The organism is Methanosarcina sp. 2.H.T.1A.6 (assembly GCF_000979455.1).
Lineage (GTDB): Archaea > Halobacteriota > Methanosarcinia > Methanosarcinales > Methanosarcinaceae > Methanosarcina.
Genome location: NZ_JJOY01000006.1, coordinates 1 through 53600, shown reverse-complemented (window position 1 = coordinate 53600; position 53600 = coordinate 1). Strand labels below are relative to the sequence as shown.

42 protein-coding genes and 1 pseudogene are annotated in these 53600 nt (G+C 42.0%); 31 read left to right on the top strand and 12 right to left on the bottom strand.

Annotated features, from left to right (window positions below; all coding sequences use genetic code 11):
- The first annotated feature begins 1 nt into the window (after position 1).
- Positions 2 to 457, top strand: coding sequence for a transposase (locus tag EO98_RS19495; RefSeq protein WP_082098436.1), 456 nt, complete (start codon positions 2 to 4; stop codon positions 455 to 457).
- Complete coding sequence (locus EO98_RS17360) at positions 385 to 837, top strand: transposase (protein WP_052735076.1); 453 nt, start codon at positions 385 to 387, stop codon at positions 835 to 837. Before EO98_RS19495 ends, EO98_RS17360 begins: the two co-directional genes overlap by 73 nt.
- Positions 838 to 1133: 296 nt before the next feature.
- Here EO98_RS17360 and EO98_RS02295 read toward each other — a convergent pair whose 3' ends face one another.
- Positions 1134 to 3827 carry a PAS domain S-box protein gene (locus EO98_RS02295; RefSeq protein WP_048141641.1) on the bottom strand — a complete coding sequence of 898 codons (2694 nt, stop codon included), beginning with the start codon at positions 3825 to 3827 and terminating at the stop codon, positions 1134 to 1136.
- A 418-nt stretch (positions 3828 to 4245) separates the two neighbouring features.
- Here EO98_RS02295 and EO98_RS02290 point away from each other — a divergent pair, with 418 nt between their 5' ends.
- Together EO98_RS02290 and EO98_RS02285 are read left to right on the top strand one after the other, a co-directional pair.
- Positions 4246 to 4431: a hypothetical protein gene (locus EO98_RS02290; RefSeq protein ID WP_048141643.1), complete on the top strand. Its 186-nt coding sequence runs from the start codon at positions 4246 to 4248 to the stop codon at positions 4429 to 4431.
- Positions 4432 to 4920: 489 nt separating this feature from the next.
- A complete protein-coding gene (locus EO98_RS02285; protein ID WP_048141645.1) occupies positions 4921 to 6066 on the top strand; it encodes a tyrosine/phenylalanine carboxypeptidase domain-containing protein in 1146 nt (381 codons plus the stop codon).
- A 139-nt stretch (positions 6067 to 6205) separates the two neighbouring features.
- Here the strand turns inward: EO98_RS02285 and EO98_RS02280 are convergent, their stop codons facing one another.
- Positions 6206 to 7489: an NAD(P)/FAD-dependent oxidoreductase gene (locus tag EO98_RS02280; RefSeq protein ID WP_048141648.1), complete on the bottom strand. Its 1284-nt coding sequence runs from the start codon at positions 7487 to 7489 to the stop codon at positions 6206 to 6208.
- A gap of 341 nt (positions 7490 to 7830) precedes the next feature.
- Here EO98_RS02280 and EO98_RS02270 point away from each other — a divergent pair, with 341 nt between their 5' ends.
- The 5 genes from EO98_RS02270 to EO98_RS02250 all read left to right on the top strand — a co-directional run bounded on the left by EO98_RS02270 (position 7831) and on the right by EO98_RS02250 (position 18345).
- Entirely contained in the window at positions 7831 to 10101 is a 2271-nt protein-coding gene (locus tag EO98_RS02270) for a phosphoadenosine phosphosulfate reductase family protein (RefSeq protein WP_048141652.1), read from the top strand.
- Between the two features lie 698 nt (positions 10102 to 10799).
- Positions 10800 to 11897 carry an AI-2E family transporter gene (locus EO98_RS02265; protein ID WP_048141654.1) on the top strand — a complete coding sequence of 366 codons (1098 nt, stop codon included), beginning with the start codon at positions 10800 to 10802 and terminating at the stop codon, positions 11895 to 11897.
- A gap of 253 nt (positions 11898 to 12150) precedes the next feature.
- On the top strand, positions 12151 to 14058 hold the full coding sequence (locus EO98_RS02260; RefSeq protein ID WP_048141656.1) for a threonine--tRNA ligase: 1908 nt from the start codon (positions 12151 to 12153) through the stop codon (positions 14056 to 14058).
- A gap of 522 nt (positions 14059 to 14580) precedes the next feature.
- Positions 14581 to 16785: a DEAD/DEAH box helicase gene (locus tag EO98_RS02255; protein WP_048141658.1), complete on the top strand. Its 2205-nt coding sequence runs from the start codon at positions 14581 to 14583 to the stop codon at positions 16783 to 16785.
- 651 nt (positions 16786 to 17436) lie between these two features.
- Entirely contained in the window at positions 17437 to 18345 is a 909-nt protein-coding gene (locus EO98_RS02250; protein WP_048141661.1) for a hypothetical protein, read from the top strand.
- Positions 18346 to 18459: 114 nt separating this feature from the next.
- Here the strand turns inward: EO98_RS02250 and EO98_RS02245 are convergent, their stop codons facing one another.
- Positions 18460 to 18990: a RimK/LysX family protein gene (locus EO98_RS02245; protein ID WP_048141663.1), complete on the bottom strand. Its 531-nt coding sequence runs from the start codon at positions 18988 to 18990 to the stop codon at positions 18460 to 18462.
- A gap of 408 nt (positions 18991 to 19398) precedes the next feature.
- On the opposite strand from EO98_RS02245, the gene EO98_RS02240 reads away from it, so the two are divergent.
- The 14 genes and pseudogenes from EO98_RS02240 (at position 19399) to EO98_RS02180 (ending at position 32806) form a co-directional block, all read left to right on the top strand.
- Positions 19399 to 20043 (top strand): TetR/AcrR family transcriptional regulator, encoded by a 645-nt coding sequence (locus EO98_RS02240; protein WP_048141665.1) that lies wholly within the window; start codon positions 19399 to 19401, stop codon positions 20041 to 20043.
- A gap of 176 nt (positions 20044 to 20219) precedes the next feature.
- Positions 20220 to 20972, top strand: a complete 753-nt coding sequence (locus tag EO98_RS17355) for an alpha/beta fold hydrolase (protein WP_052734550.1) — start codon at positions 20220 to 20222, stop codon at positions 20970 to 20972.
- 212 nt (positions 20973 to 21184) lie between these two features.
- Entirely contained in the window at positions 21185 to 21859 is a 675-nt protein-coding gene (locus tag EO98_RS02230) for a TetR/AcrR family transcriptional regulator (protein WP_048141667.1), read from the top strand.
- 282 nt (positions 21860 to 22141) lie between these two features.
- Positions 22142 to 23593: a condensation domain-containing protein gene (locus tag EO98_RS02225; protein WP_048141669.1), complete on the top strand. Its 1452-nt coding sequence runs from the start codon at positions 22142 to 22144 to the stop codon at positions 23591 to 23593.
- Between the two features lie 409 nt (positions 23594 to 24002).
- Positions 24003 to 24833, top strand: a complete 831-nt coding sequence (locus EO98_RS02220) for a nitroreductase family protein (RefSeq protein ID WP_048141671.1) — start codon at positions 24003 to 24005, stop codon at positions 24831 to 24833.
- Positions 24834 to 24933: 100 nt separating this feature from the next.
- Positions 24934 to 25653, top strand: coding sequence for a carboxylesterase (locus EO98_RS02215; protein ID WP_048141673.1), 720 nt, complete (start codon positions 24934 to 24936; stop codon positions 25651 to 25653).
- A gap of 141 nt (positions 25654 to 25794) precedes the next feature.
- Positions 25795 to 26199 (top strand): annotated as a pseudogene (tnpA, locus tag EO98_RS19040) (IS200/IS605 family transposase).
- Positions 26196 to 26738 (top strand): hypothetical protein, encoded by a 543-nt coding sequence (locus EO98_RS19035; RefSeq protein WP_235283683.1) that lies wholly within the window; start codon positions 26196 to 26198, stop codon positions 26736 to 26738. The pseudogene tnpA and the gene EO98_RS19035 overlap by 4 nt, the downstream one beginning before the upstream one ends.
- 15 nt (positions 26739 to 26753) lie before the next feature.
- The gene (locus EO98_RS19030; protein ID WP_255350254.1) at positions 26754 to 27203 is read left to right on the top strand and encodes an RNA-guided endonuclease TnpB family protein; all 450 of its coding nucleotides are present in this window, start codon (positions 26754 to 26756) and stop codon (positions 27201 to 27203) included.
- 933 nt (positions 27204 to 28136) lie between these two features.
- A complete protein-coding gene (locus EO98_RS02200; RefSeq protein ID WP_048141674.1) occupies positions 28137 to 28943 on the top strand; it encodes a helicase HerA domain-containing protein in 807 nt (268 codons plus the stop codon).
- Positions 28921 to 29544, top strand: a complete 624-nt coding sequence (locus EO98_RS02195) for a class I SAM-dependent methyltransferase (protein WP_048141676.1) — start codon at positions 28921 to 28923, stop codon at positions 29542 to 29544. Before EO98_RS02200 ends, EO98_RS02195 begins: the two co-directional genes overlap by 23 nt.
- Before the next feature lie 41 nt (positions 29545 to 29585).
- Positions 29586 to 30665: an iron ABC transporter permease gene (locus EO98_RS02190; RefSeq protein ID WP_048141678.1), complete on the top strand. Its 1080-nt coding sequence runs from the start codon at positions 29586 to 29588 to the stop codon at positions 30663 to 30665.
- A gap of 5 nt (positions 30666 to 30670) precedes the next feature.
- The gene (locus EO98_RS02185) at positions 30671 to 31543 is read left to right on the top strand and encodes an ABC transporter ATP-binding protein (RefSeq protein WP_048141680.1); all 873 of its coding nucleotides are present in this window, start codon (positions 30671 to 30673) and stop codon (positions 31541 to 31543) included.
- 36 nt (positions 31544 to 31579) lie between these two features.
- Complete coding sequence (locus tag EO98_RS02180; RefSeq protein ID WP_048141682.1) at positions 31580 to 32806, top strand: iron ABC transporter substrate-binding protein; 1227 nt, start codon at positions 31580 to 31582, stop codon at positions 32804 to 32806.
- A gap of 403 nt (positions 32807 to 33209) precedes the next feature.
- Here the strand turns inward: EO98_RS02180 and EO98_RS02175 are convergent, their stop codons facing one another.
- From EO98_RS02175 to EO98_RS02160, 4 genes are read right to left on the bottom strand one after another with little or no spacing between them, the layout of a single operon-like run.
- Positions 33210 to 33977: an ABC transporter ATP-binding protein gene (locus EO98_RS02175; RefSeq protein WP_048141684.1), complete on the bottom strand. Its 768-nt coding sequence runs from the start codon at positions 33975 to 33977 to the stop codon at positions 33210 to 33212.
- A complete protein-coding gene (locus EO98_RS02170; RefSeq protein ID WP_048141686.1) occupies positions 33974 to 35059 on the bottom strand; it encodes an iron ABC transporter permease in 1086 nt (361 codons plus the stop codon). Before EO98_RS02170 ends, EO98_RS02175 begins: the two co-directional genes overlap by 4 nt.
- A 33-nt stretch (positions 35060 to 35092) precedes the next feature.
- A complete protein-coding gene (locus EO98_RS02165; protein WP_048141688.1) occupies positions 35093 to 36130 on the bottom strand; it encodes a methyltransferase in 1038 nt (345 codons plus the stop codon).
- Positions 36131 to 36162: 32 nt separating this feature from the next.
- Positions 36163 to 37251 (bottom strand): ABC transporter substrate-binding protein, encoded by a 1089-nt coding sequence (locus EO98_RS02160; protein ID WP_235283694.1) that lies wholly within the window; start codon positions 37249 to 37251, stop codon positions 36163 to 36165.
- A gap of 1017 nt (positions 37252 to 38268) precedes the next feature.
- Between EO98_RS02160 and EO98_RS02155 the strand changes: the two genes are divergently transcribed.
- Both EO98_RS02155 and EO98_RS02150 read left to right on the top strand, forming a co-directional pair.
- Positions 38269 to 38727, top strand: coding sequence for a MarR family winged helix-turn-helix transcriptional regulator (locus tag EO98_RS02155; protein WP_048141693.1), 459 nt, complete (start codon positions 38269 to 38271; stop codon positions 38725 to 38727).
- A 427-nt stretch (positions 38728 to 39154) separates the two neighbouring features.
- Positions 39155 to 39973 carry a nitroreductase family protein gene (locus EO98_RS02150; protein ID WP_048141695.1) on the top strand — a complete coding sequence of 273 codons (819 nt, stop codon included), beginning with the start codon at positions 39155 to 39157 and terminating at the stop codon, positions 39971 to 39973.
- Between the two features lie 322 nt (positions 39974 to 40295).
- On the opposite strand, the gene EO98_RS19025 is transcribed toward EO98_RS02150, so the two are convergent.
- From EO98_RS19025 to EO98_RS18795, 4 genes are all read right to left on the bottom strand, one after another.
- Positions 40296 to 40481, bottom strand: a complete 186-nt coding sequence (locus EO98_RS19025; RefSeq protein ID WP_235283696.1) for a hypothetical protein — start codon at positions 40479 to 40481, stop codon at positions 40296 to 40298.
- A gap of 89 nt (positions 40482 to 40570) precedes the next feature.
- A complete protein-coding gene (locus EO98_RS02140) occupies positions 40571 to 44539 on the bottom strand; it encodes a hypothetical protein (protein ID WP_048141697.1) in 3969 nt (1322 codons plus the stop codon).
- 136 nt (positions 44540 to 44675) lie between these two features.
- Positions 44676 to 45083 carry an NUDIX domain-containing protein gene (locus EO98_RS02135; protein WP_235283698.1) on the bottom strand — a complete coding sequence of 136 codons (408 nt, stop codon included), beginning with the start codon at positions 45081 to 45083 and terminating at the stop codon, positions 44676 to 44678.
- A gap of 222 nt (positions 45084 to 45305) precedes the next feature.
- Positions 45306 to 46088 (bottom strand): hypothetical protein, encoded by a 783-nt coding sequence (locus EO98_RS18795; RefSeq protein ID WP_200895265.1) that lies wholly within the window; start codon positions 46086 to 46088, stop codon positions 45306 to 45308.
- Positions 46089 to 46441: 353 nt separating this feature from the next.
- Between EO98_RS18795 and EO98_RS02125 the strand changes: the two genes are divergently transcribed.
- The 4 genes from EO98_RS02125 to EO98_RS02110 all read left to right on the top strand — a co-directional run bounded on the left by EO98_RS02125 (position 46442) and on the right by EO98_RS02110 (position 49586).
- Positions 46442 to 47617 carry a hypothetical protein gene (locus EO98_RS02125; RefSeq protein WP_082098434.1) on the top strand — a complete coding sequence of 392 codons (1176 nt, stop codon included), beginning with the start codon at positions 46442 to 46444 and terminating at the stop codon, positions 47615 to 47617.
- A gap of 384 nt (positions 47618 to 48001) precedes the next feature.
- Positions 48002 to 48181 (top strand): hypothetical protein, encoded by a 180-nt coding sequence (locus EO98_RS18790; protein WP_048141700.1) that lies wholly within the window; start codon positions 48002 to 48004, stop codon positions 48179 to 48181.
- 83 nt (positions 48182 to 48264) lie between these two features.
- Positions 48265 to 48870, top strand: coding sequence for a TetR/AcrR family transcriptional regulator (locus EO98_RS02115; RefSeq protein WP_048141702.1), 606 nt, complete (start codon positions 48265 to 48267; stop codon positions 48868 to 48870).
- Between the two features lie 140 nt (positions 48871 to 49010).
- On the top strand, positions 49011 to 49586 hold the full coding sequence (locus EO98_RS02110; RefSeq protein ID WP_048141703.1) for a class I SAM-dependent methyltransferase: 576 nt from the start codon (positions 49011 to 49013) through the stop codon (positions 49584 to 49586).
- 47 nt (positions 49587 to 49633) lie between these two features.
- On the opposite strand, the gene EO98_RS02105 is transcribed toward EO98_RS02110, so the two are convergent.
- Positions 49634 to 50287 carry a TetR/AcrR family transcriptional regulator gene (locus EO98_RS02105; RefSeq protein WP_048141705.1) on the bottom strand — a complete coding sequence of 218 codons (654 nt, stop codon included), beginning with the start codon at positions 50285 to 50287 and terminating at the stop codon, positions 49634 to 49636.
- A gap of 208 nt (positions 50288 to 50495) precedes the next feature.
- On the opposite strand from EO98_RS02105, the gene EO98_RS02100 reads away from it, so the two are divergent.
- Positions 50496 to 51431, top strand: a complete 936-nt coding sequence (locus tag EO98_RS02100) for an SAM-dependent methyltransferase (protein ID WP_048141707.1) — start codon at positions 50496 to 50498, stop codon at positions 51429 to 51431.
- A gap of 98 nt (positions 51432 to 51529) precedes the next feature.
- Positions 51530 to 53119, top strand: a complete 1590-nt coding sequence (locus EO98_RS02095) for an amidohydrolase (protein ID WP_048141709.1) — start codon at positions 51530 to 51532, stop codon at positions 53117 to 53119.
- The last annotated feature ends 481 nt before the right edge of the window (positions 53120 to 53600 follow it).

Here is a 53600-nt window from a genome sequence, read left to right as displayed (position 1 = left end):
TATTCTCATTACGGGTTCTAACGTTTTTAGTTGCACTGAAGCTGCCAGATGTTATCCAAACGTAGCTAATGCTCCTTCTCATGATTCTTTCACTCGTTGCCTTCAAAGGCAACCCCCAGACACGGAAGCGTTATGGGAAGAAGTAAAAAATCATTTCAAGCCTAAGAAAGGCTTTTTAATTGTTGATGATTCAACATTAGATAAACCATACGCAAAAGAAATGGCTTTTGTTCATCGTATGTGGAGTGGAAAACATCATCGTACTGTAAAGGGGATAGGTCTGGTTACCTTAAGTTGGACAAACGGTACAACCGTTATACCTGTCGATTTTCGAATTTATAACATCGATGAAGACGACAAACAAAGAATTACCATTTCCTCGATATGTTTGACAAAGCCGAAGAAAGTGGTTTTAATCCAGAATTCGTTTTGTTTGATACATGGTATGCAAGTGTGAAAAATCTTAAAGCCATTAGGACGAAAGAATGGCATTTCCTTACAAGGTTAAAGAAAAATCGTTCGGTAAATCCTGACAACAAGGGAAATATGCCCCTTGAAACAGTAGACATTCCTCCAAAAGGACTTGTGTTTCATCTCAAAACATATGGATTTGTAAAGGTGTTTCGGATTGTTTCAAAAGATGGAGACACGCAACACCGGGTTACAGATGTGCAGGATATGGGTGAATCAAAACGTGAAGATGTGGCAAAGAAGGCCTGGAAAATTGAGGAATACCACAGAGGAATAAAGCAGTTATGTGGTGTGGAAAAATGTCAGGCAAGAAAGGAAGAGTCACAAAGAGCACATATAATATTCTCATTAAGAGCTTTTCTTTGACTGGAATTACAAAGAATCAAAAGTGGAATATCATGGTTTGAAAGTGCTATGAAAATTAGAAGAGCGGCAGTGACAGCATTTTTAAATAACCCCCTGTACACATTAAATTAATCCATATATATGGGAAGTTGTTAAAAACGATATGCTAAGAGCCAACTGCGTAACTCATAATACTATTAAAAAAACCTGGTATTATGTTAGATACATCATGAGCTAAGAGATACTTCCTTTAAACCCCGGAAACCGTTTTTCGAACGACACAGTATGGAGAATGAGGGTTGTACGCAGAATTGTTTTCAGCTCTTCCCGGGAAGCCCCTTATCATCGAACCTGATAGTAAATTTTGTTTCATCTCCGTTCTCAAGTTCAATAGTGCCATCGATCTGTTCAACCAGAGCATTCACAAGTTGCAAACCGAGGGTCTCGGGGTTTTTAAAATCGATATTTTCGGGAAAACGTCCCCCATTATCCGAATAAACCAGTGTAAATCCGGAGTACATCCCTGAATCTGTTATAGCGGTGTCTCTGTCGGATATCGTGGTGTCTCTGTGGGGTGCACTGCCAGGCCCCAGGGCTTCAGATTGTCTGCAAAGTGAAATCCTTATCTCCCCTTCGGCACTTTTCGGAAACGCATATTTCAAGGAATTTGAGAAAAGTTCGTTGATTATTATTCCGAGGGGAATTGCTGTGTCGATCCCGAGGAATATATGGCCTATATCAAGAAAAAGCCGGACTTTCTCGTTTCCGACCCTGTAAGAGTACAGAAGGTCAGAGGTTAGTTTCCTGAGATAAGCTGCAAAATCTATGCTTGTAGTGTCCTCGGATTTATGAAGCTCCTCATGGATTATGGACATGGAGACAACACGGTTTTCACTTTCTCTGAAGGCTTCAATAACATCTTTATCTTTGAACTTATCAGCCTGAAGGCTGAGCAGGGACGAAACTACCTGAAGGTTATTCTTGATCCTATGGTGAATTTCCCTCATACCGATAGCTTCGGCTTTTGCAAGGGTTTCCTCGGCTTTTTTCTTCAGAGTAATATCATAAGCATAGCCCTGGATAAATTCGGTTTCTCCTGAGGCGGCACAGATGTTATGGATCAACTCATGAACCCACTTTACAGTTCCATCTTTCCGCCTGAGCCTGTACTCATGTTCCATAATGGAGTTCGGGGAAGAATTCATTTTTACCCGGCTTATACTGAGTAGTGACCTATCTTCCGGATCAATGAGATCAGGCAAATGGATTCTGCCGGAGATGAAGTCTTCTTCTGTGTACCCGGTTATTTCCTCAACAACCCCTTCCAGAAAGAGAGGGGCAAAATCCCTGTCCAGCTTAAATGAGATCCCTTTAAAGTTCTGTAAGAATGAGCGGTAGAGTTCTTCGCTTTCCTTCAGTTTTTCCGAGGAAAGTTTGATTTCAGTAATGTCTTTCATCACTCCAAGGGCTTTGCATACACAGCCTTCTTCATCCCTCAGATAGACGCCTTTGTTTTCCACGAAAAAATAGCTTCCATCTTCCCGCCTGAACCTGAATTCTTCATTGAACTTTTCTCCGGTGTTCCAGCACTTTTTAAATTCCTGCTGCACTCTCCTGCGCTCTTCGGGATGAATATGATCAAGCCAGTCATAGTAAGTAAAATCCTGCATCTCGCTGTAGCTGTAACCCGTAAGTTCCGTGACTGCCCCTGCCCATTCAACATGTCCGTTTTGCAGGTCAAATTCGTATATCAGTTGCCCTGTCTGTTCAGTAGCTAAACGATATCGTTCTTCACTCTTTAACAGGTTCTCTTCGGTACGTTTGCGTCCGGTTATATCAAGCATTACTCCTACAAGCCCTCCTACAGTCCCATTAAGACCTCTGTATACGGCTTTATTGAAAAGGAACTCCCGGATTATCCCGTCAGAGCACATGACCCTGGACTCATAAACCTGGCTTCCTCCTCTCTGGAGCAGCTGTCGGTCAACTCTCTTGAAAAAATTTCCCTGTTCCGCTGGAATCGCTTCGGAGAGTTCATCTATAGAGTATCCTGTTACCATTTCCTTTGAGCTGCCAAGAATCATCCTCGCAAAGAGTTCGTTGCAGCCGCGGTAGATCCCTTCTCTGTCTTTATAAAATACGGGAGCAGGAATCGTATCAAGCAGAATTTCAAGAAAATGGATCTTATCCTGAAGGGTACCCTCTACCTTATTTCGTTCAATGGTTAACGAGATAAGGGATGCAACGCCATCCAAAAATGAAGTATCTTCTTTTGTAAATTTCTCTTTCTTTGTGCTGTGAATTATCAGCACTCCATAGGGTTTTTCAACACTTCCTATCAGGACACTTATTCCACCTGTTATTTCCTGATATCCTTTGAGTCCCATCCCCTCAATGGAACCCTTTCTGTTTAATTCTTCCATCCGGAGAGGTATTTTTGAAAACACTGTGTACCCGGCAGTCGAAGCTGCATCTCTTTTAATAACCTTACCTATATCTTCGATACTCCATCCGATTCCTGTTTCAAACAGAAAGTTTCCATCAGGCAAAAGTTTCAAAATTTTGCAATATTCTATGTCAAGCGTAGCAGCAATCAAAGTTAAGGATTCGTTCAGCAGGGTCCGGATATCCGGGGTTTTGAGAGCCAGTTCGGCAACCTGGGAAAGGACTTCGTGATGCCTATTTATAAGAGATAGTTTTAAAGATAGTTTTTTTTCGGCTTGTTTAGAAGAAGTGACATCCGATGCGTAGAGAATAGCAGATTTCCCGTCAGAAGAAGGTGTGAAAGTGGCTGAATATATTTTTTCGCCTGCTTCAAATTCCAGGTATTCGGACTTTTTCTTAAAGGCTGCTTTCCGCACAGTTTTCCGGATTTTTATGGGAACTTTCTCTCCGATCCCGCTTTCCCATGTTTCAAGCAATGATTTTCCTGCTTCATTAGCATAGAGAATAAATCCTTCTTTTTTGATCCTCAGGACAGGGTTGGGGCTGTTTAAAAGAAATTCTTCCATCCAATTTTCTTCTGCTTCACTTTTTCTGTCAGTAAAGTTTATGCTATCTACCCCAGCATTTAAGTTCCTGCCTTTTTTTCTTAGTTTTCTTCTCCGGATTTTGAGTTTACTTACCCAGGGCTCCAGGTTTCCGGGATTCGTTTTTATGAAAATCCTATCCGGCAGTCACATATATTATAAAGTAAGTGACATATTAATTTTTGGAAATGAGTTTAAAAAAGTTAAATGAGTGGGGGTATGGAGTGATATTATTCACAACTTCGCAGTTGAACATGAATATATATAAAAAGCCTGTCATTAAGAGTATATAATACTGGCAGGCACCTGCAACGGATCTCTGGAATACGTTTGGGAATACGCTGGCAGGTACGTAAAAATCTATACAGAATTTCGCTTTTTGAAAATGAGGGTATCTTTTATGGAAGACTTTAACCAGCTCAAAAGGAAACTTGATGATATGAGTGTTATGGAACTTTACGGGTATATAAAAGAAAAATATCCTGAAAATGAGGACCTTGCACTCGGATCCAAAAAGATAGTAATCAGGAAAGTCCTGAACTTCGAAAGAAACCTGCTGAATAAACTGGAAGAGGCTGGTAAGTAAGGTTTACACTTTCATAATCACACATAATCATATTTTGTTAAAATTTTCCCTGGAAGCTCCTCATCAGGGGCATTTCCGGGAACGATTCCATTTCAGGAGTGAGCTTGAGGCCTGCAGAACAGGTACATAAGTGCTGTTTTTTCTTTCCACGCGCTGAGTCCTGCTTGAGCCGACCTGCGTACCGTAGATAAAAACAAAAACATTAGGCAGGCTGGAAACCTGATACCAAATATCAACCGTTTAGTATCAACCGTGTTGCCAGGGAATAAATATAGGAAATTTGAAAAACAGAGTCCTCGTTTATAACTTAGGGTTCGATTTAAGATTGGGATTTATCCAAAAAAGAGTGAATGTATACTTAAAAGTGCTAATTTTCTTAATTTTTGCCACTTGCCAGAGAGTAGTTCTTTACTGATTAGCCCTTAATTGCCCCTAATAAATATACCAGGAGACGAAGTTCGAAAGATGTACTGAGGGGAACGGTTTCGGATGCTTGTAGCAGAGTCGGAAAAGTGTGTTTTTAAATACGACAGGCGCTTGTTTGATATAGAAAAGCAGTTGAATATTCTGCGCTATCTCAACCCTGTGAATGCCAGAAAGGAAAAAGAGAAGTTCCTCAGGGCATACGCTGGAGGCAAAACTTACAATCCTGTCTTCGAGTACGAAAGCTGTGGGCCGGAAGTAGGGGATTTTTGCAGGGATCTTAAAAAAATCAGGGAAAAACTTGAGCGCTGTAAAGGTTCTGTTTTTGCTCCTTTCTACATCAAAAAAATCAATTACCTCCTTCGCTTTCATGACCTTCTGATTCACAGGGACTCCCCGGATTTCGGGAACGAGCTTTCGGCCTTTTACGGACTCCCCTCCGGATCCCTTCTCCTGGAGGCTCAGAAAAACCTGGAGCGTTTAAAGAATGAGCAGGTGGAGAAAAACCTGAGCCCTGGAGATGTCAGAGATGTTTTTGAAACGGAGTTAAAGCGCTTAGGGCTGGAATGGGAAGTCAGGCCTGCAGATGGGGGAGGAGTGAAAATGGCAGTAAATGCGGCCTGCAGTGAAATCCACATCGATTTTTCGTCCCATTTTTCAAAAGCCGGAATCAAAGGATATCTCTGCCATGAAATAGGGACGCACGTCTTTCGGGCAGAAAACGGGAAATTCCAGCCTCTTATGCTTTTCCGCTCGGGTTTTCCGGGGTATATGGAAACCGAAGAGGAGCTTGCGGCCTACAATGAATCGAAAAATGGACTTCTGGTGCCGGAAAACCTTAAAAAATACAGCGCAAGGGTTGTGGCTGCTGCGATATGTAATGAAGCTTCGTTTTCAGAGATTGTGGATAAACTTACTGGCTATTTCTCCCCCGAAGAGGCTTTTACCTTTGCCCTGAGAGTCAAAAGAGGACTTCACGATACCTCCCTGCCCGGAGGTTACACCAAAGATTGTGTTTACCTGAGCGGTTTTCGAAAAGTAAGTGCCTTTTTACAAAAACAGCCCTCTGAACAGGAGGCTTTAAAGGTCCTTTATTGTGGGAAGATAGGGCTCCGGCACTTCGAACTGGCAAGGGACCTGCTGGCAGAAGGATTTCTCAAACAGCCGCGCTACCTGCCTGAGGCAAATCCGTCTTTCTCTAATTTTCGGTGATCCCTAGTTAAATGGGAGAAATTATTCAGGGAAATCTGACTGGTATTCTTCAGTATTTCCTGCCCCGCACTCCAGTATAAAGCCAGCACCTCTATACCGGCACTTTCTGCATCTTCTCACACTTCAAATGCTGATTTCTTCAAAAGAGTGTCTTTACAAATGTCCCGAAAGCTTTCATGAGCCTCAAAGAGTTTCCTGAAAACATCAGCTTCCTCATAAGGACAGAGGGGTGGTCCATATCCCCGTACTCCGTGATTGTATTCAGAATCGAAGGGGTGTTTAACGAGCCTATGAGTTCATTCAACTGACTGTCTTCAAGTTTTCCCATGTAGTCATGGATTTTCATGCCTACTTCGAGTTCTTTTGCCAGGCCCTTTCGCCAGAGCCGGTCGTATTCGGAAAGCCGGCGTGCAGAGGTGTCTCCTTCGAGGGCAGCCTCAGCTGCAATTTTTCCGGCAATTTTTGCTGCAAAAGCTCCCGTATAGACGCCGCCTCCTGACGTGGGTTTAGTCTGCCCTGCAGCATCGCCTGCGAGCAGGACACCGTCAGAAAATGTTTTTTCCAGGGGGCCGATTGGAATCCCTCCAACCACAAAGTCAAGCATGCCTCCTGAGTACCTTTCTTTTATGTGTGGGTTTGAGCAAAGGAGTTTTTCAAGATAGGAAAGCGGGGAATTCTCGCCAGGCCCGATTTTGCAGGCAAGCCCTGGCTCAAGCGCAAGCCCTGGCTCAAGCGCAAGCCCGATTCTCGAGACCTTTTCGTCAAGGGGCACGGTCCAGGCAAAGAAACCGGGGGCTGAAGAGCCTGGAAACAGCTCAACAAAATCGCTGTCATCCGAGGCATAGGGAGCTTCGATCTGAATTCCGGGAAGTATGCGCGCAGGTTTTCCAAGGCCTGCATAACTGGCTATGCGGCTTTTTACCCCGTCTGCCCCGATAACTACGGACGTGGATATGGTTTCAGGCTTTCCGTTCCTGAGTACTTTGAGCTTTACAGGAGAGCTCTTTTTTGTTCCATTTTCTTTTGTTCCGGTTCCGGCTTCAGAGCTCTCTTTTTCAAATCCTACAGCCCTTGTTTTCAGGGAGAGCTCAACACCTTCTTCTACAGCCATTACTGCAAGGGCGCGGTCAAAGTTTTTCCGGGAGACAACATACGCCTTTGTCTGCTTTCCATCAATCGGCAGGTACTGCCCATCAGGAGCATGCACAAAAGCCCCACGCACGGAATTGAACACAAATTCGTCCGAAGGCTTGAGGTCACATTCTTCAACGGCTCTCGTGCTCAGAAGCCCTGTACAGCCGACAGGAGACCCTATTGAGGAGTGCTCTTCGAGCAGAAGGACCTTTGCCCCATTCATTGCCGCATAGCGGGCGGCAGTGGAGCCCACAGGGCCAGCTCCTACCACAACAACATCATATTTCATACCGTATCACATTCGAATACCAGGCTTACCTTTTGCGGAAAGCTTTAATGTCTTCCAGGGAAACTTTAATGCCTTCTCAGGAAGTTTAATATATTCTTGATTCATATAATCAGTTAAAATAACAATTTAAATATAAGATCCAAGTTATACTTTAAGTTATACTTTAAGGGTTTTTGAAAGTATTAGAAAGTATTATCGTGTTTTCTTTTATAGGATCTTTCCCTTCACTCAAAGCATTAATACTTTCTCTCAAAATATTGATATATCGATAAACGCATCCTTGCTGAAAACTGAACGATAAGATACTTAACCATTTCTTCGAACCACCGGTCAGGGCTTCCATGCATCAGAAAAAAGAAAAATACCAGACTTCCAGCTCACAAAAACAAAAACGAAACAATTCGGACAGAAAGGGACCTCAGACCCATGAAAAAAGGGCAGAAAACAGGTCCCGGGATTTTAATAACAAATCCACTGCCAGAAAAAGCTCTGGCTCTGAAAGGCATCCGGATCCGGCTCTTTCAAAGAAAAAATCCTCTCCTCGTTTCGAATATGAAGATGACTACATTTTCTGGTGCAGGAAGTGCAACCTGCCGCTCATAGGGGAAGAGTGCGGGATCTGTGGCGGTAAAGGTGATATACTCCATCTTTCCCAGCCGGCAGATGTCAGGTTCTGTTCCCCCTATGAGAGGGAAGTCTTGGCAGAGCAGTTAATTTCAGCCTTCGGCTGCGATCCTCTGGGAGACAGATTTGTTCTCCTTAACAAAATTCCCGGAGAAGACAAAACTGACGAGGTTATCGTAGACGGTTTTATTTTTGGAGTGCTCCGTTTCGAACTTTCGGAAATGGACTACAGCTTTGAGCCTTCTCTTCAGGGTGCAAAAATCCTCCTCAAGTCTGCTGAAGGCAGAAAAGTCGAGCTTAAGAAAACAAACCGACACCTTAATGGAAAAAACGTAGCACCAGGGCTTATAGAATCTTTTGCCGGCAACATCAAAGCAGGGGATTTTGTCCTTGTGACTGCGGGCAGCCTTAGCGGATATGGAATTTCTTACATCGACGGTGCGGATTTCGCAGGCATGGAGAGCCTGTCAAAACCCGAAGCTCAATCCGGGACCGTAATTCAACCTGAAGTCAGAGCCCAATCTGAGTCCGAATACTCATCCGAAACCAAATCCCCCTCTGAAGCCGAATCCTCGTCCGAAACCGGAACAAAAGTTATCAGGGTCAGAAAGGTTGACAGCAGCGAGGCGTTCCTGCATCCCGAGATTCCGGATTTAGGGGCATGCATAGAAGCTAACAAAAAACACCTGCAGGTCCTGGGGAAAAATGCCATCAACACCATCCGCGGGATTATTTCCAGAAATGAGCATCGGGATCTGCCTGTGTATGTGTCCTTCAGTGGGGGGAAAGACAGTCTCGTGGTACTGGACCTGGCAAAGTCTGCCCTCAAGCAGAGGGAGTTTAAGGCTTTTTTCCTGAACACGGGGATCGAATTCCCTGAAACTGTGGAGTTTGCACGGGATTTATGCCGCGAAATGAAAGTCCCTCTTGAAGAAATGAGTTCCGGCTCCGCTTTCTGGGAGCAGGTAGAAAAATTCGGGCCTCCTGCAAAGGATTTCCGCTGGTGCTGCAAGGTCTGCAAACTGGCTTCGGCAGGAGACCTGGAAGCAGGAAAAGGAGCCTGTTCCCTTTCAGGAAAGGAGGCTGCAAATGCAGTTGCCTATCTGACAATAGACGGCAAGCGAAAGCATGAATCCTTTTCAAGGGCAAGAATTGCGGCGAGTGAGACAAATCCCTTCGTCCCGGCGCAGCTCAATATCTTCCCTATAAGGGACTGGCGTGCGCTTGAAGTCTGGCTATATATCCACTGGAGAGGGCTTTCATACAATCCTCTCTATGACCAGGGCTTTGAGAGGGTTGGGTGCTGGCTCTGCCCATCTGCCCTTGCTGCCGAATATTCCAGGGTAAAAGAACTGCATCCTGAGATGCACGCCAGGTGGAACGCCTTCCTGCTTGAGTGGGCAAAAAAGCACGGGCTTTCGGAAAAGTTCGTAGAGCATGGGTTCTGGCGCTGGAAGGAGCTGCCTCCGAAAATGCTAAGGCTGGCAGAGGAACTTGGAATCTCTGTCCTTGCGGAAGAAAAAGCTGAAGACTTTGAAATTGAGGTGGTGGGAGGAATTTCCCCCTGCAAAGCAGGAGGCTTTTCTGTCGAGGCAGGAGTCCGGGGCATCAGGGAAAAAGAAGCTGCGGATTTCATCAATGTGCTTGGAAATACTGTTTATGCAGAAGAACTAGGCATGCTGCTGGTCAAAACCGGAACCGGAACCGTGAAGTTTTTTTCGAATGGAAACCTGCTCGTAAGCTCGGAAACAAAGGAAAAAGCTGTCTGCCTTTTTAAAGAAGCTGCAAAACAGTTTGTCAGGCTTTCCCGCTGTACAGGATGCGGTATATGTGAGAAAGCCTGTCCTGTCGGAGCGGTTTCGATAAAAGAAGGAAAGCCTCATGTAAGTGAAACCTGTATAAGGTGTGGAAAATGCATGGAGTCCTGCGTGGTAACCAGGTATTTTGACAAACTTGTTCCCGGTCTGGATGAAAAACTAAAAGTTTGAACGGTAAAAAATGAATCTTAAAAAATGAATCTTAAAAAATGAATCTTAAAAAATGAATCTTAAAAAATGAGTATTAATACTATGATTGTCAGCAGTTAATCGGGAAGTTTCATTCCGGACAACTGAACTGGCATCTATTATCTGTTCTGTCCCACGCCCGGCACGGCTTAAACCCACCGGTTTTGAGCAAATTAGAACGCAATCTTCAACCATGCTGGAAAAATCAGGTATCAAAAATCAACCATTTGGCATCGGGTAACCAGTACTTTGGATAATCAAAAACCTGAATTTGGATAATCAAAAACCTGAATTTGGATAATCAAAAACCTGAATGATCAAAATTCGAATCCTGAGGTCTGAATTTGCTGTTCTGTTCATAAGCCGATGATATTTTTAAATAGTTTCTAATTATATTTTCATATTAAACCTGTAATCTTACCAGGCCCTTTCAGGTCACACATATTAGAAACGTCCCGATAATACCTGATTATCATGTTATTTACCTGACCGAGCTCCCCATGCACTAACTAAACTTTATACTAATGAGTCTAATGATGTTTATATCTTACTTTGAGCTCAACAATGCTTACATCCGGACTTATTTAATACCTTTGTTTCCGGTTCATGAATTTGATTATATTTACCTTTATTTAATTGATTGAATGATTATCATCTATTTATCATAATGGAACTGAAGAATGCGATTTAATTACCCACCCGACGGAGTCAGCCAGCTCATTGCCAGCCGCTGGAAAATAGGAATAGCCATTGCATTAGCTGTGCTTTTATTCTTCGCTTTCCTGATCCTACTGCCCCTGGCAGACGGAATAGTGCTCGGGATAGTCTTTGCATATATTGCCCGGCCTATCCAGGTGAAATTTGGAAAGTATAGAAAAGTAGGGGCTTTGATAGCCAGCCTTTTCATTTTCATCCCTATAGTATTCATTGTAGGAGCCGGAGTTGTTGAGATCCTTAACCAGGTCTCCTGGATTATTGAACACCAGACTTCAGTCATGGGCGGAATTTTAGACTTCATAAATGCTCTGGAAATTCCGGAAACATATGTTGAAAGGATAAATACTGCTATCTGGAACCTCTTTACCTCCCTGCTCCCTGCAGTCGGCAGCATAGGGCTAATCTCATATGCCCAGAGTATCGGTCTCTTTATTATTAATTTCATAGTTTCGATTTTCTTCTGTTATTTTCTGCTTGCCGATGGGGACAGGCTTTACTGTGCCTTTCTTGGCGTGATACCCGAAGATTATCAGGAAATTGCAAACCGCTATGCAGCTCATCTGGACCTTATCCTGAAAGGAGTTTTCATAGGCAATGCTTATGCCGCCCTCATAGTAAGCGTGACTTCAGTTTTCGTTTTTTACGCTTTCGGATTTACCCATGTGCTGGCACTTGCAACCCTTATCTTCATAGCATCGGTTATACCTCTTTTTGCCGGGTATATGGTGCTTGTACCCATGGCTTTAATACGTTATTTTGAACAGGGATTTGAAAGTGCATTTCTTTTTTTTGTGGTTTCTTCCCTTCTAATTTATGGCCCTCCCGAACTGATCCTCAGGCCTTTCCTGACCGGCATGAGGTCAAAGATCCATCCGATGCTGCTCATGCTCGCCTTCTTAGGAGGGGCTTTTGTGGGAGGGGTTGCAGGTTTTTTTGCAGCCCCTATTCTTCTGGGAGCACTCGTTGCAGCTTACAGAGTTTATCAGGAACAGATTCATCCTGAAATGGCAGCACAGGCTGACCTCTACCTCAAGAATCTGACAAAATCCTGCCAGGACTGATTGATAAAAATAGATTTCAATGAGGAGAAAGGGATTGCTTTATATCATTGCAGGATGTTAGGACTGTCATATATTCTTCTTAACTTCCTTTAATCAAGATCTACTGACGGGTACAGACCTCAAACAGTCCAGAAATCAGGTCCTGGTATTAAGTTGTAATACTAAGTCATAAAATACTGTTTGGGCCTCTGTTTGATCCAGAACAAAAGCCAATTCGTAACACATATTCGGCTTAGAAAACACAGGTGATAGAATGCAGTTATTGCTCATTCACTCTGACTATATTGAATACAAAACCAAAAAAGAAACTCCAGTTGCTGAAAAAATAGAAGAGTCCTTAAAGTCAGGCAGACTTGAGGAAGCCCTCACCGCTTTTACGGCTGTGGAAAGCGTGGATGAAGCTAATCCAGAAGAGGCCATAGAAAAAGCTGTATCTGAAATCGAAAAGGTTGCAGCTCAGGTCAAAACCGACCGCATAATGCTTTATCCATATGCCCACCTGAGTTCTGACCTTTCCTCTCCTAAAGTAGCAGTAGAGGTCTTAAAAGGCATTGAGAAAGCCCTCTCAGGAAAATATGAGGTAAAACGTGCTCCTTTTGGATGGTACAAAGCCTTTACTGTAAGCTGTAAGGGGCACCCCCTCTCCGAACTTTCCAGGAGCATCCGTCCCGAGGGGACAGCAAAAGCAGTATGCAAAACTGTGACAGTCGAGGAAAAAGAAGAGGTAGTTTCCGAAGCCCTGAAAGCCGAAGGTACTGCCAGGTCCTACTGGCGCATCCTGACTCCGGACGGGGAACTCCATGAAATCGAGGGCTTTGACCTCGCTCCTTACCCGAAACTTCAGAAGTTTGTGAATTATGAAATGTCCAAAAGCAGGGCGGTTGAGCGTGCTCCTCCCCATGTTGAACTCATGCGGAGGCTTGAGCTTGCAGACTACGAGCCAGGGTCAGACTCCGGAAACATGCGCTATTACCCCAAGGGAAGGTTTGTTAAGTCCCTCCTTGAAAACTACGTGCTTGATGTCGCAACCGAGTTCGGGGCAATGGAAGTCGAAACTCCCCTGATGTATGACATGAACCACCCGACTCTCAAGAAGTACCTTGACAGGTTCCCTGCAAGGCAATATTCTATTGAGTCTGACAAGCGGCAGATGTTCCTGCGTTTTGCAGCCTGCTTCGGGCAATTCCTGATGAACCACGACATGACGATCTCCTACAAAAACCTGCCATTAAGGATGATCGAAATGACCCGCTACAGTTTCAGAAAGGAACAGCGTGGAGAGCTCGTAGGCCTGAGAAGACTTAGGGCTTTTACCATGCCTGATATGCACACTCTCTGTGAGGATATGAGCCAGGCTGTAAACCAGTTCAAGCAGCAGTATGACCTCTGCATCGACGTGCTTGAAAATGTGGGAATCCATATTGATGATTATGAAGTTGCCATCCGTTTCACCAGGGACTTCTATGAGTCTAATAAAGACCTGGTAGTCAGCATGGCAAAGACCGTTAACAAGCCCGTGCTTGTGGAAATGTGGGATACCCGTTTCTTCTACTTCGTGCTCAAGTTCGAGTTTAATTTCGTAGATGCCCTTGACAAAGCAAGCGCCCTTTCCACTGTCCAGATCGATGTGGAAAATGCCGAAAGGTACGATATCTCTTATGCGAGCGCAGACGGCAAACTGGAGAGACCGACCGTTCTCCACTGCTCTCCAAGCGGAGCAATCGAACGCTGTATCTATGCTCTCCTTGAAAAGGCTGCAATGGAAACTGAAGATGGAAAAGTCCCCATGTTGCCGTTATGGCTTTCTCCCACTCAGGTAAGGGTTGTGCCGGTTTCCGAAAAACACCTCGCTTTTGCCGAAGAGCTTTCAAAGAAACTGGACTGCAGGGTTGATGTGGATGACCGCGACCTGTCCATAGGAAAGAAGGTAAGGGAAGCGGGCAGGGAATGGGTGCCATACGTTGTGGTTATTGGAGATAAAGAACTGGAGGAGGGTACGATTAACGTAACCGTCCGGGCCGAGTCCGAACAGGATAAGCCTAAAAAAGTTCAGATGACCCCGGAAGAACTGAATACCCGCATAAAAGAAGAAACTGCTGGCAAGCCCTACAGGAAGCTGCCTCTTGCAAAGTATCTTTCTGCAAGACCAAAGTTCTTCTAAACTCTTTCAAATTTCCTTTTCCGGAAGATATCAAAGGACAGAGGATCTCTGCAACGAGCCTTTTCCTTTGACTTTTCCGTACATAAATTGTTGCAGTTCATAATTTCTGCAAAATAATATTTTTAGAGTTCATGTGCTATAATGTTCTTTAGAATTCCGTATAATTAAAATTCCACAACTTTATATTATATTAATTCTTATACTGCCGCAATTCTTATATCGCCGTAGTTCTTATTACTGAAAAGGGATTCCTTTTAACTAAAAGCCGTTCAAAAATGCTCTTTTCGATTTCGGAACGAAAGGAGATGGCCCAGATTTTCTGGACTGAAGTTTTTTATCCGTAATTTTGCAGTCAGGGGAGTTAATTCTTAGAATATTTCCAGTTGCATGCACGGTTTCCTGTGCATGGAGCATGCAGTTTCCCGGAAAACTTTTTGAAAGGTAGCTTTCTGATATTATTGAATATAAATAATTTTATAAAGTAAAATTTTATAGAGTGAAAAGCGTGAGGACAGCGTACTGATGACAATTTCAAATGAAGCCTCAGCCGGCATGGAAACCGTCGAGCTCGAGCCCTTGAGGGAAGATAAGAAGAAAATCTTTGAGGATATTCTGGAATATTTTGAAACCCATCAGAGAGGCTATATCAAAGTTCCCACTGGCTGGGGCAAAACCTTTCTTTCAAAACATATAATGAATAAATATTATGAGGAAGGAAAACTTGTACTTTTCCTTATTTCGAAAAACAACCCTCTCCTGAGCCAGACATACTATGACAGGAAAAAAAACAGGCCCCTCTTTCCCAATAGTGCGCTTCTCTCTTCCGAACAAAAGGTCTCTAGAAAAGAGATTGCAGAAGCCCTTAAAAAAGCCGGGCAGGAAAAAGGTGAAGGCTTTGTGCTCTTTGCCTCGCTGCAGACAGTACTCGGAAAACAGGCCTCAGAAATCAAAGAACTTCTTCTCGAATATACTGACATTGCAATCGTGGATGAGATCCACAACTTCATAAACAACAGGGGAAACGACTTTCTCAATGAGTTTGGAGAACAGACTAAAATCCTGGGGATGACTGCAACTCCTTTCCAGGGTGTAGTCGGAAATGTCAAATTCGTGGATGAGATTGCCGGGGATATGAGGGAGGTCTATGCAAAGACTCTTCCTGAGTGTATCCTTGATGACGAACTTGCACCCCTTAAGTATACGATTGCTGAAAGTTCGGAGGATATATTTGAGATTTTTGACTTTGAGAAAGGGCTGGATGAACTTGACAGGCAGGACCTTTACCTTGACTGCAGCACTGTTGACAAATTGAAAAAAGTTATCCATAGAACCCAGCTCGCAAAAGATGTGTACGATTCGCTGGTAAAGCAGAGAAATTCAAAGACCCTTGTTTTCTGCGCCCCTGTCCGGAAACGTGTCTATGGAGCCGGGGAGGACGGAGAGGAAATCAACGCGTTTCATGCAAAACTCACTGCCTCGGTTTTCAATGGGGAAATCTCTGCCCCGGAGCTGGAAAAGGATTCTGATCCGGTATTGCCTCTTGATTTTGAGAATTATACTCCTGAAGGAGAGTTCACATATGCCGCTTTTATGACTTCTGAATTGCCCAAGGAAGAACAAAGTGCTCTTCTTGCAGCTTTCAGGGAAGCAGGAAAGCCGCCCTATGTCCTGTGCACGGTCGGTATGCTGATCGAAGGCTTTGATTTTCCGGGGCTTGAAACCCTTATCCTTCTGCGGCCAACCCTGAGCATGCGGCTCTTTGAACAGCAGGTCGGAAGGGTTACAAGGCTTTCTCCGGCTTCCGGGAAGTATAGGGGAAACATCTTTGAAATCGCGGACAGCATCGACTCCCTCTATCAGCATTTCGGAGAAGGGGTTTTCAACGGGGAAAAAGTTGACCAGGTACAGATGCTCCAGCCTGAAATCCGCCTCGAAGAGCTTTTCTCCGAAGGAGATGCAGCCAGGGCAATTGAGGAAGGAAAAATCGAAATCAGCAAGGTAGACTTCAGCAACTTCAGGAAAGGAAAGGGAAAAGGAAAGGGTAAAGGAAAGGATGTGCAGGCAGTAGAGGTCCCTGTCAGGCTTCCCCCAACCGCCCTGAGGGCAAAATATTTCTCGCGCCTTCTTGCCATCACAGAGGAAAAGGATATCGGAGCCTTTGAACGGGAAAAGCGGGAACTTATGCGGGGCGCCTTAAGGTTCAGGGTCAGGGAACTCAGAGACGCAGAAGAGCTCGCGAACCTTTCCGGCCAGATAAACAAGCTCAAGAGAGAAGCCTACGAAGACCGCAGGTTAGGGGATGTTTCAAGGCAGCATAAGCCCAAGGTCTTCGGGGAAGTTGAATGGCTCCTTAAACTCCAGGCCTTAAATTCCCTGAAGTACCATGGTGAGCGCATTTCGATGCCCGAGAAAAATAGAATTCTAAAGACCCTGGGATTTGATCCTGATATCAGGAAGATAGACAGCTACAGGCTCAAGTGCCTGAAACTCGGTTCTGCCCAGAAGAACATTCCAGACCTTGTCAAAGTTCTCGGGTTCGTAAGCCGCCTATCATCTTCTGAAACCTACCAGTTCCTTGATAAAAAGAAGAAAGAACAGTGGAAGAGAGAATTCCTGCCTTCGGTTTACTGGGGCTTCTGCTTTATTGACGATTCTCCGGAACTCAGGGAGCTTTTCGAGTCCACGGAATGGGACAGGCGGGTCAAGAATATAATCAGGCAAAAATGATCTGATAGTTCCTGACCGCTGATGATTTCTGACCACTGATGGTTTCTTATCAATCGATTGAAATTATTCAGAACATCCGCGGCAGGAATCTTTTTTATCTTCTGCGCCTTGCTGGACAGAAATCGGCTCGCCAGCCAGATAAACACTTTATTTGACCCCGGAAACTGCGTTAAAATACACATGGAATATAAGCGCCTCCGCCAGCTTGTCTGGCGGCCCTTCACAAAAAGCAGAAGGAAGCTGAAGGAAGAAGAACGAAGTAAAAGAGAGGAAACAGGAAGATGAAGCTTGAAAAGCAATAAAAAGCGATAAAAGCAGAAATGGATTATTGTTTGCTAATTTTCTTCATTTAATAGGAATATTGTTTGCTGATTTTCTTCTTTTTCGTCTTTTTGAGACAGGCCGCTCTCCTCCGTTGAGCGTGACAAGAATGGTTTATTATAGTGAATAAGGTTGAATTGGCTAAGAAAGCATACTCTATGGAGATTTTGCACAAATATACGAAGAGTTATGTCTAAAAATACTGTTCTTTATCCTTTTTAGTGGAGATAACTGTAAATTACGGCATTAAAAAAAGGGAACTACAAACCTTCTCTGAATAATGAAACAAAGAAGTGGGCTATATAAGTATAGAAATTTGTATTGTAAAGCATGACTTCTTTTCTTAATATTCCATGTGAAACAAAAAGTAAACAAGCACATGAGTGCTTAATTCCCTGGTACATAATTGGAATAACTGCAATCCTCTGTGCAGCAACTCTGGTTTTGATCGCTTTTCTTGGACCCGTTGGGCAGGGAATAATACAGTATAGAACCTCTCAATCTGGCATATGGCAGATCTCCGGACAGGACCTTGCAAATTTGGTACTGATCGCGCCTATACTGTTAATCGGTGGGATTCTATGTCTGGCCAGAAGGGCCGGCTCGAAATACCTGCTGATACTTACACCGATAACATTAATGTATACAGGACTTTCCATCGGGATTGGCCAGGAGTGGAGCAATCCTGCTTACAGTGGCAATGTTGAGGACTACTGGTGGCTCTTTGGAATCCTTTTAGTAGGCGGGCTCATCCTTCTTTTAGGCAGCCTATCCATGTTTACCGAAGCAGATGCTCCTTACTTCAAACCGAAAGGTCTGCGAATCTATGTGGTTCTGATGACCGTGTTTTTCCTGCTCTTTGCAGCGATGTGGATATCTCAAATCCAGCAAGTTATAAGTACTGGAGACCTTCCCGATGGCTCATATAAAGCGACTCCAACTGCCTTCTGGACCATCAGATACCTTGACCTTGGAATAAGTATTCCATTAGGTTTTCTAGCCCTATTCCTGATGCTTTCAAAACCAAAAAAGGCATATTCATTATTGCTCCTGTTCTTTGGTTTCTTCATTACTCTCGGAACTGCTGTGGACATGATGGCCATAATTCAATTCTTGAACGGGGATACGGAAGCGGCCAAGGGAGGACTCGTTATATTCCCAATACTTACAGCTTTCTCTTATGGAGGCCTCTTCTATCTTGTTAAAGATAAAATTCGTTTAGGTGTAAAGCTCAGATAACCGGAAATGGTTATTATCGAACTTGCCTCTATTGCGATTGTACAGAGTTGAGAAAAAAGATTCAACCGCGTAAGTCCCATACTTTGATGTCCATTTAATCTTTTTCTGTTATTTTTACTGGTCTTTAACATATTCAAAGGTCCAGATAGGAATTCCTTTTATCTCACCTTTTTCGAGATGTTCCAGCTCATGAGCTGCGCTATATGCCGGGGTGCCTTTCAGTTGTATGTGTTTTTTCTTCAGTTCCCTGACTCTTATTTTTCGGAGCGCTGGATTTACCTCTGCAAGTATCACCCTTTTAGCCTGCAAGGTTATACAGTAGGGTCGTTCGACCAGGTCTCTTTCTTCCCTTTCCCCGCATTTTTCCAGCCTGCGGACGACTCCTTCTTCCTTTATGATTTCGGGATCGATAAAGAGGTATATCTTTTCCAGAGTATAGCCGGTCTTGCTCTCTTCATTGTAATAAGTGATCACATCCTTTACTGCAATGCTTTTTGTGTCTTCGGAGGCATAACTCCATGAACCTCCTGATTTTAGCGAAAGCAGAAAAGGAAGAAATAGCTCTTCTTGAATTTCAAAACTGGAAATCAGATTTTTTTCCAGAGCTGAAAACTTGAAGATAGCCCTGATTTCTTCAGCGTCCATATTCGCATCCCCTTCTTAAGAGTTTGAATATCGAAGCCTATTTAATTTTTCTTAATCAAAAAAGAAAATTCAAGTTTTGGATACACTGACTTTTAGACCCACATTCTCCTATATGTGGCTGATAATTCTGTTCATGTAGTAGTCATGTTTTGTATTATTTTTCATCATGATATTTTTCTATAAACTGAGGTGTTTTTTCATCTGCTTTGCTGTACAGTATCCGCGAACTCTTTTAATAACGCTCAGTAGCTCATAATACTCTCCGAGCATCAATAACTATGCATAGCCAGTTTCATTCACATAAAGCACAAACTAATCAACATAAAACGAAATCCTTATATTGATTCACATTATATCTTTTAATGACTGACGGTCATATTATGGACATCAGTCATAATGGTGAAGATAATGGCAACCACTGACAGAAAGGAACGAGAAAAAGAACAAAGGAAGAATGCTATTATCGATGCCGCTGAAAAGCTGTTTTTTTTTAGGGGCTTCGACAACGTGTCCATGGAAGAGCTCGCAAAAGAAGTGGAACTTGGCAAAGGCACTCTTTATCTTTACTTTAAGAATAAGGATGCACTGTTCTTTGCCATCATTTTACGCAAAATGGATGAGCTGCATGAGATTTTCCGGGAGTGTGCAGACCTGAAGGTATCTGGCCGGGAAAAATCAAAATTGATGGGAAAAAGGTACTTTGAGTTCGTCCACGAAAACAAGGAATACTACCAGATGGTTTGCACCAACGGGCCAAAACTTTTCAGGAAACTGGAGAATGAAGAACTGCATACTTTTATGGAGCACATGAAAGAAGACCTTCTCCTGCACCACGGAGTGTTTAGAGAAGGTATGGCTGATGGGACGGTAAGGAATGACATTAACCCATTGGAACTGGCTTTTTTCATGGCCCTTATGTCCAACAGCATTGTCTGCCTTGACCCGGGTTGGAAAATAATGCTCGAAGCCGAAGGAATCAGCTACCATCAGTTTGTAAAAGATTTCCTTCTCTTTATCGGCAACGCTATTGAAAAACGCCCGGATGTGGATTAAGCGGGTCTGAGCAACAGCGCCATCGAGAAACACTAATTAGATTAGTCCCGGGAACTCGAAAAAGAGACGGATATTGCACCTGTATAGCGATAGCTGATGCTATTGAAAGTGTAATCAAAATGTGATCGGGAATGAAAGAGTGATCGAGAATTAAAAAGTGATTGAGGTGGGAAGTTATGCCAACAATAAAAGTCAATGACATAAACATGTACTACGAGATCCACGGTGAAGGTGAACCGCTGGTGTTAATACAGGGACTGGGATTTGAAATCTCCTCAATAACTCAGGGAAAAGGAAAAGCCGATTATCTGGACAAGTATTCTCAAAAATACAAGGTAATTGTCTTCGATACCCGGGGTTCGGGAAGGACTGACAAACCGGATATCCCTTATTCAATTGAGATGATGGCAGAGGATACAATAGGTCTTTTAGACTTACTGGGGATAAAACGGGCCCACTTCATTGCCTCTTCCATGGGTTCGTGCATAGCCCTAACGCTTGCTGCCAAATACCCTGAGCGTGTCAAGAGCCTGGTGCTTCACGTGGCATTCCACAGGGTTCCTTTTCCGAGGAATGTGATCTGGAGCCTCATGTGGAGAATGCCCGGAGGCAAAAAGCAGATGATGAAGGGTGCAGACTTTCTTTTCAAACAGCAGTATCCGCCAACGCCCGAATCGTTCGCCCGGCAAGGCTTAGCACCCCTTAATTTCGACGGCAGAAAACTACTTGGCCAGATCAAAGCATCCACTCTCATTGTAAACGGCACAAAGGACCAGGCTGTTTCTATGAAGATCACTCAAGAGCTGGCTCAAGGGATTCCCGGTGCAAAGCTTGTCCTGGTTGAAGGAGACCACCTGTTCATATCACAGGATATAAATTTGCTTCTCAAGCCCGCTCTTGAATTTTTAGCTGAAGTCGATGCTTTTTGATATTAACGAAAAACAAAAACTCCGAAAATAAGTGCACAGAACATTGGAATTAAATTATTCTTTTTTTAATTTTTTATATTTTGGACGAGTGCCAGACAATTAAAAGATAATATTTATATAGTTTATTCGACCATGAGTTTAATATTGACTCATAGTCGAAAATCGACTGTACGTCAAAAATCGACTCGCGGTAGAAATACGACGGAAAGATTATGGTAGCTACAGAAAGGCAACAACGCAAAAAAGAGAAGCGGCGTAACGAAATCATAGACGCAGCCGAGAGGCTGTTCTATTCAAAGGGATATGATAAAGTATCCATGGATGAGATAGCACAGGAAGTTGAACTGAGCAAAGGCGCACTTTACTTCTATTTCAAAAGTAAGGACTCACTTTTTTTTGCTATTATCTCCCGAAAATGGACGGAGTTTGTTGAAGCTATGATAGAAAAGATGAGCTACGGGAAAAACGGCTTTGAAAAAATTCAGATGATGATCCGGTGGTTTATCGAATATTCACAGGAGAATCCAGAATATAACGACATGGCTACTACTTTCGGCCCCCAGCTCTTTCAGAGAATTGATCCGGAAAATGCGCGAACAATGATGGAACTCTCTATGAAATATATGCCTCTTGTGCACTGTGCTGTAAGGGAGGGAATTGAAGATGGATCTATTAGAAATGACCTGGACCCCATATTGCTTGGGATGTACATCCAGATGATTACTTTTAATGTTGTCTCCCCGGATCCGTCCACTAAAAACAGTTTTACAGCACAGGGAATAAGCTACGATACATATGTAGAGATGCTGCCAAAATTCCTCTGTCCAGCAATTTCTCGGTCACCGGAAAAAAAGTGTGATAATCAAGACCGAACTTTTCAGCAATAAACACTGAGTCATTGATTACGGGATCAAAGAAAATTCCATGATGCGATTATTGAAACAACAATCAGAATAGCGGATGCTATCAATAAAAACTAATCAAAGTTTTTTTCAATAATAAACTGCTTTACAATGTCCATAGCTAACCGAAGCCGAACAGTTCGGTTAGAAGGAAGAGCCGGAGTTGCCCTCACAAGACAAAAACATTAGCTCACTTTTCTGGACATTGCATATTCCGCTAAAAAAGAGTATAATTCGACAGATATTGAAAGTGAAGGTGATGTAATAATGCAGAATGAATGTGCGGAAAATAGTGCAGGAATTCCTGGATGTGTACGCCAGGTGACCAATCTTGAACGTGTTTTTCTATTTACTCCCGGGTGCAACGTATCAATTGTTGCACGGATCACCGGAAATGTATCAGAACATGAGCTACTCCGTGCTATGGATACGGTTCGCAGAATACATCCACTGGTCGGAGCTAAAATTGTATTCGACGAACGACACAATGCCTGGTTTTCTAATGATAATGTTCCTGCTCTTCCATTGAGAGTTACAAAAATGACTTCAGATACTCAATGGTTTGAAGAAATTCAATACGAACAGAGGGTCCCGTTTGAGCTGGAAAAAGGTCCTTTGATCCGGTTCATATTGTTGCATTCCCCTGAAAGATCAGATCTTATAGTCATGTGCAATCACAGTATTTGTGATGGAATGGCACTGGCAAATCTGGTCCGTGACATTTTAATCAATTATGCTGACCCTGAACACAGGGTCACTGTACTCAATCCCCCTGACATCATGAAATTAATTCCAGTGAAAAATGGTTTTTCCCTCTCTGCAATTCTTACCCGGCTTTTTGTGTACAATGCCAACAGGAAGTGGAAAAAAAGTCCACACTACTTTATCCAGGCAGATTATGCTGCCATCACCAGAGCTTACTGGGAAAAAATGAAGTGCGGCGCTGTGTTAATTGAGCTTGATACCCAGGAGTCACAGATTTTTTTAGAGAAATGCAGAAAAGAAGGAGTTACAGTAGGGTCGGCAGTGACTGCAGCATGTATTGCAGCACATAATGATATATTAGGCCCATTTACCAAAAACTTCAAGCTGGTTTCTGCCCCCTTCGACCTGAGAAGACATGCAACTACATCTGTTGGCGACGTATTTTGCCTTTGTGTCGGAGCTCCGCGCTTCCCCTACACCTATGATGTGAAAAAAACCTTCTGGGAGAACGCTGCTGTTTTGCATCAGGAGGTACACAAGCGTGTGGAAAAACTGGACTCTGCGGGCCTGGAAGTCCCGGGATTTGAACCGTCTTTCATTGACGCTTTTGCCAGTTTTGGGCCAATGTTTAAAGCTGTTCCTGAAGCGTATTCCCAGACAGACAACCTGTCACGTTTTGCTCAGGATGGAAAAAATGTGGCATTTTCGTTTACGCACAATAACAAGAACATGACTCCCGGGACAATTCCTTCAAACTTAGGAAAACTGAATCTACAAACTACATACGGAAATCTACAGCTAGATCGCATGGTCTTTTTGCCGGCAATCAGTGAAATTGTTCCGTTGATCCTCGGAGGGATCGGGGCTGGTGGAAGAATTGTGTTTTCGCTTACTTTTGCCGAACCAATACGAAATAACAGTTCTTCCCGAGAGCAGGATATGATCCGGATACGGAATCGAGCGCTTGAGTACATTGGTTTCCCGGAAAAAGTGAGTGACAGAGCGATTGAGTAATAATATATATGCAAAAAAACGTTTCCATGGTCAAAGTGAGTAAAGGTTAGCTATTAGCTTGTTCCTGTTCGTCTGAAGGCGATCGGATGTTAAAAACGGTTTAGGAACGGTAAAAATATCTCTTCAAGTTTTCATTTGGGATTTCTCTGCGTGCATTGATTCGATGCAACCTCAATAAACCACTGATAAACACAGATGAACACGGATAAGGTTGTATCTGTGTTTATCCGTGTCCATCTGTGGTTCATGGTAGCTAAAATCCTTGCTTTATATTTGAACTGTTCCTTAATTACATAAATTTGTGTGAAAAATCATCCAGCTTTCATAAACAAAGAAATGTAAAAAAGTAATAAATGCCTGATGGTCGATATATCAGCCTTTAATAGGCCCTTAGCAGGATTTGATAATTATGACTTACATTATTGTTGATCAGGATCGCTGCACGCAGTGCGGCATTTGCACAACGGTATGCCCTTTAGGGTTTATGTCTGAGGATGAAGAGGCCAAGCTCCCTCAAGCACTGGAAAAAGCGGCAACTTTTTGTCTTAAATGCGGGCACTGTGAGGCGTTCTGCCCGACAGGGGCACTCACATTGAATTTTGCGCTTGATGAAAAAAGTGACGATGATGTGAGTCTGAATGATATATCGAATGATATATCCTCAGATCTTCTTAGCACTTATCTCAAAAGCAGGCGTTCCATCAGGTGTTTCACGCCCCAAAAAGTTGAAAAGGAAAAAATCGAGCAGATGCTGGAAATCTCCAGGCATGCAGCATCGGGCTGTAATACTCAGCCCGTAGAATGGATTGTTGTATATGACGAGCAGGAGACTCATAAGCTTGCAGGACTGACCATAGACTGGATACGCCACCTTTATGAAAACAAGGAGCCTCTGGGCACGGCTTTATACTCATTGGTCACAGCCTGGGATCGCGGAACTGATGCCGTATGCTGTAATGCCCCCCACCTTCTGGTCGCTCATATCCCTGAGAACCACGGAAGCGGTGCAACTGACGGTATCGTCGCGCTCACTCATTTCGATATTGCTGCACCTGCATTTGGAATCGGGACCTGCTGGGCGGGTTTTTTGACAGAAGCGGCAAAGTCATGGAAACCTCTTCAGAAGGAGCTTGCACTGCCGCAGGGACGTGTGATTTCTTATGCGATGATATTTGGCTATCCACAGTTCAAAAGTTATCGTACCCCGCGCCGCAATCCTGTAAAGATCAAATGGATGTGAAAGGATAGGTGTGATGTTACGCTGACTTTATCATCAGATTTTGGAACTGAGTCGAAAGGTTGCGGATTAAATTTATTTTTCTTCAAAGAGAAGTGAGAGAATGGAGAAAAGACATTTTTATATCTCAAATAATAAAATTCGTATTCCTGCCATACTGTGGGGAAAGCAGAGTGAAAAGCTGTTGATTGAAGTTCATGGCAACCTTTCTAATAAAGAGGACACTGTAATTTCCATGATGGCACAAAAGGCCGTTGAAAAAGGTTACCAGGCATTAAGCTTTGACCTGCCTATGCACGGTGAGCGTGTAAATGAGGAATATGCTTGTATTCCAGAAAATTGTGTAAGTGATCTGGCGGCTGTTTATGAATATGCAAAGTCTCTTGCACCTGACATTCATTTGTTTGCGTGCAGCATGGGAGCCTATTTCAGTCTGCTTGCCTATCACGACCTTAACATAAAGCAAAGTTTATTTCTCTCGCCCGTCGTCAATATGGAACGCATCATAAGCAATATGATGGAAGGTTTCCAGGTAAGTGAAGAAAGACTAAAAGCAGAGCATGAAATCCGGTTGCCGATTGGACAGACACTGGAATGGAACTATTATTGCTATGTGAGAGAAAACCCGATTTGTTTTGAATGGAAAGTACCTACTGCCATTTTGTATGGTTCTGAAGATAATCTGTCTGAATGGGAAGAGATCTCAGCATTTGCAGAGAGGTGTCAATCAACAGTTAAAGTCCTGGAGCATGGGGAGCATTACTTCCATACGGAAGAGCAATTGAAGATATTTGATAGATGGGCAGATGAAAATCTGCTATAAAACTTGATAGCATACTGCAAACTGAGAAATCAGGCATTTTACGAGAGTCGAAGGAGAAAGCCCACGATCTTTAGTCGTGTGATGAATCCGTCAACTTCCTCGAATAACATTATATACCTGCCAAGAATATGCCATCTTGGTATGACGACTAATAGATGGACTCACAGCAACACAACCGTCTACAATATCGGGTATCATCTGATATGGTGTCCGAAATATAGGCGTAAGGTGTTGACTGGCGAAGTCGAAGTGTGATTAGAACAGCTTCTCTTAAAGAAAGCTGAAGAAATCGGTGTTTCGGTTATCGAAATGCAGGTTATGCCTGATCATGTCCATCTGTTTGTCAAAGCTCCTCCTGTAGCAAGTCCACACTGGATAGTGCAACAGTTGAAAGGATTCACTTCCCACGAACTACGCAATGAATTTGAATCGCTTAGAACCAGATTGCCTACCCTGTGGACAAGGAGCTACGATGTAGAATCATGCGGTCATATTTCGGAAGACAGCATAAGAAAATACATTGAGGAGAAGAAGAAGAAAAAATGATTCTGACCTACAAAATCAAACACTGTAGAGATTTGTCATATGAACTGAAAAAGGCTAAAAAGGTAGCCTATTATGCTATCCGAACACGTAGCCGTAGTTCTAAGGATGTCAAGCATATCGGTCTGAAATCAATGATTGCTAATCAGATACTCAAAAAGTACAGTGGTAATCGAAAAGCCAAGAACGTCAGGAGTGTCAAATTAGCTATTCCTAATCAGGGGATTAAGGTAGACCGATTTGCAAGGATTATTTATGCTCCGTGTTTGAAGCTTATTCTGAAATACGAATTTTCCAATAGCTTAGAGAAAGTCAACCAAATCGAAATCGGGAAAGAATATGCATATGTTTCAGTGTCCATACTCGAACCCGAACTTGTCAAAGTAACTGATTGGTTAGGTGTAGACCGGAATACTACCGGACATATTGCAGTTGTGTCTGATCCCGAAACTGGTAAAGTTTTGAAGCTTGGAAAATCAGCTTTGCATGTCCATCAAAAATACAAAAACATGCGGAGAAACCTTCCGAAAAAGGGCAAATAAGGCAACGTCAAACAGATAAGGAACAGAGAAAGCCGAATAGTTCGAGACATCAATCATAAAGTATCGAGAACGATAGTCAATAAGGCGAAAGAAATCGGAAAGGGAATCAAACTTGAAGATTTGACCGGAATCCGAAACAGCAAGAGAAATACTAAATCGTTCCGCTATTCCAAACACAGTTGGTCATTCTATCAATTGCAAATGTTCATAGAATACAAAGCCAAGCTGCTTGGTGTAGAAGTTGCTTATGTCGATCCTGCATACACTTCACAATCGTGTAGTGGATGCGGACACATTGGCAAGAGGGACAAAAAGAGTTTCAACTGTTCTGAATGCGGACACGTTGATCATGCTGAAAGCAACGCTGGATTCAATATAGCAATGCGTCTGTGCATAGATCAATTGCATACAGACAGGGATGTATGCAAAGGGAGTACTGATACCCCTAAACCGGCAATGGCTTGAATCCAGTTAACCGGAGAACCACACAGGCTTTAGCCGTGGGAGTATGTCAGTCTTTGCTCATTCAGTGGTGGAATGATTCAGGCTTCACAGGCAGAAAAAGTATCATTGATTAAGCCGGTGCGACTCATCCCTGATCCTTTTTTGGTGACGATTCTCTAGCTTTCAGGTTTTTGATCGGCCACTCAAAAATAAGAGATTTATAAGCTTTTTGATCTTTGGCATTAGCTCATCAAATCATTCAATGATGCATAAAAAAGAATGCTTTTGATGGATTTCAAATCTCTTCAAAATCAATAGACGCTGATTATTCTCTTCTTCAAAGACATATATTGCGGAAGCAATCCAGTTAAAAAAAGACTTGATCTAAATTTAAATTTTGTCAGCAAGTATGATACAATAACAGTCTGGCTCTCTAGGTTTTCTTTTGAGCCTGACAATACCTGAAACATGCCTGGCAAAACCTGTAATATATAGGTGACATTTGCATTCATATCTCATTGAGAGGGTTATTTTTTCTGTAAGTTTTTTTCTGCTTGAATTAAATTCTCCTTCTAAATATTAAGATATGCATTTCAAATAATAAAACATAAATAGAAGTTATTATTAAGTAGTTAGTATTCTTATAATAAGAATACTAAATATATCATTTAAGATTATTAGTATTCTTATTGTATCACTAAAGAGATGTTAATGCAGAAATTTAAATTCAAACAAGCCTGGCGAACTAGTGTCATGGCAATTTAATTACTGGGCTTTAATGTTTAGACAATACATCATCCATAGTCCCTTTCTTAATTCCGAGGACACAGAACTAAATTTTCTAGACACTAGCCATAAAACGGCCTAACGAAATGGAAAATATTCGCTGGGATACTTCTGTCACTGTGAAAACATGAACAAAACAGAACTTGTTGAAATCTTGGAGAATAAAATATGAAGAGTAATAAAAATGCATACAAACTCGCTATATGTGGAAAAGGAGGAAGTGGTAAGAGTACCATTGCAGCTCTCCTTGCAAAGACTCTCGTAGAAAATGGAAATTCCGTTCTTGTCATCGATACCGATGAATCGAACTTTGGCCTTCACAGGCAATTGGGAGTCAATCTTCCTCCTGATTTCATGGAGTATTTCGGCGGCAAAGGTGCTGTCCTTGAGAAAATAATGCAAGCAGCACCTGACTGGGATTCGGTCTCTTTTTTTGAGGAGGAATTAAGTTTTGCTGACATTCCTGCGGCATATCTTTCGAAGAACGGGGAAGCGAAACTCCTTGCCATAGGAAAGATACACGAAGTTGGAGAAGGATGCGCCTGTTCAATGGGAATGCTGGTAAAAGAATTTATCGAAAAGTTGAGATTGAACAATGGCGAAGTTGTCATTGTTGATACTGAGGCAGGCATCGAACATTTCGGAAGGGGTATTGAAAAGAGTGTAGATGCTGTTCTCATGGTAATTGACCCCTCTTACGAATCCCTTAAACTGTCCGAAAAGATAGCCGATTTAAGTAGCAGCATTCGCAAACCGATATTCTTTATCCTGAACAAAGTCGACGAATCAAACGAACAATTCATGCGAGAAACCGTGGGCAACAGGCATACAGTCATTGCAGCTGTTCCAGCAGATCCTTCTCTTTTACTTGCAGGGCTAAGGGGTGAAGAGATTATGGCAGGTCACACTGAAATTCAGCATATCTTACAGACTCTTGCGGAGAAATGCGGATATGAAGAACATAAAAACATGTAAAAAAGAATGTGACCCTGATCCCACTCGTAGAGAAAACAAACAAAGGCATGGCCGAAGCAGTTTCTGGATGCACGATCCGAATTTAATTTTTAGCGAACTGAAACTGAAAGCTGGAGACTATTTTCTTGATATGGGCTGTGGACCAGGAGACTATGCAATTTGGGCCTCAAAAATTGTCGGGAATTCCGGGATAGTGTACGCACTGGATAGATGGCAGGATCTAATTGATGATCTGACAAAAAAAGCTGATCTGGAAGAATTAACGAATATCGTAGGAATGGTTACAGATATTACCAAACCATTATCAATTGACGAAGGCTATATCAATGTTTATTTTATTTCTACAGTACTGCACTCTCTTGATCTGGTTAAAGACAGTAATATAATATTCAGTGAGATCTACCGAGTTTTAAAACCCGATGGACGCCTGGCAATTATCGAATGCAAAAAAGAAGAGCTGTCTTTTGGCCCTCCGCTTCACATGCGTTTGTCACCTGAAGAACTGGAAGATTTAATAACGAAATATGGTTTTGAAAAGATAAAACTGACAGATTTGGGTTATAATTACATGATTCAGTTCAAGAAAAGCTATCAAAAGTAATCCGAGTACTTCTTGAATTGGATATATAACAGGAGTAGAAGATGACCGCATCGACCTCAATAAAAGATTTCCTCCCCACTCTGGACTACAAGAGAATCTATAATTTTTCTGAATTACGAAAAATTGGTATTCTTGTGATGCTGGGAATTGTGCTCATAGCGATGGTCAGTATCGCTGTTATGATGGGAAATTACTACATTTCTATTACCGATAGCATATACACAATCATCACGCACCTGACTTTCGGAGATATCTCTACTATTCCTTCTCTACATAACATAGTAATCTGGGATCTTCGAATCCCTCGAATTATCCTTTCTTTCCTGATAGGAGGGTCGCTAGCTATCGCTGGTACCGTCTACCAGAGTGTTTTCCGCAATCCTCTGGTTGAACCATATATTCTCGGTGCCTCTTCCGGTGCTGCATTCGGCGCTGCTCTTTCGATCGTTTATCCGATTATCGGTGTCTCGATCCAGCTTTCAGCATTTTGTTTCGGGGCGCTTGCAGTCACTTTCGCTTATCTTCTTGCAAGGGTACAGGGTGAGACTCCAATCTTCACTCTCATCCTTGCGGGCGTTATCATAGGTTCGATCTTTACGGCATTTGTTTCGTTGCTCAAATACCTTTCTGATGATTCGGCATTGCGCGAGATTGTCTTCTGGTTAATGGGCGGGTTCTATTATGCGACCTGGGATGACATTATTCTCCTTGCTCCGGTCTCCATCGCAGGTTTCCTCATTCTGCTGGCTATGGGGTGGAAACTGAATATCCTTTCTATGGGTGACGAAGAGGCCAGGTCTCTTGGCGTTAATCCTGAAAGGTACAAATTTATAGCCATAGCAGTTGCAACCGCCCTTACAGCCTTTTCGGTCTCACTAGTAGGAATTATCGCATGGGTAGGTCTCATGATGCCGCATGCCTCGCGGATCCTGCTTGGGCCTGACAACAGGTATGTCATCCCTGCATCTTTTATGATGGGGGGGATGTATGTAATTGTCTCCGACACCCTCGCAAGGATACTGACTTCCTCAGAGATTCCAGTAGGCATAATCACTTCTGTCCTGGGGGCACCATATCTTTGCTATCTGCTCAGGAGCAAGGGAAGAGGCATGTTTGGGTGAGTCTTATGCTTCGTGTCCGTGATCTACATTTCAGCTATGGGGCAGTTCCCGTTCTAAATGGCATCTCTTTTCATGTCAGGGAAGGAGAACTTTGCGGGTTATTCGGACCTAACGGATCAGGAAAAACTACGCTGTTTAAGTGTTGTCTCAATTTCCTCAAGCTCAAACAGGGTACGGTTCACATGTGCGGCCGTGACGTATCGAAGCTTTCGATCAGGGAAATGGCAAAAATAGTGACATATGTCCCGCAGGAGCACAAACCTCCCTTTCCTTACCTTGTAAATGAAATAGTCCTTATGGGGAGAACTCCGCACCTCGGAGGAATTTTTGGCATCCCCCATCGTGACAGAATGATCGCGATAGATGCCCTCGATACTCTTGGCATAGCTGATCTTGCGGAGCGGCCCTACTCCCAACTTTCAGGAGGCCAGCGCCAGATGGTACTGATGGCTAGGTCCATTGCCCAGGACACTCCACTGATGTTTCTTGATGAACCTACTTCAGCTCTTGATTTCCAGAATCAGATGCGGATATGGAAGATTATGCGCAAAATCGTAGAAAGCGGCAGGACCATCATCGCCTGCAGTCACGACCCGAATCACGTCGCCTGGTTCTGCGACCGCGTTATCGTAGTCGGGAATAGCGGAGTAATTGCTGACGGTGATCCTGCCGAGGTGATAAACGAGCAGACCCTTGGCCAAATTTACCATAATACCTGCACTGTACAGACGGTAGAAGGGGTCAGGATAGTCATGCCCGCAGGCCTGCAGACCTGGAAAAATGGAAAAAACCATTTGAATACCTGCAATCAGCATGTAGGACAAAACACGATACGGAGAATAGATTATGACATTGGACATGATAAACTTGAACTATAAAGTAATAAACTATCAGATCGAGCAGGAGGAATAGGAATGCGACGGCAATTCCTGCTTATATTGGGCCTGATTCTTCTCCTTGCGACGGCTGTCGCAGGATGCATACAGTCTCCTATGCATACTACAGAGGACAAAAACGTAACCGAAAATGAGTACCGGACTGTGGTCGACAGCCGAGGAGTTGAGGTAAAGGTGCCTGTCAACATCGAGCGGGTAGTTACCGTCTCCGATGGCCTGGTGGAGGAAATGATGGTGGTCCTCGGTGTTAAAGATACGCTCGTCGGCCTTGGTTCAAAAGGTCTTCAGTATGAAGGAGATTTTTCTTATCCGGCCGATAACGGCTCGAATGTCACGGTGAGTGGAGGGAAACACGTTGCTCTGACTCTTTCACCAGATTTAAAAAACCTCCCTCTGGTAACGGATTATGGTGTGGCTATGAACTATGAGACTCTAGCTTCTGTTAAACCTGATATAGTCATCATTCGCTTAGGGGACTCTGCATTCCCAGCTGGTGAGGACAATAATGCGCAGAAGACTATCCAGACAATCGAATCTCTTGGGATCCCTCTTATCGTTCTTTATAGCCCCAATTGTTATGAAAACTCCAGCCCAACGGCTATTTCGGATGAAATCCACATCATAGGAGAAGTATTTGGAAAAGAGGAGGAAGCTGATAGAATCGCCTCTAAACTCGAGTCCAGACAGGAAATGATCCGAGAAAGGACGCAGAACATTTCTGATGAGGAAAAACCTGATGTGCTGGTGTTAGGCCTCTCTCCCATGCACCGTACACAGACCTCAGCCGGTATAGCCTGGGGCCTGAAGACGACAGAGTCGTATATGATAGAAGATGTTGTCAATGCAAAAAACGCTTTTCGCTCTGATCTGGGTTCCTTTGAGGTGGTCAGCGCCGAAAAGGTCTTGGCGATGGACCCCGATGTCATTGTAATCGGTACTGCGGCACACTATGCACCTCCTGAGGAACTATACGAGGCTTCCTATTATAAAAACCTTCGCGAACTCCAGGCTGTTAAAAATCACAGAGTTGTCTCTCTTCCCTATACTCCCAGAAACAGTGCAAAGCGTCTGGAATATCCTATCGATCTAATGGTTATCGCAAAGGCTGCATATCCTGAAAAATTTGAGGACATCGACCTGAATGAGTGGATACTTTCGTTTTATCAGGACGTTTATGGTGTTGATCGTGATACAGCGATACAGCTTCGTTCGGCCCAGTTGATGGACTGGGGAGTGGAAACATAAACTGGAAAATCATTAATGAGGGTATTTTCAACCGAAAGCATCAAAAAATTCTCCTGCCTATAGCATATCCCTGCTATAGGTCATCATTTGTTTGAAGAAACTTTCTTAAAAAGCTTCTAATAAAACATTCGGCCAGTAAAACATTCGGCCAGTTTTCGGTGGTGGGGGTGAGTCATTGATCAAATCTGAAAAAACGAGCACATACTCCATGTTTGAAATAAATATAGAAAGATTTAAGGGATATTGGTTTTCAGTAACTCACCCCCCACGACCCAGTTTTATGTTTAGTCATAGAGATTTTGATATCCTCAGGCCATAAACTGGATGTAAAACTCGGTTTAACATGAACTTTTACTCATCTAATGTAATTTCCAGTATTTGGAACGTTTCACAGTATTTAGATTTATATCGGTCTTTTCGGAATGATATGCGGCAGATTATCCTCGAGCACCACAGCAGCCTCAACATCATAGACCGCTCTGATATTATCCTGCGTCAGGACAGAAACAGGATCTCCTGCTGCGAATATCTTCCCTTCTTTGAGCATGATGAGCTTATCTGAGTACCTGGAAGCAAGGTTGAGGTCATGGATTACAAGAATAGAAAGCAGGTCCTGTTTTTCTACAAGGGCGCGGATGATATCCATCACTTCAAGCTGGTTCCTTATGTCCAGTTTAGAAGTCGGCTCGTCAAGGAGGAGCACCCGGCTATTCTGGGCGAGTGCTCGGGCGATCATTACTCGCTGCTGCTGGCCGCCGGAGAGTTCCGAATTGTAACGGAGTGAAACCTGTTCAAGGTTCAGCATCTTGATAGCTCCGGCAGCGATCTCAACATCATCCCTGCTGATCCTCCAGGACGAAAACGGACGGCGGCCCATAAGTACCGTGTCAAAAACAGTTGCCTGAAAGGTGGTAGAAAACTCCTGGGGTACATAGCCGAAATTTCGAGCGATTTCTATCGCGTCCATGTCATGAGTATTCTGCCCGTTAAAACAAACCCAACCACTCTTTGGTTTAAGGACATTGTTGATGCAACGGAGCAGCGTGCTTTTTCCAGCGCCGTTCGGCCCTATTATACCAACCACACACGGTTCACAAAACTCCATTGAAATCCCATGTAGCACAGGCACTGAAGCATACGAGAGCTTGACTCCATCGATAGAGAGCTTCAACAGTACTCCCTCCCGTACATGATCAAATACACAAAGAAAGGAACACCAAGGAATGCCGTGATTACCCCTACGGGAATAACTGAAGGTGAGAGTACAGTACGTGCAATAGAATCAGAGATTATCAGGAAGATTGCCCCCATTAGCCCGGATGAAGGAATAAGAAAACGGTTGTCTCCTCCAATTATCAGCCGGCAGATATGTGGCGAGACAAGCCCGATAAACCCTATTGCTCCAATAAAACTAACAACTCCTGCAACCAGAAGTGATGAGACTGCCATGATAAGGATCCGGAACCTTTTGACATTAATCCCAAGGCTCTTTGCACTCTCATCCCCTGCCCCTATTATATTAAGATCCCAGGACTTCCAGATAAGTACAGGAACAAGTATTACCGTAATGGGAATGACAAAAAGGAAATCCTCCCATCTTGCTTTTCCGAGATCCCCTATCATCCAGAACATTGCCCCTTTTACCGCTTCCGCTTCTGCAAAATATTCTACAAAGGTCGTGATCGCCTGGAAGAAAAACATCACAGCGATCCCGGTCAGGACCATAGCTTCTGCTGACCCCCCTTTTCTCTCCGCAATGGCGATAATGACCACCGCAGCTATCAGTGAGAAGAAAAAGGCGTTCCCGACAATGAGATACTTGCCTGCAAAAATTCCGGTCCCGAATACGATCGCGATCGCTGCCCCAAATCCTGCTGCTGACGCAATTCCGAGCATATACGGATCAGCAAGTGGGTTTTTCAAAGCTCCCTGCATCGCAGCTCCGGCTGTTCCGAGGGCAACTCCGGCAAAGAGTCCCATAAAAATACGGGGAAACCGGAGTTTCCAGAGGCAAACATCCGCTACCCAGGAACTCTCGACAATATCAGGAAATATTTTGCTAAGAAGTGAGGCATAAACATCTCCAAAAGATACATCGGCCGACCCTGTCGCAGCTGAGATTCCGATGCTGACAATGATGAGCAGGCATAAAGCAAAGATAAAGAGGATTTTTTTATGGGTAAAGTGATAATACCTCTCCGTAATATGGCCTGTTTCTTCTGGAAATATGTTTTTTTGTAGGTCATAATCCATAAGCTATCAACCTGTTTAATCCTCTATCCCCACTTAATCCTCTGTCCATTCTGGATTTTTTCGGGCGATATCAATATCTAAAGGACCCGCATCAAAGTTAATTGTCTGTGACCGTACCGACTGAAACCCTGCATTGAGCATCGAATTTACGATAAGTCCCTTTCTAAGACTGCAATTGTACCCTGAAAGAGCGCTGGGCATCATATTGAGAACATGGATAGACGGTTTTGTGCCCTCGTCATATAGCCCATCATGAAGACTTACAAAGGTTCCTCCTGGATTGAGTGCATCATAAATCTTTTTCACCACCTTATCCATGCAATCCCTGGCAAAATTAAGTGTACAGCTGGCAAGGATCAGATCATAACCACCGCCAAGCGGGTCGTTAAGGTAATCGCCTCCAATAGTTGTTATTCTATCCGAAAGTCCATACTCTGCTACGAACTCCTCAGTGACATTAACTACAGCCGGCTGATCAAACACTACACCTTCCATCGATGGATGACGGGATAATACTGCAATTCCCACCAGTCCTGGACCTCCGCCGAGGTCAAGCATTTTCTTCATCGAAGAAAATTCCGGCAATGCTGAGATAATATCCGCTACCTTCTGAGCGGTTCCCGAACGTTCCCAGTTTGCCATTGACCGCGCATATCGTACCCAGAACTCCTCAGAATTCATTCCTCCTTCTTCTGTAAAGGCTGGCCCATTTTTGACCCTTTTGGCTATCGTTTTCGGGCTCATGGCCAGACGATCATACTCAAATAAAATAAGATCTCCATAGTAGGTGGGGCGGCCGGTGACCAGATATTGCTCAGCTTCTGGACTGTTCTGGTAGAACCCGTCCTTTTTTATCACAAGGCCACAGGCAGTCAGTACATTGAGATATTCTGCCGTCATTTTGGCATTAAATCCGCATTTTTCAGCAAGTTCTTCTGCCCGGACAGGCTTAATTAGCTGGTCAAAGATTGCAAGCTCAACTCCCGCAACCATCGCATTTGTCATAACGGGTGCAAGGGACATTTCATATATTCGAGTTAATGGTACTATAATTTCCGGTAATTTTTTCATAGTTGTCACTCTCCTGTCTGTTAAAAATGCAGTTAAGCCGGATAGGCAAACAGTCCGGCATTAGAAAGGTTATAGTCAGCTTTTATGAACCGATCTAGATATTCCTGATGAAGGGCTTCGGGGTCGAGATCAGGAAACTCTTCAGGATAGAACCACTTGGCCATGTAAGCTATAGCAATGATATTTCTTGGGGTGGAAAGCAATTCATTATGAAGCAGGTATACTTTTTTGTTTTTTACAGCATCAGTGTGTGCAAAGACATCCTGCCGCATGATTTCTTCCTGGATCTCTTTTCCCCTCTCAAAAGCCAGTTCCGAATCATTGACAGCATATCCGAATGTATCAAGGTAATGTTGATCCCAGCACATTACTACAATGGCATCGATGTCCTGTTCAAGGACCCATTCTTTATCGACATCTCCATAAGCAAAAGACAGATCCCCGGCAATGTTTTTTCCACCGGCAGCGTTAAAAAACTCGTTTCCACCAGGCATATCTTTCCCATAGGTTTTTATTTGTTCAGGAGTGTCGGAAAAAGCCTTATAAAATACATTGAAGCGGTCTTCCTGAGAGATCTGCGAAGTTTTAGCTACTATCGGATCATAAATTCCGCTGTAAAACTCGATATATTCCTGAGCTTCTTCCTCGTTCCCGGTAACCATTCCGATTATCTTAATTGTATCACAGAAGGAGTCAGGATTTAGTGTATCAACGAAAACAACCGGTATATCAGGTTCAAGCGCATTGATTATTTCTTCAGTAGTGCCATACCATTCGAATTTTGGCAGGATTAGAACATCGGGCTGGGTTTCTATAGTTTTTTCATAGTTGATATCCATAGGATTTCTGGCGGGACATATTGCAGGGATTTTATCCAGATTCGGATAAAAATTCTCATCAGATATGTACCCATCTCTTGCTACAACCCTATCCCAGGCTCCAACAGCTTTGAGGACTTCAGCGACCGAGTAATGTGTATATGCAATTCTTTCGGCGGGTTTATCAAGAGTCACTTCTCTACCAAGGGCATCAATAATTATTATCTTAGTATCTGTAGTTGTTTTGTTTGTTTTCTGTTCAGTTGCGGTTGAGAAGATTACAAAAAGTAATATTAGAAGCAAAGCACTAATTACAATACCTAATTTCTTTATATGTGTTATATTTTCTACCTCCAGTTTTTGTCTTAATTTGATATACATAGGAGGACTTTATTACGAACGAGTTTAGAGTTTAATTTTGTTTTTATAAAACTAAAATAATACAAAATTACTTGTATTCAACTTTATTTTCCCATAAATCAAATTAACTTTTCTTGAAACAATGATCAACGAGCTATAAAAAGATTTGTATTCTAACTATAAGAATAAAGAGTAAATTAGTAAAACAAATTCTTTTGTATTGACCTTGCGATATTGCGATCAGAAAGTTAAAATATGACTGTTAAAAACATGATTTTTTACGGATTTTTGAACAGGCAGTAAATCATAATTTCTTCAAAAATTTCAATTGAAAATGGAAAGAAACCCTGTCCATAGTTTTATTATCAAATGAAATGTTGCATTCTGGAAAATTTTGCTTAAATAGAGGCAAAAATAAGTGAAAAGCAAACTTCCATGGTAATTGAAAAGTTTCTTAAATTTTTTTTCTTTCCGCTAATTTGTTTAGTACCATAAAAGTTCTATTTTTCTGGGCATATTTCGTAGGATTTTATTTATTAAGGCAGCATAATTTTGAAAATAAGCATTTTTAATGAGAGATAAATGAACTTTCCATTTTTTTTGGATTTTAAGTCTCATATTCCATTTAATGCCGGATTATGAGCTGATCCCAAAACTCAAAATTGCGTCTTTTTATTTCAAATTTTGAATTACCTGCTGATCTACTGATTAAGAAAATAGTTTGAAAGTTCTTGCTGACATAGGGCAAGATTGATTTTGGAATAAGCTCTATAATAATGTCTGAATTTTTAGTTTGAAATAATATTGTTTAAATGTGAACAATGCTATTTATAATAGTCTGATTTAAACTATATAATTATAAACTATATGAATTCAAAGAATGCATTCTAACAAATTCTGACCTACAGCCATGGAATAGTCATCCTTTTAGATATACACAAATCAATGGTATGAAATTATATGAAATCGAAAAAGTTAAAAGAAGCAGCTGAACTCCAGTTTGACCTCCTTAATCTCTTTCACAAGAATTTTGCAAAGATTTTCCATGAGATTACCTATGGCCCCTATAACCTGAACAAAAACCAGAAAAGAGCTATTATAGCCATAGGAAGAAATGAGGAAATAATACCTTCTGTCCTTGGGGAGTATCTGGATCTGCAGAGGGGAAGCCTGACATCAATAATCGATTCCCTGGAAAAAGAGGGACTTATCTTAAGGAAAAGAGACCCCGACGACCGCAGAAAAACCATTTTATCCCTCACCAAAGCCGGTAAAGAATACCGAAACTGGCTGAACGCAGCGATTCAAGCTAAGGTTTCAGAAATCCTTGATAGGCTGGATGAGGAAGAAATTGACAGCTATCGGGAAAGTATGGGAAACATGATAAAGTTTTTTAAGAAACTGGATGAAAGAGTCTGAGAAATAGCCCATTAATTGGGCTGTTGTAAGAAAATAATCATTAGAGGGTTGAAATCGAAGCATTTGAGACTTACTGCAATTATTGTGAAAGGGGTTAAAGTGAATCAACTTTACATGAATTCTGACATTGGAGAACTACTAAATTTTGTGGAACAGCAGAAAGTCCCTTAAGTTCATCATCAGAGACAGGAGAATTGAAACTTTCTCATTTGAGTAGGGGTCTCACTGAGTTCAGAACTTTATTGCTGACAGTATAAAATATGTTTGTCTCTGAAGTGCGCAAGGTGAGCAAACACAGTAAGTATACAGTTTTTTATCATTTGTCCACGCAGTAATGGAATTAATGAAGCTTCACAGGTAGAGAATTAATGAAAAGTAATAAATGCAGGCTGGTCGATATATTTACCTTTAACAGGATTTGATGATTATGACTCATATTATTGTTGATCAGGATCGCTGCACAGGATGCGGTCTTTGTGCAAAGATATGCTCTTCAGGTGTTATCGGTCTGGCTGATGAAACTAATCTCCCTCAGGTGCAGGACGAAAACGTTTTTCGCTGTCTCTACTGCGGGCATTGCGAAGCTTTCTGTCCGTCTCAGGCACTCATCCTGAACCTCCGTCCTGAGGAAAAAGTTCTCCTTCCTGCCGATGCAGGCAACATCTCTCCAGAAGATATGGCGTTCTACATCAAAAAACGCAGGTCTATTCGGCATTTTACCCGGGAACCCGTGCCAAGGGAGAAAATCCTCGAAGTCCTTGATATTGCCCGCTATGCAGCTTCTGGTGTCAATTTTCAACCAGTGCAGTGGCTGGTTATCCATGACCCGAAGAAAGTCAGGAAAATTGCCGAGCTCACCATGGAATGGATGAAAACCCTTCTGAACACCGACCACCCCATGAGCGGCTACGTGCCGATTCTTATTTCTGCATGGGAGCAGGGAATCGATGTAATCTGTCAGGATGCTCCACACCTGCTTTTCGCCCATATTCCTGAAGAAAGTCCAATTGCACCTGTAGATGCTATCATCGCCCTCACGCATTTTGATATCGCTGCGCCGGCATTCGGGATCGGGACATGCTGGGCGGGCTTTGTTGCGGCGGCTACCATGTTCTATGAACCTCTCCAGAAGGAGCTAAACCTGCCCGAAGGAAGGAAAATTGCTCACGCAATGATGTTTGGCAACCCGCAGTACAAAGTGTATGGAATTCCTCGCAGGAAGCCTCTTGAAGTAACGTGGCAGTAAGACTTTAAAAGGTTTTGAAAGGTTTTGAGAGGTTTTGAGAGGTTTTGAGAGGTTTTGAGAGGTTTTGAGGGACTTTCAGTTCCTCTTTCTCAAATACTCAGGAGCCTGCGGAATTTTGTGCATCATGCCGTATGACCTTCCTGACGGGTAATACCGGCCCCAAGCTGAATTTTACCCGCCGTTTTTTTGTCAGTCATGAATTCAACAAATGCAGGCGCCATATCAATGCCAGCAGAAATGCCTGCCGAGGTTTAGATATTTCCACCCCTTACGATCCGTTCTTCCACAACCTCCACGTCAGCCGCCCGGCACAAGGAGAAAATCAAGTGGAGGGCAATCTGAGAAAGGTGGCGTAAGGATTTATTGACATTCCTTTTAGACAGATTACGGGACCGGGATTTTCGGCAACCTGGAGGCATTTTTCAGGTCCCTGGGCAAATTTGCTCCAGAGCGAGATTATTTCCCAGGGACCGACAAGGTCAAGCTCTTCGAGTCCCGGAAAAATCAAAAATCCAAATTCACGTTAGAAAGGTTGAGGATGTTTTGTAAATATTTTTCCCTGGCATAACTTGAGTGCAGTTCTTATAAAACAACAGCTCATTCTAACAAAGTTATCGCATTAGATATTCTTTCATTATCTAATTTATCTAAGCATTTGTCTAATGTGTCACTTTCCAATGAGATCTCTATTAAACTCAAAAAATCACATAATTCTTTAAAATGAGACTCTTTTGATTGAGACGAAAACTCGGTAAGAAGATAATCTTTTATTTCTATTACTGAAATTGCTAGATTTTTTTCATCTTCAAGCAAACGATTTTTCTGTCGTTTACACAATTCTAGAATATATTCATTTTGCTCTGAACTTGGGGGCTCAAAGTAATCTTTTGTTTTCTTCAATACTTGAACCATACCCACTAATTCAAATATTTTTACTTGAATTTGGTATACAGGAGAGTTTCTAAATTCTAAAGTGGGTAAGTAATTTATTAAACATTTAGGAATTGGTTGCAGTCTTACAGCTTCCCAATTCTTAATATTATTCCCTTTTAGTTGAGATAGCAACTCAGCAATTCGATTTGAATTTATTTTGTACCCTCCACTACAAAAAAGTGCTTCATTATATAAGGGAACAAGATAAAAGAAGTCAGCTATCTCTTTAAGTTCAAGTAATGATTCCAAGATAGTTATTAATTCTTTTTCGAGAACATGCCGCGGATCTTTCACAGAGAATGCAAAAATTAAATATTTTAATGGATGATCTACGTAAATATTTTCAGGCATTATTATTGTCATACCTTTTGATTTCAGTGGGACAAAAATTTCATTCAATTGAAAAATAAGTTTTTTCTGCTGAAATTCTTTTTTTTGGCGAATGTAACTCAAAGCGTTTTTAGGCTTTATCCTAGGTGGTTCATTAATCCATAAATTAAACAAATCAGCTAGTAAATAATAAGCTTTTAGTTCTTCTTCGTCGAGAGATTTTGCATTGAAATAATCGTACGAAACATTAAAAAATGATTCAAACGTTTTGTGCATTCCTGTAAGGTATTTTAGAGAATCTTTTAAATAAGATACAGCTAGTTTTCCTGCTCTACTATCTTTATAGTCTATATATATTGATATTTGATGGAAGAAATTATTAAGAGAAGAAAACCAATTTCTCAAGGGATATTTTTTACCTGTGGGTGAAGAGAACTCTTTTAATTGATTCCATAGTTCTTCGGAGAAATTATCTTTTAGTTCGTTTGAAAGAATAGGAAAATCTTTGAAGAAACTATTTAATCTATTTTTTAGCTCTTCGTGTCTGTTAATATATTTTTCAATATATTTTTTGGATTTTCCTTCAATAAGTGCCTTGAATAATTTAGAAATATTTTTGATGAATTCTAAATTCTCTATACGAAAATCATACCATAGCTTTTCATACTCATATAAACTGGTCAGATAGTAGTGGCTTTCTACAATATTATTCCAAATAACATTTTTTTGAATATCTGACTTAATAGGTAAATTCTCATATGAAATATCCTTTATAGAGGGATCGTAAGAAGGTATAAGTTCAAAAGGAAGTATCCATATTCCTCTTGATTGATATTTATCGCAAAAAGGAAAAATAGATCTTAGAACTTCTAATCTTGTAATTGCTTGTTTACTTGCATCATCCGAAGGTCCAACAAAAAACTCAACACACAACCTTTTTTCTTTAATTAAAATTCTAACACAATTAGTCTTCAATAACAGACATCCTAAAATTTCCTCTTTATATTTCAGGAACCACTTTACATACATCTCTTCGTCATATCGATAAAGCCCTAATGAAAAATCGGCAAAAGAATCCAAGTTCGAATTAAAAATTTCTTTATTTTCAATAGTTATGTCTTTAATAGACTCCCATATAGTCACTTTTACATTACTTAATGAACACCAGTTAAGGAATCTGCCTATTTTTTGTTGGTCAACTAATCTTTTTTCATTAATAGTAGGAACGATTTTTGTAAGAAAATCATGACACAGATTTAGACCTCTTGGTTCCTTAATAACCTTTGAAGCAATGTCATTAAGATATTGAATATTTTCGTTGTTATTAGAAATGTTACTTACCTTTGACAAAAAATTTTGTGATAACGGAGAGAATTCCCAACTCAAAAGACGAATGCCTGAAGAACCTTGTAAGTTGAAAGCCTCTTCAAACAGGTTTTGATTTCTTTCATAGAGTAGGCACTCTCCCGCCTCATAAATACCTTCTAGAAACACGAATATTTTATCTAAATCAGCATCAATACATTTTTCTGCAAGACCTTCTAAAAAGATATCATTATCTATCTCTTTTGTTGTCAAAGCATTTGAAATCAAAGTTGAAATATTAGGTGATGGCACAGATTCAATAATAGATAATGCAGTTTTAGCCATCGGTGGATATTTATTGTGAAGAATCTTGACAAGGTGGTTAGAACGCACCCAATGTAAACCAGAAGCTGTTTCAGAGTTTATACTGATATATTCGTCAGAAAGCGAAAGTAATAGGTCTTGAGGATCACCTTGGACAGAAACGACTTCCAGTAGCTTGTCTATAATAATTGGTACTCCAAGGGTGTCAGCCAACGAAATTCTTCTAATCAATTCAATTTTACGTACATCTTTGTGAAGATTCAGAATCTGTCGTATTTGATCCTGCAGACGTTCCTCAAGCATTTTCCCATGAGTAATTAGATAGATATATTCAATAAATAATCTCGAATCTCCTATTTTCTCATATGCCCACTCAGGCGATTCAACAGTGAGGGCAATTTTACCTTTTTCTTTGAATCGGTTATAAACTTCCTTAGCTTCTATGAGATCAAAGGTCGGCTCAACTATCTCGATATGGGTTAGATTCTCTTTTGAATAACGATACCAATCCTCGTTACGTATAGATAATAGGATTTTGAACCCAAGACTAGAGCATTCTTGTGCGATTTGAGGCCAATAGGGTGTCCTAAATCCTGCGTTATCTATGAGAAGAAGAATTGGCAATTGTATTCTTTTTCTGAACTTAAGGTAATTTTTAACTTTTTCAACTTGTTCATTTGTTTCAAGAACTTGGAGGATATACGTGCTTTCAGAAGGCCAGTTTTCATATGCATAGCGATAGAGAAGAGCAGATTTACCTTGTCCACTTGATGAACGCAGAACACAAACGTTGGAAGACGCAAAAGCATTTTCAATTCTTTCTATCCATTTATCCCTTCTAACATCAGCTCCACAAACAATGTGACCAGGTCTCGAATTTTTTCCTTCAAAAAAATCATCTATACTAGCATCAGGTTCCCAAGAAATCCGATCTATCAAACCTCTTCCATAAGCTTGATAATCTTCTTCTCGTTTAACGGATTCTTGAATAGAAACCCTTATTTCTTCAAGATCCTTCCTCAATACTTTTTTTCTTTCTTCTGCCCATTTTAGGAATGTTGAAATGAATATTTTAATGTAATATTCAACGATATCGCTACCTAGGTCGTATGTTGCAAAGATAATTTTTCTGAGTGACTTTAGAGTTTCTTCTTCAGATAGAGAAACTATATTTAATTTGTTTAGAATTGCATCAGCTTCTGAGTTTGTTCCACCAAAACCTCTGCAAAGCTCCCTAAATTTTTTCTTTAATTCTTCTCTTTCTTTTTCCGGAAGGGAACTGAATCGTGAAATCTTTTCAATTTCGTTCTTTAATTCAAAATCGAATACTAACAAAAAGTTTGAATCTGAATCTACTCTATGAGCATCAATAAAATTTTGTATTGGACCCCTTTTATTATCATAACTCTTAAGATTACTCCAAGTCCAATGCTTACTTGAAGATTTTACTTGAACATACTCATTCAAAATTCTGAGCCCAACAACCTCTACATCTACATCTTCAATCCCTTCGAGTGTAATTGATGCTGCTTGTGTTTCATTATCATAAAGTTCAAAGGCCCGAAGGATTGAATAAAGAATTTGATACCTAATTCCGTGAATATTTGTGGCACCATGAAAACGAGATTTAAAAAGAGCATCGTATTCGTCATTCTTTTGACTCAGAGCAAACACGTCCTTTGACAGAACCGACTATTGGTGTCCACTTTAAACGCTGACTTATTTAATCTTATTCTTTAGTAACTAATAAGTAAACTGTTTTGATTCACTTACATATTACTATTTAAGCTTCTTTAATTAATTCCATGCTTTATAATAATGTAGTTTGCCTGTACCTTTTTTCTTTGTCCAGGTCCTCTTCCTTCTGGGAGTAATTTATAACATCCATGAATCTATCAAGAAAACAGATCTGTCCTTTTCGTATTTTTTTCCTGGCAAGTTCGATATCAAACCAGCCTGCTTTGTCGACCTCGGGATACTCATGCACTTTCCCGGAATTTTTTGGCCATTCAAACGTAAATGTATTACTCACAACACTTGTTGTATTCAGGTCTTTTTCAAGAGCCCATACATGCACTATTTTTCGATTAGGTTGATTTAACTCTCCCAAATCAATAAACTCGCCGTCAACCTCAAAACCTGTTTCTTCTCTAAATTCTCTTTTTGCCGTGTTCAGAGGGGTTTCATTCTTTTCGGGTAGCCCTTTAGGTTTGACCACACTCCATAGTATTTTTTGCCCAAAATGGCCCACCTGGATGAACCAGCATCACCTCGAGTTTCTTATTCCTGAACCTGAATAGAAGAATGCCATTGCTATAAGTGCTCACTTTTCTAACCCCTCTCCAAACTGTTTTGATCTTCCGACCTCATAATTAACTCATAGGTGCTACTTCTAAGTGAAGCAGAATAGCCATTTAATAAGATCATAAATAACTTATTGCTACCTGTGTTTTACAATCAGAACTGCTGCAAGCACTGCTGCAAGCATCCAGAAGAAGCTTATGAAAGGAATTCTTTTTGATTCAATAGTAGAACTGAATCCTTCTTGCTTACCTACTGTTTCTGTATTATCTGATGCTTCGGTATTATTTGTGTTATTATCAGTTTGATTAATTGTACTCAAAAGTTTGTCCAGAGTAACAGTTTCATCATGGGTTATAGCTTTCCCATCGCCGGTTAATGTATATTTACCGCGGTAAAAATCTGTAACTATGAAATGTTCATGACCAATATCCTTTGTATTCGGATTAGTATCTTTTCTCAAATAGAGCAAAACTTTTTCACCAGCATTGAAGCTTGGATCGGCGTCTGTAGTCATGCTAAAATCCCCAACCGTCCCACCGGTGACTCTTACAATAAGCTCTCTGGACGATAACGGGTTTTTCAGGTATTCATCAATACTTATGACGATGTCAGTGTAAATGATGTCGTCAGGATATTCAAGTTTTTTAAGTAATTTCTTTGGCTTTTTTCCGTCTATGGTATTCCACCTGGGTGGAAGTATTTCTTTAACTGTACCTATTACAATAGTATCGGATTTGTCTCTTAATTCTTCATGGGTGTATGGTATGAAGTCTATGCATATGTCAATACCAATGGCTTCATTACTATTATTTTCGAGTTCAGTATTATCGTTTGAAGGATTGGACAGCGCTAAAGCATTTAACGTCAGCAAAGAAAGAGCCCCAACCAAAAAAATTCCATATTTTATAATATTTCTCACGGTTTAGCCCCCTATTTATGGAGTTAAAATCAGGTTTGACTTAACATATTTATCGTAAGTTGACGACTTCAAGATAAATAGTTATAGGTTTTTCCAGCCAAATTCTCAAACTGGCTTTTTAATCTCCTTTTCAACCCCATAATCCCTCCTGTGTCTTTGATTGTTAGAGACTCTGGCAGGAAAATTTATAATGAGTTATCCTAAAGCTGTCTATGGAGTTCAGGCGAACTAACCAGACTTTATTTGAGCTTATCAAAGTAACTCTTCAGAGTGCTGTATGCGAGGAGTTTACAAAAGAGCTATGTTCTGTTTCATTGAGTGCTGAATAAACACCGTGTTTTAGAGGTGATAGAGTGATTAAGAAGACTGAGTATAAAATGTTCCAGATTTTTCTTGTTTTAATTCTTTTTTTACAGGCATCAAATGCAGCAGCTTCAGAAGCACCTGCAGAACAATGGAACAGGTCTTTTGGTGGAGATGATGAAGATAGTTCCTGGTGTGTTGAACAGACTTCGGATGGCGGGTACATAGTTGCAGGTATAACATATTCATACGGCAAAGGGACAAAAGGCTATCCTGATGCCTGGCTTATCAAGGTTGACAATAAGGGGAATCTGCAGTGGAATAAGACTTTCGGGGGAACGTATTTTGATGAGGGGTACTTTACCCGGCAAACCTCAGATGGAGGTTATGTGTTATCAGGTTATACATTTCCTTCCGGTTATGCCGAGCCCTGGCTGATCAGGACTGACAGGAACGGAAATGAGATGTGGAACAAGGTGTCTGATGAAATCACTCACGAGGATTACCTCCGATACAAGGCCGAACGTACCTCTGATGGGGGATACATAATTGGAGATACGATTGTACATGAAATAGGAAGTTATTTCGCTTCTCTTCTAGTTGATTATGATATCAGGATAACTAAATATGATGTAAACGGCAATCAGCAATGGAATAGTACCTTTGGCAAAAACCAGAGTCTTGAAACATTAGATCCAAATTCTGTTAAGCAGACTTCTGAGGGTGGATATGTAATTGCCAGCACAACCAGGTCAAAAGAATCAAACAGTTATGATATCTGGCTCATCAAGACCGATGAATCCGGTCAGGAGCAGTGGAATAAGACCTTTGGCGGAACAAAGGATGATGTTGGAATCTCTATTTCGGTGACTTCAGACAATGGTTATGTGGTGACAGGAAGGTATAACGATTCTTTGTCTTTCGTTATAGACGGTTCTGCGTTCATACTCAAAACGGACAGCGACGGTAATCAAGAATGGTTAAAAGAGTTTTCAAATTGTACGCTCTATTCCGTCCAGGAGACTTCAGATGGCGGGTACGTAGCCGCGGGAGTTAAAAATGATAATGCATGGTTGGTTAAGCTGGAAGGTGATGGAAGGAATGCCGAGAATGAAGAACCGTTAATTGAATCTGATAACATGTCTGAAATTGAATCTGATAATATATCTGAAAGTGTTTTCATTCATATACTAAATTCCATCTACGGTATTTTCCAGCGGGATTGATACATGCGGGATTCAATAAAAGGGGCTATTTCCCCTCACACCTTTACTTTCAGATCTTGATCGATTACTACCCCCCTTGACACCTCCTGCAAAATTACTTAACTCAAGCCGAATTAACCGGAATAGCCTTCCCGCGTCGTTCTTGTCCCGGACGCAGTCCGGCTTTTCCAAAATGAAAATAAAAGATGAGTAGAAAGTAAAAGCATTATCTGAAGAGCTGAAGGCTGTTTTGCTCAATCTTAAAAACAGAATTAATATTAAAATTTAGTTGCAGTTCCAATCTTTTTTATCTTAATTTCTTTTGTGCAGGGCCGCCAGGCAAGCTGGCGGAGGCTTTTCTATCTCTCTTCAGGACAGAACGGTTTTCGGGAAAGAGGGAAGCATTTGCAGGTTACTGGTTTCTATCCAAAACAGCAGCACCTGCAGAACAATGGAACAGGTCTTTTGGCAGAGATGATTATGATTATTTTAGATGTGTTGAATAGACTTCGGACGGCGGGTATAGTTGCAGGTACAACAGATTATATGGTAAAGGTTCGGATGGCAAGTCTGATGCCTGGTTAATTAAGCGGGATAATTCCCAAAACACTCTTATGTGATGGAGTACTTCTATTGATTGACAGTCAGTCAATAAGAGGATGTAAGCGATGACCAGAATAGTCAAAGACCCTGCGGAGAGAAGATTGGAACTGATTGAAGCAGCTGAGAGCCTTTTTGCAAAAAAGGGCTATGAGGACACGGCAGTCAGTGAGATCGTCAAAAAGGTTAAGGTTGGTCAGGGAACGTTTTACCATTATTTCAAATCCAAGGAAGATATTCTGGAAGCAGTAGCTAAAAAGGTTGTAGCCCCGTATGTTGAAGACGTACGAAATATAGCAAAAGGCAATGAGGGTCCCGCAACAAAGGTGAACTCCATACTGAACGGCATTTTAAAAGCTAACGATTCCGACCTGGGCATTATGAAGCTAATGCATCAAAAAGGAAACCATTTGCTTCACCAGAAAGTGGAGAAAGCACTTGAAGAGGGGATGTCGCCCATTGTAACTGAGATACTATCAAAAGGTATTGCAGAAGGAGTTTTTAAAACAGAATACCCTGATGAATCTTTTGGATTTTTGATAGCCTCGACGCTTTATCTTTCTCATAATTTCTCATGGGATCATGAATCCCGTGAGAGAATGCACACTGCTTTAGAAGATATAACATCCAGGGTTCTTGGGGTCACTGATTATAGGTTCCACCTGGAAATCTAATTTTAGTTGATATCTTAATAATAATTTATCTGAGCCAGTATCTGATTGACAGTCAGTCAATAAAAAGTAGCATAATCTGTCAGTTTAATCACATAAGGCGTAAAATAAAACTGAATTAAAAAATAAAAGGAGGAAGAAATATGGCGAACAAATCTACGGATGTATGCCCCTATCAGAGGGCATGGACTCTTGACAACTGGGTTCGCAGGCTTTTGCAAAACCCTTACAAAATTGTTAGAGATTATGTAAAAGAAGGCCAGACTGTTTTGGATTTGGGCTGTGGGCCTGGCTTCTTTTCCCTGCCAATGGCAAAGCTGGTAGGTGAGAAAGGAAGGGTCATCTCAGTGGATGTTCAGGATGAGATGCTTCAGATTTTAAAAAATAAAAGCGAGCTTAAGGGGCTTAATTCTCGAATAGTCCTTCATAAAGCCCAACCGGAAAAGTTAGGTATCTCCGAGATGGTAGATTTTGCCCTTGCTTTTTACATGGTTCACGAGGTTCCGGATAAAAAGAGTTTTTTGGGCGAAGTCGCTTCCCATCTCAAGCCCGATGGCAGATTTTTGATAGTCGAGCCAAAATTCCACGTCTCAAAATCCGACTTTGACAGCACCCTGGAAGTTGCAAGATCCGTAGGCCTGGAACAGGTTTCTAAACCCGGGATTTCTTTCGACAGAGCAGTACTTTTGAAGCCTGGTTTTTCCGGTGAAGCCACTTAAGTAAACGAATTGTTCCAAATCCCACTCTTTTTTTCCTGTTTTCAATTTTACCTAGAACTTCCTGAAACACTATGGCAGTCCTCAAATCGTTTACAATCCCTGGGACACTCTGCCTGTTTTCTCTCTCCCGTTATCCCGAATAAATTCAGGACTATCTCGATCCAGCGAGAACGGGCCTCTTCCCAATCAACTCCAAGAAGAATCATAACCCTCATTCCATTGAATAACGACACGAGAGCAACTGCAATGGTACGCGGATCGGTCCCGGACGGGATAATGCCTTTCTGTTGTTGTTCTGCGATTTCCCGGGCTGGCTCATCAATTCCGCGCTTCATGCCTTCGATCGACCTTTTCTGGACTTCAGGTTTGTGTGCTGTCATCCCGAGGATTTCCAGGTATAGTGCCTGTACTTTAATGTCAGGTGACATTACCTGGTCAAAAATTTCTATCCATGTGTCAACCGGACATGTATCGGAGTTTCGGGTTGTTTTTATTCCACGGTATTGTTTCTGAAGGTAATTTGCACTTTCTATAACCAGTTCATCCTTATTCTTAAAATAGCGGTAAAGAGCGGGTTTGCTGACATCAAGGCGGCGGGCGATATCTTCCATTGTGGTGTTACAGTATCCTTTCTCATACATTACCTCCAGCCCTGCTTCAACAATTCTTTTTTTTGCTTCTTCCCTGTACTCAGGAAGCATTTTCGACAACACAATCACCGTTTCAAACTTTAGTTTCAACTCATATATAACTTACCGATGGAGTACTAAAGTTACCAATCAGTAACTTTAATTACTATTGAGTACAATTGACAGTATGGACCGGTCAACTATGATGAAAAAGTTAGAAAAAATTAGGAAATCAGGACCAAGAAACGAAGAAGAAGCAGGTTCTGAAGGATGAGATATTATGGAAAAACCGGACAACACCGAAAACAAAACTTTTGAAACTGGCAAGAAGAAAAAAGGATCAAGTACTACAGCCGAAAACGTGGCGTTCGTCAGAGCCCTCGAATCACTCAAGCCAGAAGGCGAACGCGTCTGTTATGACCCATACGCTGTTAGATTTCTTAGTCAGCAATATTTGATGTTCATGGAAATGGCAGCTCGTGACCCCTCCAGAACCCCGTTCCCCGGAGTTCACAACTCACTTTCAGCAAGAGTCAGATATTTTGATGATTTTGTAAAAAGGTCTATTGATGAAGGACTTCACCAGCTTGTCATCCTGGGTGCAGGGTTCGATACCCGGGCATACAGAATCGAAGGGCTCAGAGGTAATGTAAGGGTTTTTGAGGTAGACCATCCAGGAACTCAAAGCGTGAAAATGGAGAAGATTAAAGATATTTTCGGCTCGCTTCCGGATCATGTAGAGTATGTTTCGGTTGATTTTGAGACCGAAGATTTTGGCCAACGGCTGATAGAATACGGATACGAAAGGTCGCAGAAGACCGTTTTCATAATGGAAGGGCTAATCTACTACCTTCCGCCGAAAGCCGTTGAAGAGATGCTGTCCTTTATTGCAAAAAATTCGGGCATAGGGAGTGCCATCATCTTCGATTATGTCCACGAATCCAGTATTGACAGGACAGATGGAATATGCGGCGTGCAGTGTAAGGCATGCGATCAGAATGAAATTAAGAATGCTACAAAAGACATGGCGAAACAGGGAGAGCCTTATAAATTCGGCATCAAGGAAGGAATGTTAGAGTCATTCCTTGCCCGGCAAGGGTTTTCCCATGTTTGCAACGTAACCAGTGAGGATTATAAAAAAGCCTATTTCCATGAGGTCAATGAAAACCGGCCAGTATGCTGCCTGTCATATTTCGCCCATGCAGTAGTGAAGTAAGACCCAATCATCTGTTAAGACCAAATCATCTGTTAAGACCAAATCATCTGTTGCTGGATCTGTAAACAATAAAAAATGAGACCTATAGGAGATGAATTATGGAAAACACCATTGATGTAAAAAACAATTCAACTATTGCATTCACAGGCGGCCGGATACTCACCATGGACTCTGAACAAAAATATGCGGAGGCCGTAGTTATCAGTGGAGGCCGCATCGCTGCAGTTGGTGACATAAGTATCCTGAAGTCTTTTCCCGATGCAGAAATTTATGACCTGAAAGGCCGGGCTTTACTTCCTGCTTTCATAGATTCCCATAACCACCTGTCCTCATTTGGCTGCTTTTTCCCTGCCTGGGCAAACCTGATAGGCTTAACGAAAAAGGAAACAATACTGGAGGCTATTCGAAGGCAGGCCCGAAAAGAACCGGGAAAAGGATGGGTCGTCGGCTTCGGCTGGTTCGATGCCAGAACTGGCGGGGTCGACCTGACGAAAAAAGATCTGGATGAGGTCAGCTCTGACAGGCCGGTTCTTCTCATCCAGGCCACCTTCCATCAAAGCGTAGTAAATACCCGGGCACTGGAACTTCTGGGCATCACCCGTTCGACTCCTGACCCACGCTGTGGGATTGTTCTCCGGGGAAGTGACGGGACACCAACAGGAGTGCTTGTAGAGTCTGCTCAGGTTCCTGCATTCAAACTGGTGATGGATACTGACACTGATACACTTGCAGAACTCATCGAGGCTCGTGCTAAAGATCTTCTCCGGTTCGGCATCACCGCTGTCCACGACCCTGGTGTCACACCGGATGCCGAAGCGGCATATAAAAAGCTCCACGATGAAGGGCGGCTTCCAGTCTCGGTGCTTATGATGCCTCACGGAGAGACTCTTCTTGATAACCGGCTGGACCATCGGCTTCAGGGGCCGGTCACCGGAAAGGGCGACGAAAGGCTGCGTGTGGGCCCTGTCAAATTATTCGCTGACGGTGCAACAGCAGAAACAGTGGCCTTTTCTCTAAAAATCGGAGGGCAGACTATAAACAGCGGTAGATACCGGGATGATTTTGAGGAAATGCTCTTTGCAGCGACAGAAAAGGGATTCCGGGTATGTGTCCACTCATTTGGGAACGCAACAACCGATGCGGTACTTACGGCATTTGAAAATGCTGCTCTTAGGGCCCCAGCAGGATTTGAAATGCGCCCGCGCCTGGAACATGTAACTCTCATAAACGAGCTGCAGATCAAGCGTCTTGCTGCCATGGGAGGATGTGCATGCATCCAGCCTCAGTTTCTGTCCAGGGCTCAAAATACAAAACAGGTTGTGCTGGATGATGGAAAGTGGTATGCTTACGGTGACCTTGTGAAGGGGGGAGTGACTGTAGCTTCCAGCAGTGACGATCCCGGAGGATTCATGGATGCTCGTGACCCGATTAAGGGCTCTGTGATGGGATCAACTATGAGCGACGGAGCAGACAATGTTATCTTCCCGGACCAGGTGCTTCCTTTTGAGAAGTGGCTCTGGATGTACATTGCAGGCGGCGCTTATGCCGGCGGGCAGGAGAATGAACGCGGAATGCTGAAAAAAGGTATGGTTGCGGACCTTGCCATCCTTGAGGGCAGCCTCGATCCAAAAGACCCTCCCGTTGTCGCTGAAACCTGGGTAGCGGGGGAGAGGGCATATTTACGATAAAGTAAAACCCCCTTTGGGGTTTTGAAAGTTCTGAATAATAAAAATTAAAAGAGTTGAAACAACTAAGGAATTCTTGTTATTTTGGAGGGCAAGGGCTCTTGCCCCCGACATTTTTAAGGAGGCTTTTAAGGAGGGAAAATGAAATATTCACGGGTGTAGGTGAACAGGGTCCGAAATTTGCATGAAAACCTCAAATATGTCAAAAACAAGTCAAAAAGTAGATTTTGAACTTTCATTTATCAGCTGCCCACATAGTGATCAAATAAATTAAAACCAGCTAAGATATTGTAAAAAGACTATATCCAGGCTTGCTATTATAGTCCTCACAGTAAAAGTCAATACTTCCGGTTTTTCCGAAGAATAAATTCCTTCCGTATTCTTCCAAGCTTTACTTTTTCTCCACTTCATTCTTTACTTCTCCGTGATTTTCGGATACCCCTGTCTCGGATCTAATTATTATTATTATTATTATTATTATAAC

Excerpts from the sequence above, each read along its gene's own strand:
- EO98_RS17360 (WP_052735076.1), top strand. The coding sequence starts at position 385 with ATGTTTGACAAAGCCGAAGAAAGTGGTTTTAATCCAGAATTCGTTTTG.
- EO98_RS02295 (WP_048141641.1), bottom strand. The coding sequence starts at position 3,827 with ATGGAAGAATTTCTTTTAAACAGCCCCAACCCTGTCCTGAGGATCAAA.
- EO98_RS02290 (WP_048141643.1), top strand. The coding sequence starts at position 4,246 with ATGGAAGACTTTAACCAGCTCAAAAGGAAACTTGATGATATGAGTGTT.
- EO98_RS02285 (WP_048141645.1), top strand. The coding sequence starts at position 4,921 with ATGCTTGTAGCAGAGTCGGAAAAGTGTGTTTTTAAATACGACAGGCGC.
- EO98_RS02280 (WP_048141648.1), bottom strand. The coding sequence starts at position 7,489 with ATGAAATATGATGTTGTTGTGGTAGGAGCTGGCCCTGTGGGCTCCACT.
- EO98_RS02270 (WP_048141652.1), top strand. The coding sequence starts at position 7,831 with ATGCATCAGAAAAAAGAAAAATACCAGACTTCCAGCTCACAAAAACAA.
- EO98_RS02265 (WP_048141654.1), top strand. The coding sequence starts at position 10,800 with ATGCGATTTAATTACCCACCCGACGGAGTCAGCCAGCTCATTGCCAGC.
- EO98_RS02260 (WP_048141656.1), top strand. The coding sequence starts at position 12,151 with ATGCAGTTATTGCTCATTCACTCTGACTATATTGAATACAAAACCAAA.
- EO98_RS02255 (WP_048141658.1), top strand. The coding sequence starts at position 14,581 with ATGACAATTTCAAATGAAGCCTCAGCCGGCATGGAAACCGTCGAGCTC.
- EO98_RS02250 (WP_048141661.1), top strand. The coding sequence starts at position 17,437 with ATGACTTCTTTTCTTAATATTCCATGTGAAACAAAAAGTAAACAAGCA.
- EO98_RS02245 (WP_048141663.1), bottom strand. The coding sequence starts at position 18,990 with ATGGACGCTGAAGAAATCAGGGCTATCTTCAAGTTTTCAGCTCTGGAA.
- EO98_RS02240 (WP_048141665.1), top strand. The coding sequence starts at position 19,399 with ATGGCAACCACTGACAGAAAGGAACGAGAAAAAGAACAAAGGAAGAAT.
- EO98_RS17355 (WP_052734550.1), top strand. The coding sequence starts at position 20,220 with ATGCCAACAATAAAAGTCAATGACATAAACATGTACTACGAGATCCAC.
- EO98_RS02230 (WP_048141667.1), top strand. The coding sequence starts at position 21,185 with ATGGTAGCTACAGAAAGGCAACAACGCAAAAAAGAGAAGCGGCGTAAC.
- EO98_RS02225 (WP_048141669.1), top strand. The coding sequence starts at position 22,142 with ATGCAGAATGAATGTGCGGAAAATAGTGCAGGAATTCCTGGATGTGTA.
- EO98_RS02220 (WP_048141671.1), top strand. The coding sequence starts at position 24,003 with ATGACTTACATTATTGTTGATCAGGATCGCTGCACGCAGTGCGGCATT.
- EO98_RS02215 (WP_048141673.1), top strand. The coding sequence starts at position 24,934 with ATGGAGAAAAGACATTTTTATATCTCAAATAATAAAATTCGTATTCCT.
- EO98_RS19035 (WP_235283683.1), top strand. The coding sequence starts at position 26,196 with ATGATTCTGACCTACAAAATCAAACACTGTAGAGATTTGTCATATGAA.
- EO98_RS02200 (WP_048141674.1), top strand. The coding sequence starts at position 28,137 with ATGAAGAGTAATAAAAATGCATACAAACTCGCTATATGTGGAAAAGGA.
- EO98_RS02195 (WP_048141676.1), top strand. The coding sequence starts at position 28,921 with ATGAAGAACATAAAAACATGTAAAAAAGAATGTGACCCTGATCCCACT.
- EO98_RS02190 (WP_048141678.1), top strand. The coding sequence starts at position 29,586 with ATGACCGCATCGACCTCAATAAAAGATTTCCTCCCCACTCTGGACTAC.
- EO98_RS02185 (WP_048141680.1), top strand. The coding sequence starts at position 30,671 with ATGCTTCGTGTCCGTGATCTACATTTCAGCTATGGGGCAGTTCCCGTT.
- EO98_RS02180 (WP_048141682.1), top strand. The coding sequence starts at position 31,580 with ATGCGACGGCAATTCCTGCTTATATTGGGCCTGATTCTTCTCCTTGCG.
- EO98_RS02170 (WP_048141686.1), bottom strand. The coding sequence starts at position 35,059 with ATGGATTATGACCTACAAAAAAACATATTTCCAGAAGAAACAGGCCAT.
- EO98_RS02165 (WP_048141688.1), bottom strand. The coding sequence starts at position 36,130 with ATGAAAAAATTACCGGAAATTATAGTACCATTAACTCGAATATATGAA.
- EO98_RS02155 (WP_048141693.1), top strand. The coding sequence starts at position 38,269 with ATGAAATCGAAAAAGTTAAAAGAAGCAGCTGAACTCCAGTTTGACCTC.
- EO98_RS02150 (WP_048141695.1), top strand. The coding sequence starts at position 39,155 with ATGACTCATATTATTGTTGATCAGGATCGCTGCACAGGATGCGGTCTT.
- EO98_RS02115 (WP_048141702.1), top strand. The coding sequence starts at position 48,265 with ATGACCAGAATAGTCAAAGACCCTGCGGAGAGAAGATTGGAACTGATT.
- EO98_RS02110 (WP_048141703.1), top strand. The coding sequence starts at position 49,011 with ATGGCGAACAAATCTACGGATGTATGCCCCTATCAGAGGGCATGGACT.
- EO98_RS02105 (WP_048141705.1), bottom strand. The coding sequence starts at position 50,287 with ATGCTTCCTGAGTACAGGGAAGAAGCAAAAAAAAGAATTGTTGAAGCA.
- EO98_RS02100 (WP_048141707.1), top strand. The coding sequence starts at position 50,496 with ATGGAAAAACCGGACAACACCGAAAACAAAACTTTTGAAACTGGCAAG.
- EO98_RS02095 (WP_048141709.1), top strand. The coding sequence starts at position 51,530 with ATGGAAAACACCATTGATGTAAAAAACAATTCAACTATTGCATTCACA.